The 57671-nt window shown below is 39.0% G+C and carries 38 protein-coding genes and 1 pseudogene (1 of these 39 cut by a window edge); 10 read left to right on the top strand and 29 right to left on the bottom strand.

The features are described from left to right. Positions 1 to 2719 carry the 3' portion of a translocation/assembly module TamB domain-containing protein gene (locus ACRD64_RS15240; RefSeq protein ID WP_430934310.1) on the top strand. It extends 1847 nt beyond the left edge of the window, so only the last 2719 of its 4566 coding nucleotides appear in the window; the start codon falls outside the window, past its left edge; it ends in the stop codon at positions 2717 to 2719. A 734-nt stretch (positions 2720 to 3453) separates the two neighbouring features. Here ACRD64_RS15240 and ACRD64_RS15235 read toward each other — a convergent pair. Together ACRD64_RS15235 and ACRD64_RS15230 are read right to left on the bottom strand one after the other, a co-directional pair. Next, on the bottom strand, positions 3454 to 3792 hold the full coding sequence (locus tag ACRD64_RS15235) for a DUF4136 domain-containing protein (RefSeq protein WP_430934309.1): 339 nt from the start codon (positions 3790 to 3792) through the stop codon (positions 3454 to 3456). Positions 3793 to 3797: 5 nt separating this feature from the next. Next, positions 3798 to 3998, bottom strand: coding sequence for a hypothetical protein (locus ACRD64_RS15230; RefSeq protein WP_430934308.1), 201 nt, complete (start codon positions 3996 to 3998; stop codon positions 3798 to 3800). Between the two features lie 152 nt (positions 3999 to 4150). Between ACRD64_RS15230 and ACRD64_RS15225 the strand changes: the two genes are divergently transcribed. Beyond that, complete coding sequence (locus tag ACRD64_RS15225; protein WP_430934307.1) at positions 4151 to 5272, top strand: hypothetical protein; 1122 nt, start codon at positions 4151 to 4153, stop codon at positions 5270 to 5272. A gap of 110 nt (positions 5273 to 5382) precedes the next feature. On the opposite strand, the gene rpe is transcribed toward ACRD64_RS15225, so the two are convergent. Further along, entirely contained in the window at positions 5383 to 6063 is a 681-nt protein-coding gene (rpe, locus tag ACRD64_RS15220) for a ribulose-phosphate 3-epimerase (RefSeq protein ID WP_430934306.1), read from the bottom strand. Positions 6064 to 6256: 193 nt separating this feature from the next. Then, positions 6257 to 7120: a sigma-70 family RNA polymerase sigma factor gene (locus tag ACRD64_RS15215; RefSeq protein WP_430934305.1), complete on the bottom strand. Its 864-nt coding sequence runs from the start codon at positions 7118 to 7120 to the stop codon at positions 6257 to 6259. A gap of 323 nt (positions 7121 to 7443) precedes the next feature. Between ACRD64_RS15215 and rho the strand changes: the two genes are divergently transcribed. The 5 genes from rho (at position 7444) to tolA (ending at position 11975) form a co-directional block, all read left to right on the top strand. Next, positions 7444 to 9144 (top strand): transcription termination factor Rho, encoded by a 1701-nt coding sequence (rho, locus tag ACRD64_RS15210; protein ID WP_430934304.1) that lies wholly within the window; start codon positions 7444 to 7446, stop codon positions 9142 to 9144. Positions 9145 to 9322: 178 nt separating this feature from the next. Beyond that, positions 9323 to 10015: a MotA/TolQ/ExbB proton channel family protein gene (locus ACRD64_RS15205; protein WP_430934303.1), complete on the top strand. Its 693-nt coding sequence runs from the start codon at positions 9323 to 9325 to the stop codon at positions 10013 to 10015. 74 nt (positions 10016 to 10089) lie between these two features. Next, entirely contained in the window at positions 10090 to 10479 is a 390-nt protein-coding gene (locus ACRD64_RS15200; protein ID WP_430934302.1) for an ExbD/TolR family protein, read from the top strand. Positions 10480 to 10610: 131 nt separating this feature from the next. Continuing rightward, positions 10611 to 11006, top strand: coding sequence for an ExbD/TolR family protein (locus tag ACRD64_RS15195; protein WP_430934301.1), 396 nt, complete (start codon positions 10611 to 10613; stop codon positions 11004 to 11006). A gap of 27 nt (positions 11007 to 11033) precedes the next feature. Further along, positions 11034 to 11975, top strand: coding sequence for a cell envelope integrity protein TolA (tolA, locus tag ACRD64_RS15190; RefSeq protein WP_430934300.1), 942 nt, complete (start codon positions 11034 to 11036; stop codon positions 11973 to 11975). Here the strand turns inward: tolA and ACRD64_RS15185 are convergent. The 14 genes and pseudogenes from ACRD64_RS15185 to ACRD64_RS15120 all read right to left on the bottom strand — a co-directional run bounded on the left by ACRD64_RS15185 (position 11968) and on the right by ACRD64_RS15120 (position 32030). Next, positions 11968 to 12966, bottom strand: coding sequence for a transglutaminase domain-containing protein (locus ACRD64_RS15185; protein ID WP_430934299.1), 999 nt, complete (start codon positions 12964 to 12966; stop codon positions 11968 to 11970). The genes tolA and ACRD64_RS15185 overlap by 8 nt on opposite strands. A gap of 185 nt (positions 12967 to 13151) precedes the next feature. Further along, the gene (locus ACRD64_RS15180) at positions 13152 to 13694 is read right to left on the bottom strand and encodes a hypothetical protein (RefSeq protein WP_430934298.1); all 543 of its coding nucleotides are present in this window, start codon (positions 13692 to 13694) and stop codon (positions 13152 to 13154) included. A 57-nt stretch (positions 13695 to 13751) separates the two neighbouring features. Continuing rightward, complete coding sequence (locus ACRD64_RS15175) at positions 13752 to 14393, bottom strand: CPBP family glutamic-type intramembrane protease (protein WP_430934297.1); 642 nt, start codon at positions 14391 to 14393, stop codon at positions 13752 to 13754. Positions 14394 to 14498: 105 nt separating this feature from the next. Further along, positions 14499 to 15437, bottom strand: coding sequence for a hypothetical protein (locus ACRD64_RS15170; protein WP_430934296.1), 939 nt, complete (start codon positions 15435 to 15437; stop codon positions 14499 to 14501). 115 nt (positions 15438 to 15552) lie between these two features. After that, positions 15553 to 15738, bottom strand: a pseudogene (locus ACRD64_RS15165) (GNAT family N-acetyltransferase); the annotation flags it as partial. A 243-nt stretch (positions 15739 to 15981) separates the two neighbouring features. After that, positions 15982 to 17520, bottom strand: coding sequence for a glycosyltransferase family 39 protein (locus ACRD64_RS15160; protein WP_430934295.1), 1539 nt, complete (start codon positions 17518 to 17520; stop codon positions 15982 to 15984). 503 nt (positions 17521 to 18023) lie between these two features. After that, positions 18024 to 21560: a pyruvate:ferredoxin (flavodoxin) oxidoreductase gene (gene nifJ / locus ACRD64_RS15155; protein WP_430934294.1), complete on the bottom strand. Its 3537-nt coding sequence runs from the start codon at positions 21558 to 21560 to the stop codon at positions 18024 to 18026. 102 nt (positions 21561 to 21662) lie between these two features. Beyond that, positions 21663 to 22862, bottom strand: a complete 1200-nt coding sequence (locus tag ACRD64_RS15150; protein WP_430934293.1) for an AAA family ATPase — start codon at positions 22860 to 22862, stop codon at positions 21663 to 21665. A gap of 409 nt (positions 22863 to 23271) precedes the next feature. Then, positions 23272 to 24042, bottom strand: coding sequence for a LytR/AlgR family response regulator transcription factor (locus ACRD64_RS15145; RefSeq protein ID WP_430934292.1), 771 nt, complete (start codon positions 24040 to 24042; stop codon positions 23272 to 23274). Next, positions 24043 to 25101 carry a sensor histidine kinase gene (locus tag ACRD64_RS15140; RefSeq protein WP_430934291.1) on the bottom strand — a complete coding sequence of 353 codons (1059 nt, stop codon included), beginning with the start codon at positions 25099 to 25101 and terminating at the stop codon, positions 24043 to 24045. It lies immediately after the preceding gene. An 85-nt stretch (positions 25102 to 25186) separates the two neighbouring features. Continuing rightward, complete coding sequence (locus tag ACRD64_RS15135; protein WP_430934290.1) at positions 25187 to 25831, bottom strand: hypothetical protein; 645 nt, start codon at positions 25829 to 25831, stop codon at positions 25187 to 25189. Positions 25832 to 25865: 34 nt separating this feature from the next. After that, a complete protein-coding gene (locus ACRD64_RS15130; RefSeq protein WP_430934289.1) occupies positions 25866 to 28001 on the bottom strand; it encodes a TonB-dependent receptor in 2136 nt (711 codons plus the stop codon). 1068 nt (positions 28002 to 29069) lie between these two features. Further along, positions 29070 to 31049, bottom strand: a complete 1980-nt coding sequence (locus ACRD64_RS15125; protein ID WP_430934288.1) for a peptidase U32 family protein — start codon at positions 31047 to 31049, stop codon at positions 29070 to 29072. Positions 31050 to 31265: 216 nt separating this feature from the next. Further along, the gene (locus tag ACRD64_RS15120; RefSeq protein ID WP_430934287.1) at positions 31266 to 32030 is read right to left on the bottom strand and encodes a YdcF family protein; all 765 of its coding nucleotides are present in this window, start codon (positions 32028 to 32030) and stop codon (positions 31266 to 31268) included. A gap of 119 nt (positions 32031 to 32149) precedes the next feature. On the opposite strand from ACRD64_RS15120, the gene ACRD64_RS15115 reads away from it, so the two are divergent. Beyond that, the gene (locus ACRD64_RS15115) at positions 32150 to 32665 is read left to right on the top strand and encodes a nitroreductase family protein (protein WP_430934286.1); all 516 of its coding nucleotides are present in this window, start codon (positions 32150 to 32152) and stop codon (positions 32663 to 32665) included. Positions 32666 to 32711: 46 nt separating this feature from the next. Here the strand turns inward: ACRD64_RS15115 and ACRD64_RS15110 are convergent, their stop codons facing one another. From ACRD64_RS15110 to ACRD64_RS15075, 8 genes are all read right to left on the bottom strand, one after another. Continuing rightward, the gene (locus ACRD64_RS15110; RefSeq protein ID WP_430934285.1) at positions 32712 to 34172 is read right to left on the bottom strand and encodes a class I adenylate-forming enzyme family protein; all 1461 of its coding nucleotides are present in this window, start codon (positions 34170 to 34172) and stop codon (positions 32712 to 32714) included. 81 nt (positions 34173 to 34253) lie between these two features. Then, on the bottom strand, positions 34254 to 35264 hold the full coding sequence (gene nadE, locus ACRD64_RS15105) for an NAD(+) synthase (protein ID WP_430934284.1): 1011 nt from the start codon (positions 35262 to 35264) through the stop codon (positions 34254 to 34256). Between the two features lie 4 nt (positions 35265 to 35268). Beyond that, complete coding sequence (gene asnB / locus ACRD64_RS15100) at positions 35269 to 37242, bottom strand: asparagine synthase (glutamine-hydrolyzing) (protein ID WP_430934283.1); 1974 nt, start codon at positions 37240 to 37242, stop codon at positions 35269 to 35271. Between the two features lie 83 nt (positions 37243 to 37325). Next, on the bottom strand, positions 37326 to 37562 hold the full coding sequence (locus ACRD64_RS15095; protein ID WP_430934282.1) for an acyl carrier protein: 237 nt from the start codon (positions 37560 to 37562) through the stop codon (positions 37326 to 37328). Positions 37563 to 37711: 149 nt separating this feature from the next. Beyond that, positions 37712 to 39619, bottom strand: a complete 1908-nt coding sequence (locus tag ACRD64_RS15090) for a polysaccharide biosynthesis protein (RefSeq protein ID WP_430934281.1) — start codon at positions 39617 to 39619, stop codon at positions 37712 to 37714. Positions 39620 to 39816: 197 nt separating this feature from the next. Then, a complete protein-coding gene (locus ACRD64_RS15085) occupies positions 39817 to 40614 on the bottom strand; it encodes a hypothetical protein (RefSeq protein WP_430934280.1) in 798 nt (265 codons plus the stop codon). 651 nt (positions 40615 to 41265) lie between these two features. Beyond that, positions 41266 to 42528 carry a T9SS type A sorting domain-containing protein gene (locus ACRD64_RS15080; RefSeq protein ID WP_430934279.1) on the bottom strand — a complete coding sequence of 421 codons (1263 nt, stop codon included), beginning with the start codon at positions 42526 to 42528 and terminating at the stop codon, positions 41266 to 41268. Positions 42529 to 43208: 680 nt separating this feature from the next. Beyond that, entirely contained in the window at positions 43209 to 44267 is a 1059-nt protein-coding gene (locus ACRD64_RS15075) for a hypothetical protein (RefSeq protein WP_430934278.1), read from the bottom strand. Positions 44268 to 44379: 112 nt separating this feature from the next. On the opposite strand from ACRD64_RS15075, the gene ACRD64_RS15070 reads away from it, so the two are divergent. Next, positions 44380 to 45243, top strand: coding sequence for a hypothetical protein (locus ACRD64_RS15070; protein WP_430934277.1), 864 nt, complete (start codon positions 44380 to 44382; stop codon positions 45241 to 45243). A gap of 833 nt (positions 45244 to 46076) precedes the next feature. Here the strand turns inward: ACRD64_RS15070 and ACRD64_RS15065 are convergent. Continuing rightward, positions 46077 to 46949: a hypothetical protein gene (locus tag ACRD64_RS15065; RefSeq protein WP_430934276.1), complete on the bottom strand. Its 873-nt coding sequence runs from the start codon at positions 46947 to 46949 to the stop codon at positions 46077 to 46079. Between the two features lie 103 nt (positions 46950 to 47052). Continuing rightward, positions 47053 to 48486, bottom strand: coding sequence for an MBOAT family O-acyltransferase (locus tag ACRD64_RS15060; protein ID WP_430934275.1), 1434 nt, complete (start codon positions 48484 to 48486; stop codon positions 47053 to 47055). A 1560-nt stretch (positions 48487 to 50046) separates the two neighbouring features. Here ACRD64_RS15060 and ACRD64_RS15055 point away from each other — a divergent pair. After that, positions 50047 to 51708 carry a T9SS type A sorting domain-containing protein gene (locus ACRD64_RS15055; protein ID WP_430934274.1) on the top strand — a complete coding sequence of 554 codons (1662 nt, stop codon included), beginning with the start codon at positions 50047 to 50049 and terminating at the stop codon, positions 51706 to 51708. A 690-nt stretch (positions 51709 to 52398) separates the two neighbouring features. Here the strand turns inward: ACRD64_RS15055 and ACRD64_RS15050 are convergent. Continuing rightward, a partial coding sequence (locus ACRD64_RS15050) for an immunoglobulin domain-containing protein (RefSeq protein WP_430934273.1) occupies positions 52399 to 57671 on the bottom strand: 5273 nt, incomplete at its 5' end.

Here is a 57671-nt window from a genome sequence, read left to right as displayed (position 1 = left end):
AGACGCGGAACTTTCCGGTAACTTTAACATTAGCTCCATTCCCAAAGCCATTCGACAAGTTTTGTCTCAATATCTTCCCTCAGTATTTACACATTCAGAACGAATCAAATATCCCGACCAATTTGCCTTTGCTATAAAAACAAAGGAACTTTCCTCGCTTTTGGAAGCCTTTACACAGAAGATCAGGATTTCGGACGGTAGCGAGATTATTGGTAGTGTGGATGGATATCATAATCAACTAGAGCTGACCGGTGATTTTGGGGAGATTAAGTACAATTCGGTAATCGCTAAAAAATTATCCCTTGATTTAAAAACAGGTACAGATAAACTGAACACTCAAGTATCCAGTGAATTATTGGGTATAGAAAACTTGTTACCCCTCCATAATTTTAACGCCACGCAATATGTAAACAACGATTCTATTAACCTTAACATTAATTGGGACGATAGATTAGAAAAAGCCAGCAGAGGTAATATTCGCACCCGAACACGAATAAGGAAAACGAAAGAAGGAACCACATACACAAAAATTGACCTATTGCCATCAACCATTACTGTTAGAGACTCTATATGGCAGGTTCAGGAATCCGAAATCAGCCTTACTCCCACCGGAATTCGGGTGAATACTTTTAGAGTCCACCATCACAATCAAGAAATTAATGTTAACGGCTCTATTTACAAAGATAAAGAAGGCACATTGGTCACCTTTATTCAAAACATGGATTTAAATAACCTGACCTCTTTATTCAACATTAAAAACTTAACTTTTAACGGAACATTGGATGGTTGGATTCGATTAAAAAATGATTTAACGCAACCTATAATAACAAGCAGCTTGTCACTTGATGGTTTTAAAATAAACGAAGAAGACATTGGCCGTTTAACGGTAGAATCCAATTGGAACAACTTGCAAAAAGCAGTAATTGTTAATGCCCTAATAGAAAAGAACCATATTAAATCGTTGAAGGGAACGGGTTATTTTAAACCTTCCAACAAGGACTTTAATTTTAATTTTTCTTTAGACAGCCTTCCCTTAAGCTTTATAAATCTATACACAAGCAAGGTCATTCAAAACCTGAAAGGGACAGGTTCGGGAAATATGAAGTTGTTAAAAACCGATTATGGCTTAGGGCTTGAAGGGGGTGTCCATGTCAACAAAGCCAGGTTTGATGTGGATTTACTAAAATGTTCCTTTAACATTGAGGACTCCGTTATATTTACTCCCGAAAGGATTCATTTTAAAAACATGACCGTTACCGATCCAAAGGGGAAAAAGGGAAAATTTAACGGAAATATTGATCACCGGAATTTCAGAAACATGAACATTGACTTATATGTGCATGCCAACAATATGCTTTTGCTCAACACAAAGAACAAGGACAACCCCTTGTATTACGGCACCGTGTATGCGACAGGAGATATGGCGATAAAAGGGACCACATATGACATAAAGCTTAACTTAAACGGCAAAACACAAAGAAACACAAAATTTTACATACCCATTTCCGATGACGAGGAATCGCTCGACAATAATTTCATTCGATTTGTTTCCCCCAAGAATACCAATTCAATTGTTTCTATTAAAAAAGAAGAAGAATATAAAGTAGACTTGTCTAACTTCACCTTAAATATGGGCGTTGAAATTACTCCGGATGCTCAAGTCCAGGTAATCTTTGATCCTACGGTCGGTAACGTATTAAAAAGCTGGGGCAAAGGTAATCTTCAAATACAGATGAATAAAGAAGGCAAAGTCAGTTTCTTAGGCGAATATAAGGCTGAGAAAGGAGACTATTTGTTCTCGCTGGAGAATGTCGTAAACAAAAGGTTCAATATAAATAGAGGCGGAAGTGTAATTTGGGAAGGAGACCCATATGATGCTATCATCGATATTACAGCAACCTACAAGCTTAAAACATCTTTACAACCCCTGACCCGCACATCCAGCTCATACGGCGAGGAAAGTGACATTTCAACCAGAGTACCCATTAACTGCGACCTGATACTAAGTGAACGTTTATCGCAACCAAAAATTAATTTCAATATAACGGCCCCAACACTCGAACAGAGCACTCAAAATATTATACAAGAAGCCATTAGCACAGACGAAGAACTGAACAGACAAGTGCTTTCGCTGTTGGTATTAAATAAGTTTTATACCCCAAGTTATAACTCCGCCAGTGGCAACAGCAGCACGGTGAATAGCGCTAACTTGGCAAACACGTACACTTACGAATTGTTATCCGGACAGCTGAGCAACCTGGTTTCACAGATGATTGAAGATGTGGATGTGGGCATCAGTTATCGTCCTGAAGATGAAATATCGAGCGAACAGATTGAAGTTGCCTTATCCACCCAGATCTTCAACGACCGTGTCACACTTAACGGGAATGTAGAATATGGAAAATATGGCAAATTAAGTTCGACCAACGCAAATTCAAGTAATATTGTCGGGGATTTTGACTTAGATGTAAAACTTAACAAATCAGGCAGTTTGCGCGCAAAAGCCTACACACACAGCAATGACGACTTTAGCTTTGACAACTCCCCGACCACACAGGGGGTAGGTTTATCATATCAGGAAGAGTTTGATACTGTTGGCGAACTCCTCCGTAAATACTGGAATTGGTTTAAAGGCAAAGGTAAAAAAGAAGATGAAATTACCTTAGAAGGTCAACCAGGTACAATCAACAGAAAGCAGCCAACAGCTGTAAGCAAGTAGACTGACCTGATAATTTCGGTAACATCCCGCAGCTTTTTCCATCATTTAATTTCCACCGGAAAGCAACCAACAGTAACCCCGTCATTGGTCCGCATTCAATGTATATTGCTGCTGAAATTTTTAAGTTGACATATTCAACAAACCGACAAGGAAGCCAAATAAACCCGCAATATGCATTAGAAATTCTATGACACATTGAAATTACTTTAAAACAAGACACTTCGTTGCATCACTTCAACTCACCAGAACGATGCTCGCGAAAGTAATCGGGACAAGTGATGCCTCGTTTCAGTAATGCCTTGTTTTATTGTACTTGCCATGCTCATGACGAACCTCCAATACATAATCCGGGAAAAAAGTACACAGTTATACTTTTTGAGACAACTAAACCCGGCTAACAGATAAACCGATCATTAGCCGTTTAGCCCAAAAAACGGCAGAAAAAACCAACCCGAAATTGTCATTAGACTTTTTCTAAATACCAATTTGACTAACCCAATCTATACATTTCTTAAACATGGCCATGTAAAATTTTCTATTCCGATAGCAATCGGGACAACTGATGCCTGCTGACATGAAGGAATTTTTCAAATTCCCCATGACAGATCCCGGATGAAAATTCAATGTTACGGACTAAAGGAAATGATTTGTTCCAAAAATAACAATAGTCTGTTTTTCATGCTTAAAATAACCGCATGGATAAAACAGACATACCCCTATAATCATGATCACTTCTAAATTGATGGAAAATCCTTCATCAAATCTTCAACCAATTTATTCACCATCTTTTCGTCCATGTCCTTTCGGCTAAATGCACCTTTTGCAACACCCACCCAAACAACATCTTTATTTTCACGATCAATAAACGTTACCATTAATGTACCTTCCGGATACGATTCAATACTGCGCGTTGTCGTTGCAAAACCATGCGAATAGCCATATCTGTGATAACGTCCATTGTGATAATATCCGGGACGGGTACCTACGGCCGTAGTATTGGATTGCACATATTTTTTCTGTTTCACCTTAAAATCCAACTTAACAAACAAATCAGCCGCAGCCGCATACTTCATCCCTTTTATGCCCAGTTGGTTTTCAATGGAATTCGCAACTCGATTGGCATATATTGTACCAATACCTTTTGTTGTTTACCCTTTAAAATATTAAAAGTTTGATAAACGGAGAAGTCTTTTGTTGTATCATAATCAACCATGGTTTTATATGGAGAACAGCTAAGTGCCATCAATACAACGACTAATAATAAAAATACATTTTTCATATGCTCTAAAATTTAATTCGAACGCTCACTGTTAATATTCCTTTTGACGTATTTTTTTCGAAATGGTTTAATCATATTACCTGAATGTTCCATTTTGTTGTATAAACGTTATAATTTTTAATTATTTTCGTGCACAAATTCAAGTACCAGTTATGAGTATTATAATCGAGGAGGTCATAGACCAAGGTCAGAGGAAGAAGTTTGTTGCACTCCCTTACCAACTATACAAAAACAATCAATACTGGGTTCCTCCAATGAAGGCTGATGAACTTAGTTCTATTACGCCCGAAAAGAATCCTGCATTCGATTTCTGTAAAGCTAAATTTTGGCTGGCATACAAGAATGGCAAGGTAGTTGGCAGAATTGGAGCCATAGTTAATGCCCTTTGGATAGATAAGATAGAAGAGAACATAGGCAGAATTACGCGTATTGAGTTTATTAACGACCATGAGGTAGTTAAACAGTTGTTAGAAACGGCAGAAGAATGGTTAAAATCTCAAGGTATGGTTGGTGTAATGGGACCATTGGGGTTCTCAAATCTCGATCATTCAGGATTACTTATCGAAGGATATGACAGAATCCCTTGTATGGCCAGTGATTACCATTTCGATTATTATAAAGGTCATTTTGAAAAGCTTGGGTATACAAAAGAACGTGACTGGTTAGAATTTAGGATTACATTCCCGGATGCTTTACCCGAAAAAGCGTTTAAAGTGGCGGCCATGATAAAAAAGCGCTACGGATTAAAAACACTTAACTTTACCAAAAGTAGCGAACTGGAACCTTATCGCGAAATGATATTCAAGGTTTTCAACGACGCTTTTGTTGGGTTATTCGGCACATTTAGATTGCCGGACAGATTGGTGAAGTATTACATCGACAAATTTTTCCCGGCGGTAAACCCTCGTTACGTAAAACTAATGCTCGACAAAGAGGATCAACTGGCCGGCTTCCTGGTAGCCCTGCCTTCGTTATCTATAGCATTGCAAAAAGCAAAAGGTAAATTGTTACCATTGGGATGGTGGCACTTAAAGAAAGCCCTGGCAAAACCTAAGGAAATGGACCTGATGCTGACCGGGATAAAGCCGGAATTACAGAAAATGGGCGGGGTTTCTTTGTTAATGAACGACTTGTGGACAACAGCCAACGCAGACGGAATTAAGTTTGTTGAAACAACAGGCATGCTAGAGGATAATAACGTCGCTATTCAGATGTGGAAATCTTTCGAGCATATTCAACACAAACGTAAACGTTGTTACAAAAAGATGTTTTGAAATTGTTAATTAGTCAACGGTCATCGGTTAATAATTAAATGGCGAAATAAAAGTATTTATACTACCGACCATTGGCTATTGACCGATGCGATGACCTATTTACGTGGCTGTTACACCAATTCGGACAATGGAGGTTCGGGTAGGGAATGCTTGAGTTCTCTAACCGCTTCAATCGGATTGGGCGCATTAAACACAGCACTACCGGCAACCAACACATCAGCTCCTGCATTAATTAGTTGCTGGGCATTTGCTATAGTTACACCACCATCTACCTCAATTAAAGCTCGACTCCCTTTTCTTTCAATTAGGTTTTTAAGATCTGCCAGTTTTTTATATGTATTATCAATAAACTTCTGCCCGCCAAAACCCGGGTTAACCGACATCAACAACACCAGGTCAACTTCCGTGATAATTTCTTCCAACAGGAAAACAGGCGTATGAGGGTTTAATGTTACCCCTGCCTGCATGCCTTCTTTTTTAATGGCATCAATGGTTCGGTGCAAATGATTACATGCTTCATAATGGACATTTAGCAAATCGGCACCGGCTCTTTTAAAATCGGTAATATACCGGTCAGGGTCCACGATCATTAAATGTACGTCAAACGGTTTTTCGATATGTGGACGCAAGGATTTGATTACTGGCAATCCAAAGGATATATTAGGAACGAACAGGCCATCCATAATATCCAGATGAAGCCAATCGGCCTCGCTTTTGTTAATAATTTCAATTTGAGATTCCATCTTACTAAAATCCGCCGCCAATAAAGATGGCGCTAACAAGTGCTTCATTTTTATTTTTTTTTACGATTCATCATATTCAATGTTCATCTTTGCCCAAAGCATAATACAATAAAAAAAATACTCGTTATTACACCTCGTTGACTCCGTTGTTTTTCACGTATCAAAAGTAGTAAGGAATAACGTAAGAAAAAAGGGTTTCGAAACCAATCAAAACCCACTATTACTCGCAAATTTGTACATGTTAACCCAAATAAGAACGCAGGATTTTACTCCTGTACGTATGTTTCAGCCTTTTTATGGCTTTTTCTTTGATTTGTCTGACCCTTTCTCTGGTAAGGTTAAATAAGTTGCCAATCTCCTCCAGGGAGTACGGCGGCTCACCGTTTAATCCATAATATAACCTAATAATATCCGCTTCCCTGGCCGACAATGTCGATAGAGAACGGTCAATTTCTCTTCGCAAAGAGTCTGTTAAAAGCTTGTTATCCGGACTTATTGAATCCGTCGACAACAAGGTGTCGTACATGTTATTATCTTCATCCTTACGCAATGGCGCATCCATTGAAATATGCTTGCTCATCGCCTTCAGCGACTCTTTCACTTCTTTAGGGGCCAGGTTTAACGTTTGGGCTATTTCTTCAGAGGTAGGTTCACGCTGATACTCTTGCTCAAGCAAAGAAAAGGTGTTGTTTACCTTATTCATGGAACCAATTTTATTTAAGGGCAACCGCACTATCCTGGCTTGCTCAGCCAATGCCTGAAGAATAGATTGGCGAATCCACCAAACGGCATATGATATAAACTTAAAACCACGGGTTTCATCAAATCGCTGGGCTGCTTTTATTAAGCCAAGGTTACCCTCATTGATTAAATCTGGCAGGCTTAAACCCTGGTTTTGGTATTGTTTAGATACTGAGACCACAAATCTAAGGTTAGCGCTAATCAGTGTTTCCAATGCGACTTGGTCTCCTTCTTTAATTCTTTTGGCAAGTTTAACCTCCTCTTCGGCTGTTATTAATTTTACCTTTCCTATTTCATGAAGATATTTATCTAACGATGGAGTCTCTCTGTTTGTAACCTGTTTAGTTATCTTAAGTTGTCGCATAGGTTCGAGCTTAGTGTGTTGTGTTAATACATCTACGGTAAATATAACAAAAAAAGTATGTTATGGTTTTCGATATTGAATAAATGTTACAGCGATTACATGAAAGCGGTAAATATTTTGGTAAAGGAAAATTATCAAAATTATTTTGCGATTTGGTTCATATTGATTATGTTTGCATCAAATCTTCTAGGCATCTTTCTTTGTATATAGAATCAGTTGGCCTTTCAGAACACAAAAAATCAAGTAAAAATAATATAATTATATTGAACGTCAGTTCATTTCATTTAAAAAATTCCCCCAAAAGAATTTATTGGTAAAACATTATGTACGATATTCTTGAATTGAATAAAAAGCTCCTTACTGAATTGAAGGAAATTGCCAAGGGGCTAAAAATCAAACGCGTAGATTCTTTCAAAAAACAAGACTTAATTTATAAGATCCTTGACGAACAGGCTATTGTAGCCTCGGAAAAGAAGACTACGGAAAAACCTTCAGAAAAAAAACCTGTAAAAAGAGCACGTACTCCAAAGGTTCAAAAAGCGGCATCTTCTGCCAAAGCGGAATTGGAAAATGTGACCAAACCGGAAGCGAAAATAAAGAAACCTGTTAATAAAACAGACGTTCCTCCTGTAAAGAAAGAATCACAGACGGAAAAGAAACCACAAGAAAACAAGCCTGTCGACAAAAAAGTGGAAGAGGTTAAAGCCGAACAAAAGACAGCTGCTCAACCTCATAAGCAAGAAGAAGGTAGAGAGAAAAGCAAGGACACACAGGATAACCGTCGACCGCATCGCCAGAATGACGATGGTGGGCGTCGTCGTCAATTTGACAACCGCGACCAGAGAGGCGGAAAAGAAAATAACGGTTACCGCCGTCAGGACAAACAGGACAAATCTTTCGATTTTGATGGGATTATCTCCGCTTCGGGTGTTTTGGAGATCATGCAAGATGGTTATGGATTCCTCAGATCGTCTGATTACAACTACCTTAACTCCCCTGATGATATTTATGTATCCCAGTCCCAAATAAAATTATTTGGTTTAAAAACCGGAGATACCGTTTTAGGGACCATACGCCCTCCAAAAGAAGGCGAAAAATATTTCCCGCTTATCAAAGTTGAAGAGATTAACGGCAGGTCTCCGGAGATAGTGCGCGACCGTGTTCCTTTTGATCACTTGACGCCCATATTCCCAGACGAGAAATTCAAATTAACAGGAAGTGGCAAAGAGAGCTTATCAACTCGTGTGGTAGATATGTTTGCCCCAATCGGTAAGGGACAACGCGGATTAATCGTTGCACAACCCAAAACCGGTAAAACCGTATTGTTAAAAGAGGTTGCCAACGCAATTGCGGCTAACCACCCGGAAGTATATATGATTATCCTATTGGTGGACGAACGTCCGGAAGAGGTTACCGATATGGCACGAAGTGTAAATGCCGAGGTTATTTCATCTACCTTTGACGAACCGGCAGAACGTCACGTTAAAGTGGCCAATATTGTACTGGAAAAAGCCAAAAGGATGGTTGAGTGCGGACACGACGTTGTAGTACTGTTAGACTCTATCACTCGTTTAGCGCGTGCTTACAACACGGTTTCTCCAGCCTCAGGTAAAGTTCTTTCCGGTGGTGTGGATGCCAATGCACTTCACAAACCAAAACGTTTTTTTGGTGCTGCCCGTAATATCGAGGGTGGAGGTTCATTAACTATTTTAGCAACGGCCTTAACCGAGACTGGTTCTAAAATGGACGAAGTTATCTTTGAAGAATTTAAAGGTACCGGCAACATGGAACTCCAGCTGGACAGAAAACTTTCGAACAAGCGTATCTACCCTGCTGTGGATGTTACTTTGTCAAGTACGCGTCGTGAGGACTTGCTGATAGAAAAAGAGAGTATGAATCGTCTTTGGATTTTACGTAATTACTTATCTGACATGACTCCTATTGAGGCGATGAATTTCCTACAGGACAGGTTGAGAAAAACCAGAAACAACGAAGAATTCCTGATTTCAATGAATGACGGATAACAATGTTGCTTGCACAAAAATATTCGAAGGCTGCTCTGTAATTTTCAGAGTAGCCTTTTTTGGTATTTTTTTTGATATGATATTGAGCCATTGCCAAAAAATACTTTTATCTGTAGATATTCGTTTTACATTAATAAACTATTTATATTTTTACCGGAAATAAAAATACCTCATATTCATGAATCCTATATTATTAATACAAAACGCAACCGAAGAAACGGCAGAACTAGCAGCCGAGGTTGCGGAAAACCAAATGAACTATATCGACATGGCTGTTAAAGGTGGATGGATCATGGTTCCACTAGTGTTTCTTTCATTTGTAGCCGTGTACATTTTCTTTGAAAGATATTTCGCCATAAAAAAAGCAGCGTCGGAAGATTTGAGCTTTATGAATAAAATCAAAGAGTATATTCTTGACGGAAAATTTGACTCGGCATACTCTCTATGCGAACAGGTAGATAATCCCGTTAGCCGTATGATTGAAAAAGGGATCAGTAGAATCGGGCGTCCGTTACAGGATGTGAATACGGCCATTGAAAACGTGGGCAACCTCGAAATAAGCCGATTGGAAAAAGGACTGCCTACCTTGGCTACCGTTGCAGGTGGTGCCCCAATGATTGGTTTTCTTGGAACCGTAATTGGTATGATTAAGGCCTTTTTTGATATGGCTAACGCAGGTAACAACATCGACGTAAGTTTGCTTTCATCGGGTATTTACACGGCCATGGTAACCACGGTAACCGGTTTGGTAGTTGGTATCATTGCCTATTTTGCCTATAACTTTTTGGTGGCACGGGTTGAAAAAGTGGTATTTAAACTGGAAGCAAGAACTATGGAGTTTATGGATTTGTTGAACGAACCCGCAGCATAACAAATAGTCAATGGTAAACGATGCGCAGTCTGTGCACTGGTGACAAATGACTATTGACCAACAAACGAAATAAAATGGCTTTAAAAAGAAGGACGAAAATAAGTGCCAGTTTCAGTATGTCGAGCATGACCGACATCGTGTTTTTGTTGCTTATATTCTTTATGATAACTTCCACCATGGTGCATCCCAATGCCATTAAGCTTTTAATACCCAAACAAGCTACAAAAAAAGTGGTTATTGACAAGTTTATTAACGCACGGGTTTCATCATCGGGTAGTTTTTATGTGGGCAATAAAAAGGTGTCGGAAGCTACGTTGGAAAGCGAACTGCTTAAAACATTTAATAGCACCGACAAAACTTTTATTAAGTTGAGAACAGATAAAAATGCACCTACCGGAGATGTGGCCAAAGTGTTGGACATAGCCGAATCGCACCAAATAAAAGTAGTGTTGGATATTAGATAGAACCTCGGGCAGTGCAGCGTTAACAGTCATCAAGCCACCTTAAGCTGGTAGGAGCCGCGAGATGCAACATGGACTATTGACCATTGACTAACGACCAATAAAACAACCATTGACTAATAAACTGTTAAAAAATGGGTTTAAAAAGAAGAAGTAAAGTAGATTCCGGATTTAGCATGTCGAGCATGACCGACATTGTGTTTTTGCTCCTGATATTCTTTATGATTACCTCTACCATGGTTACTCCGCCTGCCAATAAAGATTTGGTTTTACCTAAAAGTGACCATCAGGTATCTGCCAAGCCCAACACAACTATATCGGTAACAAAAGATTTAAGGTATTTTATTGCGGGTGATGAGATCTCTTTTTGGAAAATGGAACAGCGTTTGAAGGAAATTATGACGGCTGAACCTGAAACCTACATCGCGTTGCATGTAGATGAATCGGTTCCGTTTTCTGTGGTCGGCAAAATCAGGGATATTGCTGTCAGAAATAAATATAAACTTATTCTGGCCACTCAATCGAGATAGTACAAGGTTTATCAAAGTTAAAAAACGATGGAAAAAAAATATAACCGACAAGGCGTAGTAGGATCCGTGATTTTTCATGTACTGATTCTTTTGTTGTTGATTTTCTTTGGATTGACCACCCTTCCTCAGGAGGAAGAAGGCATTTTAGTAAACCTGGGCAATGTTGAAACAGGCCTGGGCCAGATTGAACCGCCTAAATCTTCCCCAAAACCAACCCCTGTGGAACCCAAAACCACGCCTCCACCGCCAACACCGAAGGAGCAATCCACCCCCAAAGCCGAAGAATCGGTTAAAACGCAAGACTTTGATGAAGCCCCTGAAATAAAAAGTGCCGAACAGCTAAAAAAAGAGAAAGAAGAAAAAATTAAAAAGCAACAGGAGGAAGAGGCCAGAAAAAAACAACAGGAAGAAGAGCGAAAATTAAAGGAAGAAGCAGACCGGATTGCCAAAGCTGAAGCCGAAGCAAAAAGACAAGCCGAGCTGGAAAGGCAACGTAAACTTGAAGCAGAAAGAAAAAAGCAAGAAGAAGAAAAAAGGATTGCTAATCAGACCAGAAACACGGTGGGTAGTGCATTTGGCAAATCCAACAGCAATAGTTCTTCGGAGGGTGATGCCGGCGGATCGGGTAACCAAGGATATGTTACAGGCGATCCCAACAGCAAAAACCGTTCGGGGAGCGGATTAGGAAATTCAGGCTCCGGTTTTTCGCTTACCGGGCGTTCGCTGGTTGGCTCATTACCACAACCTAACTATGGAATTCAGGAAGAAGGAATCATTGTAGTTCAGGTTACAGTAAACAAATATGGCCAAGTGGTAAGCGCCGAATATCAGCTAAAAGGATCTACAACACAGAATTCCACCCTAAAAAAGGCGGCCATAGATGCTGCTAAGAAAGCGAAATTTAATGCCGATCCGAACGCTGCCGCATTTCAAAAAGGAACCATCACCTATCATTTTGAACTCAATTAGATGTCAATTTTAATTTAAAGGACACCAACGGCTTTTTATCGCGGTAAATGGTTAAATAATCATACTTTTTTCCCGTCACGGGAACTTGCAGTATTAATTCATTACTCTTTTCGGATACATCTATAGGCATAGCTTTTTTGTCATCTTCAAAGGCATAACTGTAAGCAGATGTATTGTTTTTACTTTTGGTTCGCTGCCCAAACACTACCTTCACCGTATTGCCATCCGTTGCAGCAATTACTCCAATGGAAGGTTTTTTCAAAAAAATATCGGAATTAATATACAAAGGATAAAACAAGGGCAGGAGCGCAAATTCTTCTTTTAACCTATCGCACAACAACCAGTTCCTGTTTTTAGGGTAATGGTTGAGAAAAAAGTATTCCGGATCGGTCATAAAGAAAGTTTCATTATAGTACTTAATAAATTTCTTTTGTTTTTCATCCACCATACCCGCTCCCAAGGTAACATCCACCAAATACCATTTCTTATTTATCTTAACAACATTCCATACATGATTGGCTCTACCCGCTTTGCGACCGATATGCTTTAATTCTCTTTTGTAGCTGCCTTCAACAGTTTCACATTCAAGCCCTGCGTTATTACACAGTTTTTTAAACAAAAAAGCAAAACCCTTGGCAATCGCTCTTTTTTGTCTAAAAGCCTCCTCTGCTATTCCTCTATTTACTTTTTGTATTTTCCGCATTTTTTCATCCTGCGTTTTATACCTAAAGCGATAGGTAAGTTTTTTCTTTTTGGCATAATAAACTTTCGAGTCAAATTCCACATGTTTGGCAATCCAGTAAAAAATGGCACCTGCTTTATCCTCATCGCTCTGAAACTTAAGGCCAATAATTGAAGCCATATTGCCAGTGCTGGGAAATTTATCGGGCAGTGAATCTACGCTCTGTTTTACATCAAACTTTATTTGAGCAAAGGATGTGCGGCAAAACAGCACAAAAATAAGTAATAACAATAATGTATATCGTACCATGAACAATGCCTAATATGCTAGTAACAACGCAAAAATAGTAATTCACGGATAACTTTAATAACAATTATATCCGTGACTGCGGAATTTCTTTTAAACAATAATATTTTCTACACAATTTATATTTTAAGCTGTCCATAGCTCCATCGGTCAGCGAACTAAGCAATTTATTCTTACAAAGATAAATTCTATTTATTCGAACCCATTCTAATTCTTGCCTTAAAAAAGTTTACGTTAGCCGCCCCTTTTATAAAGTCTTCCATATCTTTTCCCCACAATCCATAATCCTCTGCCCTATCCTTTTTTCGCAAATATCTTCTGGCATCTTTGCCTATTTGCCTCCTCATCTCAGCTGTAATTTCAATTGTTGGGCTAAGGCCAATAGAATCATTATTAATAGCCAAATCTTCATTCTCTTTTTCGTCGAGCAAAGAATAATAAACCAATAACTTTTCGATGTTTTGTTGATAATCGGCTATACTTAGTGAATCTAATTGGGACACATATACTTCTCCCGAAATTTTAGATACAGACAAAGTCACCTTATCTGCATCACCAAAAATAACTCCTTGGAGGTAACTTGAATCGGGAATTTCAGGAAAAAGATAGAATAATCGTTTTTCGGTTTGATCGATAGTATCTCCTGCAATTGGATGAAGTTGCATAAGCTGTTGCGAATGTGTAACTAACCCAATTAAAAAAATAGGCAAGAATAAGGCTGGCTTTTTCATGGTTAACGATAGGTTGGTTATACCATGCTAATATAAGAATTAATTTGAACGATTAACCTATATCCCCAACACGCCAAACACCTCTTTCCACGAATCACGATGTAACAGGGTATAAAAGAAAAAAGCCCCCAACCATCCATGAAAAATACCCATTACAATCAGGTTCCTGTTTTTAAGATAAAGAGTGGTATAAATCAATGCCAGAAAAAACGTAGCAATAACCAATAAAACAGATGGCAAATGTACGACGGAAAATGTAAGTGCAGTAACAAGAATGATCACCCAATCGGGTATGTTATAATCACCTATTTGTTTAAGATTTCTGGCAAAAATACCGATCATCACAAATTGTTGAATAATTCCCCAAATAGGATACAACAATAAAATCGGGAAAATATGCCAACTCAGCACACTTGTTCCCAGATAAGTGCCCGCAACAATAAATATAACCACAACCATCACGGCAAACGGCAAAAACTCCAAAAAGCTTTTTTTGAACCTTTTTCCGGTGAGCCCCCAATACGACAAAACGTTACGATTTTGGAAAGACCTGAAAGCTATATAACCCACCCAGAAAGCACAGGCGACGGTCATGTAGGCCAGTCGCACTTCTAACCAGTCCATAAATATATACTTTCCGATTCCGGTAAAAACAACAGCCATCATCTCAAAAAGGCATCTTTGGTCCGAAAGTTTCATAGTTCAGTATGATTTTTCGATATACTATTGGAATATTCAACAATATAAAAACTACATGATAGGTGCAAGCAGTTCGTAAAATAAATATAAGGTCTCTGCTCCTGTTTACAACCACCTTGATTGAACAGTACGTGTAGCTTCTTGAGCAATTTCGGTATAATCGTTGAACCAAATATTAAATTTCCCAAAAGTAGTTTGTTCATTCGCCTCAAAATAAGCACCACCACCTGCTTTTAATATTCTATTCTCGTCATCACAAAGCTTTCCTATTTTCCACAAATCCTGAAAAAATTCTGCCTGTGCTTCCTTATTCATTTCAGTCCACAAACGCTTGTCTCTTAGTTTTATTTCCTTCTCCCAATTGTAGGCATCATCAGCAAACCATTGTGCCATTACTGCATCACTTGCATAGCGACATCCAGTTTGCTGATATTGCCAAACATGGGTTGATTCGTGCACCAGCAAATCAATAAAAAAGGAATTTGTTTTTAAATAGATAGTATTACCCAAAGTAAAAGCTCTTGGACTTACACCAAAAACTCCCGAGTGACCTGTAATTACCCTTAGTGTATACAGGCTCATGGAGTGTTTAAAAATTTTCCTTAACTCCATCTTCTCCACTTTGCTTAAAGGACGCTCAAAATCCTGAATATAAAATACGGTTTGTACGATGGCAATAACTTTCCCCAACACAATTATTACCAGTCCTAAAACGGGGGAAATAATATCCAAAAAGCCATTTGCAAATAACGGCCAGTGAAAAGTAAAAATACCTGCGAGTATCCTAATCACACCTGCTAAAATACCGCCTATTATACCAAAGGGAATTTTAACAAGAACAGCAAGCAAGGACATCAAACCTTTAACTATACTTCCCAACCACAACAAAGGAAAAAGAAAACCTATGATATCGCTAATCCATTTCATGGCATCAAAGAAAGCGCATCCCGGAAACTCAAAAACATAACTGATAAAGTCACCTATATCATTGATTAAGCTTTCTGTGGCATACGCTATTTTTTTTATGGCTGTTATAAATCCCATACCTATCATCTTTTATTAACAAATATCTGCTACGATCAGCATATCCTTGTTTTATATACAGATTGGCAGCAGGGTGGTTATATGTTTCAACTTCCAGAAGAATGGCACCAAGACCTTACCCCTTTGCCCTTTGTTTGATAAACCGCATAGCTTGCGTACCTACTCCTATATACCTAAAGTCTTCTTTAATGATAATCTCATCAATAAAAGCGTCACGCCCGCTAAAGCCAAAACTAAAACCAAAAGTTAAGGCTATGTATCCAATTATACAATCCTTTAACTTAATAATATAGCAAGGTCCCGGCTTTTTATCCCAATAAACTGATCCAGTGCTGCCTGCGTATTTTCTCTATTAAAAGTATAATCGTACATCCTATAAAAATTTTGCATCATTTCTAGAATTTGAGCAAAGTCCTTCCGCGTAGTTTTAACAAAATCCGGTTGTAAACTTCCTTCCCGATCCATGTTCTTCTTCCAATTTTTCCCGGCTTATCGCGCCTTTACCAAGCACTTCGGTAAAATCCAAAAAACGATTTGAATTTAGCTAGTTCAAGTTAGGATTCTGCATTCTCGAATGTATAATTTCCTCCATAATTTTGTTAATTGACTGAGTTGCTCCTTTTAGCAAATACACCGTTGTTCCTTTTTCACGGGCATAGGTATTAGTTATTTCACCAACCAGGGTAACTTCCTTAAAATATGGCCGTTCAAATTCCCTTTGTGTATCGGTATCTCTGGAATCTTTGACCAATATTACATTATTAATCACCATTTCCTCCAAAGGGTACCAATAGATATAGTCTGCGTTCATCGATACCGCATCCGTACAAATTTGCTTCGAATAATAATTGATAGCGCCTGCCTGACCATAGTTATCGCAATGTATCAGGGTATTTTCTTTGTCAGGAATTTGCATTAAAGCAGAATCTACCATATTTGCCAGTTCCTTCCAACCTAACATGTCCGCAAAATCCTGCGGTAAATCATGATCTTTTCCGTCTTCCCAACGCAGTAAACCTATTTTTTGAAAAAGTTCCTTTTTTTCAACAATTTGTTCTGGCGAAAGCACGGGCAGTACTATTTGAAACAACGCCAAAAACGACAACACAGGAATCATTATTAGCGGAAATCTTAGATAACGCAACCTACCTTTTGAGAACAGTTGCTCCGCATAAACCGAACCAAAAGCCAGCAGTACAGGGTATAAACCGATGGCATAATAACCCTTCGCCTTAAAAAAAACATAGAGGAATAAGGTAAAAAAATAACTCCAAAAAAATAATTTAAACTTCCTGAAAGGTTTGTATGTAAAAAAGGCGGCTAAGGCCAGTATAATAACAAACCAGGATCCCATAAAAAATTTGAGCTGTTCTATTATAAAATCTAATCTGCGAACATTTACCAATTGAGTTTCTGCCAAAGTGTTTAAATGCCTGATTACCGGGAAGCCGTTTTCATACTGCCAAATTAAATTAGGAGATACCAAAATAAGTCCTGCGATGAATGAAAAATACAACTGTTTATTGGCAAAAACTTTCCGGTGATTGGTAAGTAATATGGCCGGCAACAATCCCAACAGCAAAAAAACAATATTATACTTATTTAAAAAACCAACCGCAAAAGTTACAGCCGCTATCCATATCCACTTATTGCTTTCGGTATTAATATATTTGATAACGAAATAGAATATGAGCGTCCACAACAGAAACTCCAATGAATTGGGCTGATAAAGTGTATTTACCCTAACTAATACTGAAAAAATCACAGATACAGAAGCCAGGATTAACGCAAAAATCCCACCTTTTAGTTGTTCAACAATTTTCCAAACCACAACCATTGTTAGCACGCCAAACAAGGCAGGAAAAAACTTTACTGAAAAAGCGGAGTTCCCGAATTGAATAATCAGAAATGATATCCAAGCCGTAACAGGAGGAACTGAAGTATAGCCCCAGGCCAGGTGTTTACCCAAATCCAGATGTAAATATTCATCCCGATGCAATTCATATCCCGAATCTATCGCCAAAATCTGGATGGCAAATTTCAGTATAATTAAACAGCCAAGTATTGTATTTTTTTGTGCCATTAAATTCTTTTGAAGTATGAATAGTTAATATCCTGCCAATGCCAATACTTAAACTATCTATACATTGAAGAGGACGTTCCTGAATAATACCGGCCGGCAAATGTTTACATCCTGCTTTGAGGGGATATCACGTGCTAATTTGACTTCGTCGATTTTCAATTCATAGTCAAAGTGGTATATAAGTTACAAACTTTTATACAATTGCATAAGCGATTTTAATCTTTAAACCCGCAATATGCATTAGAAAATCTATTACACATTGAAATTGTTTCAAAACAAGACACTCCGCTGCTTCACTTCAACTCACCATAACGATGCTCCCGAAAGTAATCGGGACAAGTGATGCCTCGTTTCAGTAAAGCCTTGTTTTATTGCACTTTCAATGTTCACGACGAAGTTCTAATGCATCATCCGGGTTAAAAAAAGGCTTGTTTGTTAATGTATAAAAAAAGGGCGCTCCAACTGGAACGCCCTTGATAAATATGATTGTTTCAGTAATTTGCTTACTTTACAACTTCGTAGTTTAACTCAGCAAAACGCTTGTAAGTACTGTAACGCCATTTAGCATTTTCTTCAGCGGCAGCAAACAGCTCAACTGCTTCTTTAGGGAATGCTTTTAATAAGGCTGTGTAACGAACTTCCCCTTTCAAGAACTGCTGGAACAGATCCCATTGTGGCTCTTTCGAGTCTAATACAAACGGATTCTTTCCTTCGTTCTCCAACATTGGGTTGTAACGATACAGGTGCCAGTACCCACATTCAACTGCTTTCTTAGATTCATTTTGCGAAGCTCCCATACCCGCGCGCAAACCGTGGTTGATACATGGAGAATAAGCAATAATCAATGATGGTCCGGGGTAAGCTTCAGCTTCCTTAAGTGCTTTGAAATACTGCGCCTGGTTAGAACCCATGGCTACCTGAGCAACATAAACATAACCATAGGTAGTAGCCATTAAACCAAGATCTTTTTTACGAATTTTTTTACCCGAAGCAGCAAACTTAGCAACTGCACCAACAGGAGTTGACTTAGAAGCCTGACCGCCTGTGTTAGAATAAACCTCGGTATCCATGACTAATATGTTCACATCCTGACCGGAAGCCAAAACGTGATCAACACCACCGTAACCGATATCATAAGCCCATCCGTCACCTCCAAAGATCCAAACCGATTTTTTAACCAGGTAATCTTTCAACGCAAGTATTTCTTTGGCCACAGGAGCAGACTCACCTTCCAAAGCAGCAACCACAGCTTTAGATACAGCATTGGTTTTATCCCCATCTTCTTTAGCTTCAATCCAAGCCTCAAAAGCGGCTTTGGTATCAGCTTTTACGGCCGTAAGGTTTTCAGTCATCAATCGCGCAATACGGTCACGCAATTTGTTAACTCCCGTAGCCATACCTAAACCATACTCGGCATTATCTTCGAATAAAGAGTTAGCCCAAGCCGGACCTTTACCTTCCGAGTTCTTACAGTAAGGAGTTGCAGGGGCAGAACCTCCGTAAATAGAAGAACAACCGGTAGCATTCGCCACCATCATTCTATCGCCATATAACTGAGTTATTAGTTTAATGTATGGCGTTTCACCGCAACCGGCACACGCACCGGAAAACTCAAATAATGGTTGAGCAAACTGCGAAGCTTTAACATTTTGCGTTTTAGGCATAATGCTATCTTTAACAGCTACTTTCTCAGCCATGTAGCCCCAACGCTCAACTTCTGCCCGCTGTGTATCAAGAGGCTTCATTACAAGAGCCTTAGTTTTGGAAGGACAGACATCCGCACAGTTTCCACAACCAGTACAGTCAAGAGCAGATACCTGTATACGATATTGTAATCCGTCAAATCCTTTACCGTTGGCTTTTTTAGCGTTCGTTCCTTCCGGAGCATTCGCTAATTCTTCCTCGTTCAACAGGAATGGACGAATGGCAGCGTGAGGACAAACATAAGAACACTGGTTACACTGAATACAGTTGTCTACCTGCCATTCAGGAATATTTACGGCGATACCGCGCTTTTCGTAGGCAGTTGTACCTGCGGGGAAAGTACCGTCTTCGTAACCATTAAATGCTGAAACAGGAAGGTCATCACCTTTTTGTGCGTTAACCGGGAATACGATATCCTTGATAAAGTCTGGCACATCAGTTCTGAACTCAAGCCCTTTGGGCTCTAGAGATGCCCATTCGGCAGGAACTTCAACTTTAGTTACGGCTCCACCTTTTTCTACCGCCTTGTAGTTCATGTTAACGATGTCTTCACCTTTCTTACCGAAAGACTTAACAATCGCTTCTTTCATCTTTTCAACAGCAAAATCGTAAGGAATTACCTCGGCGATTTTAAAGAATGCAGACTGCATGATGGTGTTGGTACGATTACCTAAACCAATTTCTTCAGCAATAGCTGTTGCGTTAATGATATAGAAGTTTATTTCGTGAGCCGCAAGATATTGCTTAACGCCTTGTGGTAAACGATTTTTAGTTTCCTCAACATCCCAGTGAGAGTTCATTAGGAAAGTGCCTCCCTTTTTCAAACCAGATAGCATATCGTACTGCGTAAGGTATGCAGGAACGTGACAGGCTACAAAGTCAGGTGTGTTCACCAAATAAGGTGCACGTATTGGCGTATCACCAAAACGAAGGTGAGAAATAGTTATACCTCCCGATTTTTTAGAATCATAGGCGAAATAGGCTTGCGCATATTTATCGGTATTGTTACCAATAATTTTAATGGAGTTTTTGTTGGCACCTACCGTACCATCAGACCCTAAACCATAAAATTTACCTTCGAAAGTTCCATTCTGGGCAAAAGAAATTTCTTCTTTCATTGGAAGTGACTTGAAAGTAACATCATCCACAATACCTACAGTAAATTGATTTTTAGACTCAGCAGCAGCTAAGTTTTCATATACCGAGATCATTTGTGTTGGTGTAGTATCTTTAGAAGAAAGTCCATAACGTCCACCGATAATCTTAGGTGCATTGGCAACACCATTGTAAACCTCTACAATATCAAGATATAAAGGATCTCCGTTAGCTCCCGGCTCTTTAGTTCTGTCAAGCACACATAAGTTCTTACAAGTAGCAGGAACGGCTTTCAGGAAGTAATCAGCTGAGAATGGACGATATAAATGAACAGATATTAAACCTACTTTTTTACCTTCAGCGCTCAGGTAATCAATAGTTTCTTTAATAGTATCGGTAACAGAACCCATTGCAATTATTACATCAGTTGCATCTTCTGCACCATAGTAAGTAAATGGAGCATATTTACGACCTGTAATCTTGCTAATCTCGTCCATATACTTAGCTACCATATCAGGAATTGCATCGTAATATTTATTGGAAGCCTCACGAGTCTGGAAGTAAATATCCGGGTTTTGGGCAGTACCGCGGGTAACCGGATGCTCTGGATTAAGCGCATTGTCGCGGAAAGCCTGAAGTTTTTCCTGATCAATTAATCCTTTAAGGTCTTCTTGATCCATGCACTCAATCTTTTGAATCTCGTGAGAAGTACGGAATCCATCAAAGAAATGTAAGAAAGGAATTTTTGATTCAATAGACGCAAGGTGAGCAATTCCGGCCAGGTCCATTACCTCTTGAACACTACCGGTAGCTAACATAGCAAAACCAGTCTGACGCGCAGACATCACATCACTGTGGTCGCCAAAAATAGATAGCGCCTGAGCGGCTAATGAACGAGCACTTACGTGGAAAACTCCCGGCAACAACTCACCGGCAATTTTGTACATGTTAGGAATCATCAAAAGTAACCCCTGCGATGCAGTAAAGGTTGAAGTCAACGCACCTGCTTGTAACGAACCATGAACGGCACCGGCAGCACCGGCTTCTGACTGCATTTCCTCTACTTTTACAGTCTCACCAAAAATGTTTTTTCTTCCACCGGCAGCCCATTCGTCGATGTACTCCGCCATAGTTGAAGAAGGCGTTATTGGATAGATTGCAGCTACCTCGCTAAACATATAAGCGATATGTGAAGCGGCATAATTACCATCACAGGTAATAAACTTCTTTTCTTTAGCCATTTGTTTAATATTTAAGTTTTAACTACTATTATTTAGAATTATTCTAATTTACTGAATGTCAGACAATAAAAATACAACAATATGTCGATTACATCTACATTTTTAATATAAAAATCCGAAAAGCCATAAAGGAATGTTCCCCTGGCTTCCTATCTCCACCATATCTCGTGCTTGCAATATCCCCGGTTTAGCTTTATCACTGCCTCCGTTGCCACAAATTACAAATTGATGCTTGTCGTCAACCTTAAAATCAGCCTCTTTAGAGTAGGTTAATTCGTGACTACATCCCACCTGATTGTAAAAGAATGTTTTATGTAAAATATCTTTTGCCGGTTCCGCCCTGCGTATCGAATATACCAGGTTAGGATTGTGCAAATAAATCATAGATGGTTTCTTTTGCATATCCTCAGGTCCATCATACAACAGTTTTACCAAACGCGCCTGGCGCAAATAATAAAGGTAGTTCATTACAGTGGCTCTGGAAGTATTGATATGTGCGCTTAGCTTACTCACATTAGGTTGAAAAGGAGCTTCACCCCCAATTTTATATAATAACTTCCTTAACCGCGGCAAATATTTCAGTTCAATCTGACGAAGAAAACTAATGTCAATCTCCAATATTAGGTTGAGACTTTTCATCAGATTCTCTGCATAATGTGTATTATCCAAAAAAAACGGATAGTAACCGTGTTTCAGATAATCGCCAAAGTAAGCCAATGGTCTAATCCGGGTAACTATATCCCTGGCTAACTCCTCATGCCTTTCCAAAATTTCCGAAAGAGAATATGACTCAAAGGAGACGCCCGTTTTAAGTTCCAGGAATTCTCTGAACGAAAACCCTTCCAGTTTATAGGAATGAACTATTTCTTTTAGGTGTGGGTTTTCTTCGCGCAACCTCATCACGGTAGAACCCGAAAACACAATCTGCAAATCCGTAAAATTGTCGTAACAGTATTTCAGTTCTTCCGACCAACCCGGATATTTATATACCTGATCCAGCACCAGTGTTTTGCCCCCTGTTTTTCGGAACTGATCGGCAAATGACACAATGGTGTTTTCGCTAAAGTAGAGATTATTCAAGTTTACATACAGGCATGCTCTATCCGTTCCATAGGTACGCTTGGCAAAATCCAGCAGAAAGTCGGTTTTACCAACTCCCCTGGTTCCCTTAATTCCGATTAAACGATGGTTCCAATCAATTTCGTCCATTAACTTACGTCGCAAAGGCACTTGTAAGTTTTCAATCAGATATTTATGTGTTTCAAAAAATGACTGCACGCTGTCTTTTTGTAATTTTAACATGACAAATGTAATATTCGCAGCCATAAAATTGCAATCTCTACATTACATTTTTACCCCCAAGATGTAATTTATACTTATTAAAAATAAGACTTTTTTACCACGTTGACTTTATAAATGGAGAAAGTAGCGATGCGTTGTAAGAGGTAAAAGATGAGTAAAAAGCACGGTGCGGTGAGTAAAAAGCGAAGACATAAGAAGGGAGAAGAGAGCAAAAAACACAAGGTGAGAAACAGCGTATGGAAAATACAGCACCCCCACCTTCCTTACCACGCAATTGTTCTTCACCCGGCCCAAGGCCATGGGAAGAGCCCTGACAACACTTATACTATAGATCACTGACATTTGACCGGTAACCGATGACCATCGATTGAAGACTGCCGACCATTGACTGATGACTGTTGACTGATGACTACCCTTCCAGCCAGTTCTTAAACTCCTTAATCCTCTCACGCGAAACCAGCATATCATCTTCCCGGTAAGCTTGTATTTTAACCTTTATACGAGCGGGTCCAAGTGATACCACATCCTCAAGCGAGGCTAATGAAATAATATGCTTTCTGTTGATTCTAAAAAAAATTGCAGGGTCAAGCATATCCACTAGCCTATCCAGTGCATAATCTACCAGGTAGTTTTTACCCATTTTAGTCAGGAGGTAAGTCGCTTTTTCGAAGCTGTAAAAGCAGGCTATTTCGGCGGTGTTAACGGGGCGAATATGCGCACCAACCTTCACAACAAATCGATCTTTATATTCGGGGGTTTTATTCTGGATGGCTTCCAGCAGTTTTGAAATATCCGGCATCGAAGGTTTCACCTCTTCTTTTTGGGCGAAGCTCCTGTATTTGCTCAACGCATCGCACAATGCGTTTTTGGTCAGTGGTTTCAGTAAATAATCAACACTGTTTACCTTAAAAGCCTGGAGAGCGTATTGGTCATAAGCAGTGGTAAATATGATAAACGAGGCAACCGTCACCCTGTTAAATATTTCGAAACAAATACCATCGCCCAAATGCACATCCATAAATATTAAAGGGGGATGCATGTTTGACTTCAACCATTCTTCTGCGCTTGAAACACTGTCCAACACATCCACCACTTCAATTTCCGAATCACATTCTTTCATCAAAACCGAGAGATGTGTGGCTGCCAATGGCTCATCTTCTATAATTAAAACTTTCATCATTCAGGCAACGTTTTCTTCCATACGTAACAAAGGTACTTTAACGGTAAAGTGCGAATCCGTATTTTCAACTACAAAATTACGATCCGTTAAAAACTTATATCTTTCGCCCAGATTTTTCAGTCCCAACTTTTCTCCGTCAACAGGATTTAAATAGGGTTTCAAGTTGTTTTCCACCACTAAATAATCATCCTGTAAAAATAATCTGATTTTTAATTTATTCTCCTTACTGACCTGATTATGCTTGATGGCGTTTTCTACCAACATTTGCAAAGTCATCGGGATAAGTTGAAAATCATCTAAATTATCTATTTGTGTTTCGACAATAATATTATCGCCAAAACGTTCCTTTTGTAGGTTAATATATTGGTTTACAAATTGCATTTCTTCTTTCACCGAAACTATTTCCTTACCTCTAAATCCCAGGAGATCCCTATAAAAACCGGATAGTTTGTCCACAAACACCCCTGCCCTTTCTGCATCTAACTTAATCAAGGAACTTAATACATTTAAGCTGTTGAACAAGAAATGCGGATTAACCTGATTTCTCAACACCTTATATTGCAACGATATAGCTTCTTGTTTAAGTTTTTCTTTCGCCAACAGCGATTCCTGCCATTCAAAAAAGAATGCCCTGGCATAAAAAAACTGAGTGATAAAATACAGAACCGCATACTCCAAAAGCAATATTTTTTTCCCAAATGGCCAAAACTCATCCCAGCTTAAATCCATTAAAAAGCCATACCAAAACCAATTGGTAAAAAGTATTACTATGGATGAATACGCCGTGGTTACCAAAAATGCGATAAAAAAACTGCTGACAGGGCGTTTGATCCAGGAAAGCCATCGCTTATCTACCAAACAAAAAACAAAACCGTTGGCAAAAAGACCATATCCGATCATCAAGGAATAACCCGCATTATAAAGGAAATTTTTAAAACTGGAAGGCAGACGTCCGCCCAACACAAGTGCCGACACTGTTCCGATCAGGATACAGATTCCACCAATGATTAAGAACTTTTTGAGGTTCCATCTATTCTGTTTTTTATTCAACTTTCCCATTCCTTTTTACTTTTGCTTATTCCATCCATATTTTAAAAACTTTTCCAAAGTTTAAAACTTTGGGAAAGGCAAGTTTTCGAATACCCTACTCCTCTTTGCACTGTTCCAACATTTTATGATTGTGCCATTGTCCCCACGAAGGCCACAAATCCCCCCTTGCGCTATTGTTATTAAAAAGCGTATCGGCCTTTTCAAACAGCACTTTCGCTTTTTTCTTTCCTCCACCAAACATCGCCGGCGTATGATATATATTGTTACCCCTGCAATAATACAGTCTGGGATTTTTATTGTCCAGGGCCTCTGCTTTATCCAATTCACCATTCGAAAGCATGGAATATTTCATTCCCCTGGCCGGACCTGTAATCCGCATGGAATAGAGCAAAGCCTGTAAGACGTGTATTTCCGATTCCTTAGGTTTCGATTCCAAAAGCCTGTCCATATAGCTTTGAGCCAAATCTAAATGTTTGTCAATTTCGTCTTCGTCTTTTATAAAAAAGGCGATTCGCACCAACGAATACGTAGCGTAATATAATGGCAACCAATCCTCCTTTTCTTTTTCAGCCACCCGGTAAAAAGCGGCTGAAACAGCCGTTAATTCTTGGGCCGTTTTTGATTGATACATTTTTTCAATGTTTTGCTGCATTACTTCTTCATAATTTTCCGCATTAATATCCATCTTAAATACAAAAACAAGAATGAACACTGTTAATATAACTGTTAGCTTTTTCATGATGATAATAATTTATGCCAATCGTACCTGGCTGTTATTTTAAAGTTATAAATATTCCTATAAAAGCAAACTGCTGAATGTCATTTGTTATAGGCAGGTAAACAGAAGCTCCATCTGATTTGCGGACGGGACTTTGTTGATATCCGTATACATTTTTTGATCCCAACGCATTGGACAAAGACAAGTGAATAATGGTTTGATTGCCGAAAACTTGCGTAATATGACTCAGATTCAAATTAAGTTCGTGCGTTACATCACCTGGGTGGGTGATTTTTCCGTTGGACGTATTCTCGTACCAGTTTCTTCCACTCGCTATCCAATATGTCCCTCCCAACAGACACCGAACAGCCGAGATCCAATATTTCCCCACCGCCGAGAAGTTATGGTTAGATACAAAACCTGGCTGCGCCCTAAAGTCAAAACTCTTATATTTTCTGTGTGTATCGATATAGGAGTACGAAAGCCAATATTCCAGGAATTTGATGGATTCGTTATCCCGCCAAAACAAATCCAGTCCAATCGCCTCTCCGCTCCCTGTATTGTTATAATATTCCGCATCATAGAGTTCCTGCCCATCATATTTCACCAGTTGTGAATATTTTTTGTAATAGGACTCTATCCTAAAAAAACGCTCGTCCGTGCTTCCTGTTTGATATCCCAAAATATAGTGTGTCGCTCTTTCAAAATTCAGGTCGGATGAAAATTTTAATTCATCGGGATGCGGGTTCTGATAAAAATGCCCGTAGGATGCTGATATCTGACTCCGTTTTCCTGTTGCGACGGCCATTCCAAGTCGCGGTGCCAGACTGCTGCGTTTTAACAAAGACGAATATTCGTACCTGACACCAGTTGACAAGGCCATATTTCCAGAGAGCTGCAACTGTGATTCTGCAAAAGCGCCCGATAAAAAATCCTGAAACTGAGGATTAAAATCGGATGAATCGGGATGCGCTCTGTACGTCTGAGAATAATCGGTTAATGTATTGCTCACGCCGTACCTCAGCTTGATTCCATCGCCCAATTCATGAATCAACATCGCTCGTGACTCCGAATTTGTTTCCCTGTTTCGGATATGCTGCGATGCGTATGTTATATCGGGATTGTCGATAGTTATCGAAACGCCTGCCTTAATGGATGTATTATCGTTCAAGGGCTGACGATAGGTAATATTCCCGTAATAATTGTTGTTTTTCGATTCGGTGGTATACCAAATATCATCAACTCCACCATTTGTTTTAAAACGGGTTTCCCCAACATCTGCCGTAAAATAAGCTTTCAGCATTCCATTCGTTTTGGTTTTATGCCGATAGATAATACTTGCGCTCCCCGCTTCCGTAGGCTTTTCCCAATCAAATTTGGTTTTTACCATTCCGTAATAAGCAGCCATATTGATATAACTTCCTAATATCGAAATGGAATTATTCTTCCACGTTTCGGTTATATTGGCTTCCGCTCCTAGACTCATCAACGACAGCGACAAAACATCTTCGGTAAACAAATCGTTACTTTCCAATACCAATACCGATGACAAAGCCTGGCCATATTCCGCTGAGTATCCCCCGGTATTAAACATCACACCTGAAAACAATGACGGAGAAAACCGTCCGCGGGTTGGCACATCCGGAACTTTGGAGTAATAAGGTTTTCCGGCAAGAACGCCATCAATCACTGTTTTTGTTTCATATGCCTCACCACCTCTTACCAACAATCTACCGTCGTCATTGGCCTGCTGTGTGCCGGGCAAGGTATTTAAAGCGCCTGTTATACTTCCCAACGATCCCGCGGTTGTGTAGATATCGCGCGACTTCATGACGGAAGCCTTATGTTTGTCTCCTGCCGCAATATTTCCTGCAGTTACTGTAACCGCCTCAATACTCTGCGTGCTTTCTTTCAAAAGGATGTCAATATGATGATCTCCTATCGAAATTTCTTGTTCAAATGGTTTATATCCGATAAAACTCGCAACCAATATTAATTCTCCCAGCGTTGGTGTTAGCACTTCAAAATACCCGTTTATATCACTGATACCTCCATCATAAGTATCTTTAAAAAAGATATTAACGCCTACAATAGGCTCCCCTTTTTTATTGGTTACATGGCCTATAACACGAGTTTGCGCAACCAAATGGACGGAAATAACGAATAGGATTGCAAAAAGGACTGCCTTCATGATTCAGTGTTATTTTTAATGACAGTTCAAAATTGCCAACAAACACCCGAAAGACGAAAAAGAGATGACCGAACGGTTGTTTTTTTAGGATAAGTCGTATTTGGTCATTGTCTGATTAGTCATTGGCCATGGTTTGCTCAATTCCCATTTAAAAATTAAGGATGTAAAAAGCCGTGGTTATTAAATCCACAACATGCATTAGAAATCCTGTTACGCGATTAAGCTATTTCAAAACAAAACGTTTTACTCAGTGCTTCAACTCAACAGAGCGGTGCTACACCTCGTTTCAGCAACGCCTTGTTTTATGGTATTTCAAAGGCGCATTACACACCTCTAAAGCATCACCCGGGAAACATCCAAAGCTTGCCTAAGCAAAAAAGGAAGCCATGGGTAAACAACTATTAGCTCCCGGTGCTAAAAGAAGGCCATGGTTAAACAACCATAGGCTCCCAGGCAAAAAAGGAGGCCATGGTTAAATAACCATTGGCTCCCGGGCAAAAAAGGAGGCCATGGTTAAACAACCATAGGCTCCCGGGCAAAAAAGGAGGCCATGGTTAAACAACCATTGGCTCCCGGGCAAAAAAGGAGGCCATGGTTAAACAACCATTGGCTCCCGGGCAAAAAAGGAAGCCATGGTTAAACAACCATAGGCTCCCGGGCTAAAAAGGAGGCCATGGGTAAACAACCATTGGCTCCCGGGCAAAAAAGGAGGCCATGGTTAAACAACCATTGGCTCCCGGGCAAAAAAGGAGGCCATGGGTAAACAACCATTGGCTCCCGGGCTAAAAAGGAGGCCATGGGTAAACAACCATTGGCTCCCAGGCAAAAAAGGAAGCCATGGGTAATTAACCAAGGGCGCACCCACCATGCAAAATTAAAAACTGAAATCCTCAAGTTGGTTTACTACAATATACCAATCCCAAAACTGCCCTTAGGCTATATCTAAAACGACTGCCAGCCCATATAAAACGGATTCTTCACATTACCCATCAATCACAGATCCCGGATAAACCACTGCCATAGGCTTGCTTAACCACCTCAGGGCAACGCTTGCAATCCTGCGCTCAGCTAACTCAGCCCTCTTTTAAAATTAAAGGTTGTAGAAGGCTGCAGCTGTTCCGAGGCATTGAACTTTTTAAACAACTTAACCGGTAAGTGCTTCGATGGGGCCTCGGTGCGCAAATCGAACATAAACCTAAAGAAACCTTCTTTCTTTAATGTATGGGCATATTGCATTAACGCCACCGGTGTATTAGAATAAACCGATGTCATTCCGTTGTGCACATAACGTTTAAATTCCTTATCGGTATTGTCCATAAATTCGTTTTCCGGATGGTATACCTCCACTGGCATACGGGCAAAAAACAACTCCGGGTTGGCATAAACAGGTACGATTCCATCCCTTGAAGTTCCTTTCTGCAGGTTTTCGAAGTCGTTTTCAACGGGATAAGTCACATGCTGCACGCCAAAGGTCTTTATTCCCCTTATGGCAGCATCATTGTATACATATACTCTTTCGTTGGTAATTACCTTACAACCTTTGGGCAGCATGTCCAATTGCGAAAGATGGCTGACCACAAAGTTTTTCATCCCTTTGCGGGTAAGCCACTTGATGTCTTGCAGCCATTCCTGCAAATGCGTTTCCGCCACAAAACCCGGCAGCTCCACATAAAAACGGAACAAATTCTTTTTAAAGAAAGGACTGTCAAATGGTATCTTACGCCAATCTTTTTTTGAAAGATCCAGGAATATTCCTTTAAAATCATCAACACGCAATTTACGTAACCACTCCACATTGTCGATGCGCACAAAAAATTCCGGTTTACTGCTTTGTTGGTTTTTAATCTGGATATCCTGCCTTATTTTTCTTTTGTAGGCCCCACTTACAGGTTTTATATTTTTGTGTTTTAACTCCTCAAACTTATTGGAGAAATTTTTGGATGGCAATCCTATTAGATACACATCGTCCCCTCTCCTGATTGCTTTCTCAGTAAAAATCTGATAGTTCCCGGACTCCGCAGTCACCTCTTTTACCTTTACAGATACTGACTCCCCTAGCTTGTTCACCACGCGTAACTGTTGCCCTCTCTCAATATTTAGTTCCGATTGAACGAAAAAGCCATCGTCACTTAACTTTTTCACCGTTCCCAGAAATATTCCGTTATTGGTATTATCAGAGATAGCGCCCCGCACATTACCGCCCATAAAATAATCGGTCTTTTCGCGTCCAAAATCCCACTTCAGCATTTCCTCTGCCTCAGGCAATTTTCCGGGATGATCGATGACCATGCGATACGCCTGTGCAACCCGATACACATAAGCTGCCGACTTCATCCGTCCTTCAATCTTTAAAGAAGCCACTTTCATCTTCGCGAAGTCAGGAATCAATTTAATCTGCTGATTGTCTTTTAGCGAGAATATGGCATGGTCTTTTCCATTGTCCTTAAAAACCCTTCGGCAAGGTTGGGTGCACTGACCACGATTAGCCCCTTTTCCTCCCAGATAACTACTAAACAGACACAATCCAGAAAACGAATAACACAAAGCACCATGAACAAATATCTCAATCTCGCATTGTGCTTTATGCATGATCAATTCCAGTTCCCGATGGGTTAATTCACGGGCTAATATCACCCGATCAATGCCTGTTTTTTTGGAGAAGTTGGCACCAATGGAATTATGATTGGCCATTTGTGTGCTGGCATGAATTACTAATTTCGGGAAAAACTTCTTTGCCAGATACCAAACGCCCCAATCCTGAATAATTACAGCACTAACAGATGTTTGCGACAGAAAATTCAACACATCCAATAATTCCGGGATCTCGTGGTTCTTGATTACGGTATTTAGCGTAACGTAGATTTTAACGTTTTTCTTCCCCGCCATATCCAGCATGGTAATCAATTGCGGATTGGAGAAATTAACCGCACGTCCCCGCGCATTAAACTGTTTCAATCCCAAAAAAATGGCATCTGCCCCTCCCTCTAATGCCGCATGAAACGACTCAATATTCCCTGCCGGGATCAACAACTCCGGTTTAAAATCCATCTAAAATTTTTCTGTGTGGTAAATGATTTTGCAAAAGTAGTATTTTTCGGTCATTAGTCAGGGAAATCACCTTTAAAAGATACATGTCAACAAAACAGGAATTACTGCTGGAAGATTAAAAGGAGTGCGGCGGGAATAATATTTTAAAGCTGAATTCCTTGTGGGCAGTTTTTTTTAATTGCTGAAGGCTGTTAACTGATGACTTCCGACAGGAGCCTACACATACCCTTTTACGCTATACACGGCATATCCAACCCATTCTTTAAACAACAGTTCCCAGGTGGCCAAAACGGATGCTGATGGCATAAAACATTCCCAAATTTCTGGCGGCACATTGCCTTGCAATGCATCTGTTTTAAAAGGGGTAACATCTATTCCCACTTTCTTAAAGCAACCTAATGCCCGTTTCATATGAAAGCCCGATGTAACCAACAAAAACTTTTTGTCTGATATCCCTTCGGCTTTCAGCAACTTCCATGTTTCTACCGCATTTTCGTAGGTATTTCTGGCCTGCCATTCGGTTAAAATACTGTCCTCGGGTATTCCTAATAACACCAGGTATTCCTTTAAAAATTCACCACTGCTTTTTTCCCGTATAATAATCCTGCTTGAACCTCCCGTAAATATAAAACGGTTGGCTTTTCCTTCTTTGTATAATCGAACAGCTTGCAATAAGCGGTCACTGCTTCTTGTAAATTGAATTCGCCGGGACTTTGAACGGTAATTTGAAAATCCCCCCAACAATATTATTCCTTCGTACTGTTGCAAACTTTCTGACTTTTCCAACTCACCTTCCCACCAACCGCTTACCTGATAATAGATAAGTTGGTTCGAAAAAACAATCAGTATGCCAATAGCCAATACCAGTAAGAGACGTCGTTTTTTAAAATTATTAAAAACCATAAAGGCCAATAATAACATTAAGACCCACCAAATAGGGGAAAGGAAAAACAGCAATAATTTTGATAGTAAAAAAAACATGTAATTTATTTAGAAACCTTCTAAAAACATTTTAACAGTTGAAAAATACAAAGAACATTTGATATATTGTACTGTAAATTATGGTATGTGAAAATCATTGAATTTTTTAATAGTATAGTATGCATTTTAAAGAGTTAATGAGGTCGCGGTATGCTGTCAGGGCATATCACGAAAACAAGGTAGATCAAACTTTAATAAAGCAGGTTGCCAACGCAGGCAGACTTGCCCCTTCGGCTGCTAACCATCAACCATGGAAATTTATTGCCATTGACAATGAAGACTTACTCAATAAAATACGAGGAGCTTACCCCCGGGAATGGTTTCAAAAAGTTCCGAACCTGATCGTTGTTTACGGCAATCATGCAGAATCTTGGAAAAGATCTTTCGACGGCAAAGACCATTGCGATATAGATGTAGCCCTAGCCATAGACCATATGACCCTGGCGGCAACAGAACTTGGGTTGGGAACCTGTTGGGTTTGTCATTTCAATCCTGAAATTGTCAACGGCGCCCTGCAACCAGAAAAAGGTTGGGAACCCATTGCCATCGTAGCGATTGGATATCCGGTTGAAATTAAAGCACCCGAGAAAAAACGCAAAAGTATTGATGAGGTGTTAAGTTTTAACAAATGGTAAAACCACAGATCCTAAAACAACAGCTTTAAAGTTGCAAGCTTTTATTTTAGGATTTTTTGACTTTCTTGCCAGCCGCATTTACATCCATCTTTGAAGTAAACTCAATAATATGGGGAATTTTATAGGCGGCTAAATTATTGCTACAATATTCCTTGACAAATTTTTCATTCAATTCATTATCGGCATCATTTTTCACGACTGTTGCTTTTATCGCTTCACCAAGCACTTCATCGTGTACCCCATTAATAGAACAGTCTACCACGCCTGGCATCGAAACAATCACCTCTTCAATTTCTTTTGGACTTATTCTTTTACCTCCCGCCTTAATAATTTCTTTTTTACGTGCTGCGTGATAAATAAAACCATCCTCGTCTATTTTGGCCAAATCACCGGTATATAGCCAACCATCCTTTAGCGCCTCTTGTGTTGACTTTTTATCTTTATAATAGCCCAGCATTACATTGTCACCTTTTGCTACAATCTCGCCTACAACACCTGGTTCGGTAGGAACGCCATTTTCATCTACCACCTTTAACTCCACTCCCGGAATACCTTTACCAATGGACCCAAGCTTATCCTGTAACCTCTCAGTTGGCAAGTACGACAACCTTGCAGTGGCTTCCGTTTGCCCATACATCACAATAAATTTAGTGCTGGGCTGGGCCTTTTGAAACTCTTCGATAAAGACTGTATGTAGCTTTCCCCCCGCCTGTGTCACATATCTTAGATGTGGAAAAACTGCTGTTTTAAAAGTATCAGACTTGCGCAAAAGAATCTGAAAATGACTTGGGACTCCTGCAAAACCCGTACATTTATATTTTTCCAGATCCTTAAATACTGAACCTAGGAATATAAAGTTGTTGTTCAAAACGATTTTTCCTTTGACTTTTAGGTGCGTATGCAAAAGGGATAGTCCGTAACAATAAAAGAATGGTAAAACACATTCCATGATATCGTCCGATGTTAATTTTAAATATTCTATTATCGAGGAAGTATTGGCGATAATATTTTTATGCGAGATCATCACCCCTTTAGGCATAGCTGTAGATCCTGATGTATAAATAATCTGTGCCAGGGTATCTTCAGCAAAATCCTGTTCAATTTTATAACCAATTTCTGACTGTTCACATAGTCCTTTTAATATATCCTCATCCCATATTTCATTAAAATCAACGGTTATTCGTTTTCTTAATAATTTAGGCACAAATGCCAACTCAACGCTTGCTTGATTCTTCACAAACTTTAAGGACTCTTCCTCTGTGGCAGGATTTAAAGGAATAACAACATTTCCTGATTTCATAATAGCCAAATAAGAAACTATAAAAAAGTTATTATTTGGTGACAGTAATATCATTTTATTCCCTGACCCGTAATTTTCCTTTAGTTGAGCCGCCACTTTAGCCACCTGCCCACGCAAATCAACAAAGGACAAAGGCTCTCGTTGACCCAGGACAAACAAGTCATTATCGTTAACATCAGCTGGCAATAAATAATCTATACAATTCATAATTGGCTAGTTTAGATAACAAACAAAAACACTCCATGCAGTTTCATCATAGAGTGCTCATTATTGTATTGACATTTTTTATTACACTATAACATTCTGATTAATGTAATAATGATGCAAAGGTGCTGTTCTTAAATATTCTGTTGTCTTCTTTTTCCGTGCAAAGTTTTTGTAAATTTTATTAACTTCTTCAGGAGTCATTTCCATAACAGGGGCCACTTCTTCCGGCGTATAATTATTTTCCCATCCATACCACAACAAGTCCATTGATTCGAACGGCATTTGGTAGAAAAATTCTTCCTGCGTTTGTTCTGCAGAGTAGGTGTCCGTGGTAGGTGTCCGATCAATAATACCTTGAGGAACCCCGAGATGTTTCGCAATTTGATACACCTGTGTTTTGTATAAATTACCGATTGGCATTACATCCGCAGCTCCATCCCCATACTTTACGAAGAACCCCTGCTGAACTTCGTGTTTATTTGGCGTTCCCAGCACTGCGTAATTTAAAGCTTCCGCATGGTAATACAACATATTAGCCCTGCACCTCTGTTTAAAATTTGAGGCAGCCACAATCTGCAAATACTCCTTCATGGGAAGGCGAGCTCTTTTTTCGGAACCATCTTCAAAGGTAACCGACACGTAGTGCACGGGTGGCAGGTTTTTATTCACAAATTCCTTGGGGATAATCACCTTCATCTTATCAACAGAAGGATCATATTCAGGAATTACACTTTTCACAGCTTCATCTCTTCTGGTATAACAGCCAAATCCATCCAAAGCACCGCTAATATTCTCAACAATGCTTTTTACGCCAAACTTATCAGCTAATTCTCTGGCCAGTTTTTCACTATCCGGGCTCGAATCTGTTTCAGGAAGCATAATGCCCAATAGCTTATCAGCTCCGAATGCCTTGGTCGCGATAGCTAGTGTTACTGACGAATCAATTCCTCCGCTTATTCCAATAACTCCGCCATATCGGCGAAATCTTTTATAAACATCTTCGCGCATTTGCTCGCAGATGCCTTCAATTTCTTCATCAATATTTTCAAGATGAAGAATGTCTTTCGAAAAAGGTTTACGGTCTATTAACATATTGCTATAAATTTTCTTGATAAGTTGGGTTCATCACCCTTCCTGGTTCGATCTCATCGCTTGACAGGTGACGATAATTTTTTATGTACAATTCATATAGCACCTGGGTAGAAAGCATTCCCATAAGCGCCATATTATCTACTTCGTTTATTGTAGTGTTTTTACGCAGCTTTGTCATTAGTTTTCCAACACTTGCTGCATCAAAAACACCTGCCTCATTTAGTTTCGTTGCAGACAAATATTCATCCACAAAACCTGTTTTATCATTAAGCAAAGCTTGAGCAATTGGAGCCCGATAAGCTTGCTTTGGTCTCTTTAACACAGATTTAGGAATCACATCTTTAACTACCTGCTTTAAAAGATACTTTTCATCCAATCCTGAGATTTTTAAGTCATCCGGCAAACTTGCGCAAAACTCTATTATTCTATGGTCTAAGAAAGGATAACGACCTTCAACGGAATTACCCATAGCCACACGGTCTCCTTGTGACGACAATAGATATCCCGACATAAATACATTGGATTCAATAAACTGGGCCTTAGCCAAAGGTGAATAATTACTTACTTTAGACGAAATCCTGCGTTCGTACTCATTAACCAGGTCAGTCCCATTTAAATTTTCAAGCCTGTCACTTGTTAAGAAATTCCGAATTCGGCTGGTATTATTCCATCTCAACAAATGCGAATAAGCCGGAGAGTCAATTTCGGAGAGCTTATAACCAAAAAACAGTTTAAGCGCACTTGTTCCTGCATCTTTTATTTGCGGCAAATACGGGTACAGCTTTTTAAGTAACAATGGACGCAAATGCGAATCAGGGTATTTAGCCCAAAAATGTCTTATTATCGCTTCCTTAAAAATATTGTAACCACCCAGCATCTCATCAGCACCTTCCCCGGTAATGACCACCTTAATGCCATTATCCCGTACAAGTTTAGAAAGTTTAAACATTGGGAAAGGAGCGGTTCGTAAAACAGGTATCTCGGTATGCCAAATCACCTTTTCAAAAAGGTCAATTACATCTTCGTTTTTAAAGTTTACAGAGTGGTGTTTTGTATCAAAATAATGGGCAACCTCAAGTTGATAAGCTGTCTCATCAAAATCTTTTTCCTCAAAGCCTATGGAAAAAGTATTTAAGGCTTCCGGAAACATTTGCTTGATAAAACCAGTTGTACTGGTTGAATCCAAGCCACCACTTAAATAAGCTGCAACTGGAACATCTGCCCTCATCCTCAAATTCAAGGCATCCTTAAACAAATACCGGAAATTATCTACTGCATCCTGCACCGACATTTTTTGGGGATTGTCGAAAGACAACGACCAGTATGGCCTTATTTCGAGATTTCCGCTTTTTATTTTAGCATAATGCCCTGGTGGTAATTCATAAACATCTTTAAATACGGTATGTGGGGTTTGGGAAGTCCAAAAAGTAAATACCTGATTTAGACCCAGAGAATTAAAAGATCTTTCTATTCCAGGATATTCAAACAAGGCCTTAATTTCTGAAGAAAAAACAAAGTCCTTTCCATTTTGACTATAAAACAAGGGACGTATTCCCATCCGATCCCGCGCAAGAAAGAGTTCTTTTTCAAATGTATCCCAGATTGCAATTGCAAACTGTCCGTTTAATTTTTCTAAACAATTAGCGCCATACTCTTGGTACATATGCAGCACTACTTCAGTATCGCAATTTGTTCGAAAACGGTGCCCTCTTTTTTCCAGCAGAGATTTTAGTTCGGGATGATTGAATACCTCACCGTTGTACGCTATCCAATACCTCCCATCCTGCGTGCACATGGGTTGTTGTCCTGAAGTTAGATCAACAATGCTCAGTCTAACATTGCCAATACATGCGTTATTCGACAAATACAACCCGCATTCATCCGGTCCTCGATGATGAATACGATGGAGCATACCATTCAAGATATTCCTAGAATTATCTATTAATTGGTCGTTTAAAAATCCTGCAATTCCACACATAGTATAGCTTAAAACTTTTAACCCGTTGTCATTCTTATAGAATTTGCTTTCAGCTAAAATTCTCAGCTAAGAACAAAAAATAACTAAGCTGCTTTCTTTCTTTCAACAAATGCGACAATTCGTTCAACACTCCCAAAATTTTCTTCTTGCAACTCTGAATCTTCCGTAGTAATACTAAATTCGCTTTCTAAGAAATTAATGAGCCCTAACAACCCCATCGAATCAAAAATACCCTCATCAAAAATTAAGGTTTCATCTTTAATAATTGAAGGATCATTGAAAGTAGTTTCTGCAATAAAGTTTCTGATTTGATCTTTCATAATTTATAATATTATTATTAACTTATTATACTAGATTATTTGCTTAAAAATACACTTAATAGGTCTAAGCTCATTAATATTTTGTCCAACTAACAAAATATTTAGACCAAGCTCATCACCTAACTTACAAAGTAGTTTTTTAATGGATCTTAGGATTGCAAAGTCATCTCTTTATCAAGTTCACAATAAACGCTATTTTGTGATTTATACTCCGGAACAACCTCCTTTATTCGGCTTACCAACAATTGATTACCCTCAATCTTAAGAGCAAGCAACATGCTATTAAGCCTGTCCTTAACTAAGGTATAATCATACCGGCGTACTTTTGCTATCATTATTTTCTCGTGATGCGTTGGCAATGTATTTTCTTTGGAGGCCAACAACTCTTCATATAATTTTTCGCCCGGACGCAGCCCCGTATATGCAATCTCTATATCTTCACCAAGCTTCAATCCGGATAATCGTATCATTTCTTTGGCTAAATCGTTAATTTTCACAGGTTCACCCATATCAAAAACAAATATTTCACCTCCATGTCCCATAAAACCCGCTTCCAATACCAACTGGCAAGCTTCCGGTATTGTCATGAAAAACCTTGTTATATCCTTATGTGTAACAGTAATAGGCCCTCCTCTTTCAATTTGTTTTTTAAAGAGCGGCACAACGGAACCATTTGAACCAAGTACGTTTCCAAATCTTGTAGTAACAAATTCTGTTTTTATATCTTTTAATTGCGACAGGGCTTGAATATAGATCTCGCACACACGCTTGGAAGCTCCCATCACATTGGTTGGGTTTACAGCTTTATCTGTCGAAATCATCACAAACTTTTCAACTTTATAATCAACCGCTAAATCCGCAAGCACTTTCACCCCCCCAATATTAACTCTAATCGCTTCATAAGGGAATTCTTCCATCAATGGCACGTGCTTATATGCTGCAGCATTGAAAACAATTTGCGGTCTGTATTTTTCGAATACTTCCTGCATTCGCTGTTCATTAGTGACATCAGCCAATATAACGTCGAATGGGGCATCACTATGACTCAATATCAATTCTTGTTGTAAATCATACAATGCAGATTCGGCGATATCAATCATCACAATTTTTTGAACCGGGAAACGTAAAAGTTGACGTACTATTTCCGAACCTATTGAACCTGCAGCTCCGGTAACCGCAATAACTTTGCCTTCCAGGCCTTCCATTATTTGAAGTTGGTTCAATTTAATCTCTTCACGTCCAAGGATATCCTCTATTCGAATATCCCTGATTTGTTTTTGGTTAGAAATACCGTTTATCCAATTTCCTACCGATGGCATTACTTGTAGCTTCCACCCTTTGTCTAAACAGGCGTTAGCAATTTCGTGTTTTCGCTGAACTGAAATATTATTTATGGCCAGAATAACAATGCTGGCCTGCTTCGCATCTCCAATTTGCAATGCTTTTTCCCAATTAACTACGGGAATAGAATGCAACATCATATTTCTTTTACTTATGTCATCATCAATTATCCCTATCACATTGTATTTATTGTTCCTGTCACTATGTATTGCCTCTAATGTTATCAGTCCCATCTCTCCAGCACCATAGATAAAAACATTGCTGGAGTCTGTTTTTTTGGTTAATGATCTATATGTTTCCTTCACAAGTATTCTAAACGAAAAACTTAATATAGCAGTCATCAGGAAATGAAAAATCAACACCAAACCAGGAACGTACAATAATTTATAGTTAACGAATCTGAACACTACGTCCATCATCATCAGAAAGCTAAAAGCTGAAAAACATGCCACTCCCAACAACTTAAATTCATTATAGTTGCTGTGCCTTATGACTCCGCGATACGATCCAAAAAGAACATATGATACCAGATAAACCGTCAACACCCAAGATGCACTAACTACCATTTCGGAAACAGAGTAAGCGGATAGCTGAGCATTTAAACGCAAAATATATGCAAATACGAACGCATTGACCGATATGCCCATGTCAATAAATAAAATCCACCAGGGCGAGACTACACGACCATTGAATATGTTCAACAAAATTGACTTCATGATTTCGCTTCTTGTTATTAATTCATCAGTAAATTATCACTTTTTATACGTTATACATGCATTTAGATGGGAAGAATTCAGCATTTTATGATGAACCTCAATATCGCTTAGTTAAAACTAAGCATATTTGTTATTAAAAAAGGGTAAGCTTATTTTAAACCTACCCTTTCATATTATTCACACATGAATTACCGCAATTAATTGGCTACACCATATTCTTCAAAATACTCAACGTAATTACCTTTTTCATCTACTTGAGGTCTCTGATCTTCAGGTATTTCTGGTATACTTTCAATAAATGCAATTTCCTCATCTGTTAAGTCTAAACCCCTATCTGTAAGATTATGAACTATCTCCTGTATTTGCAAGACAATTTCTTCATAAGTTGGTGTTGCTGTAGCTGATTTAAGATTATTAGCTTCATACATTTCATAATTAACCATTCTCCAGCCTATATAGTTTAACAACCTTTTAAGTACCGAAGAGCTGGTAACGCCTAAAATCCTATAAGTTCCAAACCTATCAGGAACAGGCCTTGTCATATTCGCACAATAAAGATCAATATTCACTGCTCTTTTCTCATTAGGTTTTAGACTAATCCAAACAGATTGAATCTGCAAACCATGCTGGTATCCTCCAGTTAAACATTCCCAAACCAATCCTCTTGGAAAAACAATAGTTCTATTACGGCTACTTGTATTAAGAAGTGTCAGTTTAAGTTTAACCTGATCGCCACTTCCATAACGGGTATGTCTGTATGAACTTACAGCACCAGCAGATTTCAAAGCAGCTAAGCTTTCCTCGGAATCCTCAAAACCCGTGATATCACCTGAAATATAAATATCTTCCGGCAATTCAAAATTTTCAACTACTTCCAAAGTTCCTTCATTGTCTCCTAAACCTGAAATGTTACCCGGAGCTTCTCCAGATTCCTTTTCACAAGACACTAACGTAATCGACAATAGTGCTATTATTCCAAATAATATCTTCTTCATAGTTTTAATATATTTTAGTAAAATAACCTTACAACAAATAACACCATTTTCCGGTTGAAAGTAAATCTTTTTTTGACGAAAACATGTATTCATTAGGTAAATACATTTCCTCAATCGGGAAAACTAAGTTAAGCTTACTTTTTTTATTGAAGTACTACTTTGATCGTTTCGTACTTTCCCTATTTTGAAGGCTTTACCAAATACATCCCGTCCGGTAAACCCGAAAAATTAAACTTCGAATTTTGGTTGTTAATTTCGATTACCTATGCATGACTCCTCCAATATTAAAAAGCTTCGGATAGTAAACAAAACTTTTTCAGACCTATATAAATTGGATTATCACAGTAAAAAAACTTTTATGGCTAAGAACCATTTTTTCGCTTCATCCCCTCTAAACTTTCTTCTGTCCATGTATTGCAAAAGAAAACATGTGATAAAGTTTTGTAATAAAAAGCAGAGACATTTCGCAATTTACCTATACACCAAAAAACCCAATTTTGGCCAAAAAAATACCAAAACGGGGTTTTTCATTTATACAATATTGTCAACACCAAGAAGATATGTCGCTTAATAGTAGTGCGAAAATCTATCAATTTGCAACAGGAATTATTGATTGCAACGCTAACTTGGTTGATTTGTGATATTCCTACCCTATCTTACCAACACCTTTTTTACGGTTGATGTGCTTGGGTTAGACATTTTTACTATATATATACCAGCGGGATAACCTGAAACATTAAAAACACATTGGTCACTATCAATTTTAATGTTTTCCAACAATACTCCGCTAATATTGTATAAGTCTAGTCTCTCATAACCCAAAGATTCATCTAATTCAACTCGTATTTCGTCATTCGTTACATATACTTTAGATAAAGATGCGGAATTTTGAATATGCTTATCGTCAGTGGTAACACCATCAGGTGTACCGTCCCATCCTGCAGCTCTTGCCAACAACCACCACATGGCTTTGGCAAGCCTTATCGTTCCAACATCTCCAATATGATCATCCATTATTCCTTCCTGCAAAGATGTAGTTACATCGATCATATTATCCGGGTGAATTTGATCGTGAATACGAACAGTTCCGTTATCATTCCAATTTGCCTGATATTTCTCACCTGCATCATTATGTATTAAAATATCACAATAGTCAAAGAAATAAGTATCACTGTTGCCATACTCGTCCACATAATCCCTAACATGTTGATTTTTTAACTCTCTTTGAAACGCAAGTTCAGTTCCCTCGTTTCCATCGACAACACCATTAGAAAAAAAGTATTTTGTAACATAACTATTATCCGAGGAATAATCATTCCATTGGTTTACCGCATTAATATAGGTATCCATGCACACCCTATTACCGGTTAAGTCTACATCCCCTTCGTCTAATCCCCATCGCAAATTGCCATCTATTCCGCTTTTGGTTGAACCTGCCCAATGTATTTTATGTTCAGGATCCAATCCGCCTCCTAAACCATTTTCTGATGTGGCCTGATAACTCCATCCAAACAACATGTAATCATATGGATTTCCATTATCAAATTGATTCTTAATTTCCTTTTCTGTCGCGTCGACTCCTGCGGGTTGTGTCCAACTACTTTCACTACCAAAAAGAGGTCTCCCTAACCGCAATCCTTCACTTAAATTCGCTGGTGCATCCGTATGGTACCAAATATTCACCTGAAACCGACCATCTAACTCCTCCAGAAGCTCAGCCCCTCTGAAATATCCATAACCATGTGACATCCCGGGGATCCAGACCAATTTTGTTTTAACAACATCAATCCACTCTTGAGGGATATCATCATACAATTCCACTACAGTATGATCCGCAATTACCTGTCCTGTCACCAAATAAGATGACTGAAACAAAAACAAATACAATACAAACCTTTTCATACTCTTAATCATAACTCAAAAATTTAATCTTTTTCACTTTTATTAACAACTCCGGTTTTATTCAGAATTCAATTAAAAATCCTCAAAAAACTTATTCTCAGCTGTTACCACCTATCTTCCAGTTATTGTAGTTGTTTAAATTCGGCATACAAAAATAACAATAATAATGAACTTCGATATTATTAATATTTTAATTGTTTTATACGAAACGTTAAAAAAACTTGTCTCTATCCTATTGATGTTACAAATTTAAGGATACTTTTATTATTTCCCATAAAAGAGATCGCTTCAATAAATAACAATTTATAATTACAAACTTCTTTACGAATTACCAAAAGAAAGGTTACATAATTCCATAAGACTATTTATCTGATTCTCAATAGAACTGTTATTTATTCATAGATAATTAGGAGATACTTTAAACCCGCAATATGCATTATAAATTCTATTACACATTGAAATTACTTTAAAACAAGGCACTTCGTTGCATCACTTCAACACACCAGAACGATGCTATGCCTCGTTTCAGTAATGCCTTGTTTTATTGTACTTGCAATGCTCATGACGAACCTCCAATACATAATCCGGGTTAAACCCGCAATATGCATCTGATAAAGAATTGCACAAGTCGAAACAGCGCTGGCTATTGCCGCACAATCAACATCCGGGATACTCTATATTGCCACCATAATTCATTGCGACTTGCCATCCCAACCGGATGCCCTGGCCAATAACCACCACATGGCTTTGGCCAAACGTACTGCCCCTACATCACCGACATGGTCATCCATCACACCTTCTCCTATTTCTACACCAGTATTGTCGGACAAATTATCAGGATGAATCTGATCGTGCAGCCTAATTTTTCCATTGTCATTCCATTTGACCTGATACTTTTCACCTTTATCATTATGGATTAAGATATCCGCATAATCAAAAAAATAAGTCACCCCTGCTCTACCCGATATATAATTCCTGATGTGCTGATTTTTTAATTCTCTTTGAAATCCAAGTTCCGTGCCGGCATTTAAGTCCACTACACCATTAGAGAAAAAATATTTTGTATCAATCGCATTGGCGGTACAATATTGGTTAAACTGCTCCACTGCGTCTAGATAAGTATCCATACAAACCCTGTTACCGGTTAATACCTGGTCTTCTGCATCTAGTCCCCATGCGAGGTTCCCGTCAGGGCCACTTTGCGTCGATCCAGCCCACCCTACGTCATAGATGGGATCCCGATCTGTCAAACCGTTCTGCCAAGTAGATTGATAACTCCAGCCAAACCACACAAAATCATATGGGTTTCTTTTATAGTAAAGATTACGAATAGCTTTATTTGTTGCATCGATTCCTGCCGGTCGAGTCCAGCTACTTTCGCTCCCAAAAAGAGGCCGCCCCAACCTTAATCCATTCCCGACATCTTCCGGTTCAGCAGTATGATACCAAATTTCCACCTGAAACCTGTTGTCTATGGCCTCCAACAATTCAGCACCTCTAAAATAACCATAGCCGTGTGACATGCCCTGAATCCAAACCAATTTTGTCTTCACACTATCAATCCACCGCTGAGGAATATCATCATACAATTCTACTACGTTATGATCTGCAACTATCTGAGAATCCTTATAAGTGGTTATTGGAGGTATTTCATCTGTTGGAAGTATTCTATTTTCCTTATTGTTACTCTCACATGAAATAACATTTATTATCAGTAAACCAACAGCAATTAGTACAGTATTATTTTTCATAGTATTTGTCAAAAAATTTATAAAAGAATAATAAATATACGTATTTTTAGAACAAACCACATTAACCCATAAAAAGATCAACTTAAAATTAATATTTATAAACTAATTTATTATGAAGACAAACCTTTTATTACTATTAGTTTTTATTTTGTTTCTCCCCATAATGTCATGTAAGCAAGAAGCTGAGAAACCTGATATTAAAATATTATTTCTTCATCATAGCACTGGAAATTACATTTGGCATGGCCAACCTCCTTCACTTTTAAGAAGGGTAATTCGAAAAATATCTCCATCTATCGATGATAAGTTAAGCAAAAAAGCGTTGTTACCATCTTATTTTAAATCTTATAACAAAAATCATAAGCGAAATTATTCTATTTCAGAAATGGATTTTCCCAAAGCTTCGCCCTACGGCTGGAATAACAATCCTTTCGATTATTATAACATATGGGTAAAAAATGCTGGCGACAAACCATTTAAGAAAGAACCTACTTTAGAGATACTTACCAAAGATTATCAGGTTATTACTTTTAAACACTGTTTTCCGGTGACCAACATAAGGGAAGACCTGGATTCTGCAGACATTAATTCTTCTGCACGAACAATAGCCAACTATAAGCTTCAATATTTGGCACTTAGGGATAAACTTCATACTTTCCCTAAGAACAAATTCATTCTGTTTACGGGAGCCGTGCAAGTAGAAAGTAACTTACCCGAAGACCAGGCTCGCAGAGCCAGGAAATTCTTTGAATGGGTAAGGAACGAATGGGATTTGGAAAATGACAACATCTATTTGTGGGACTTATATAGCTTAGAAACCGAAGGAGGTTTGTATCTAAAAGAAGAATATGCAGTTTCTAAAAATGATTCGCACCCCAACAAGGAATTTTCAACCAGAGCTTCAAAACTACTCTTCAACAGAATAATAGATGTGATTGAGAACAATGGGGAAACCACCGCTCTAACTGGCGAATAAAGCTAGTCGCTACTACCATAATTTATCGATTCGAAGATAACTTTTTGGAGAAAATCATACCCCGAGACAGGCCAGTGTGCCTTTAATTCGGGGTTTCAATCAATATACAACACGCAGTTAGCAAATATTCCGCAAGCAGTAAACGCTTGATATATTCTATGTTAATTTTAAGTCCAAATAAAATCTCTAATTAACGAAACACCAACATTTACATAATCGTCTCTTGCATACACTAGAATCCTACAAAACCACCCTACTAAAAACCTAAAGCTTTTTTTCTGATACCGACGGGCTTTTCATTTTAAGTTCACCTCTGTTTTTATATCTCAACGGTGTTCATGATTTCGGCTACGCTCGAATTGCCTGCAGCTGCAAAACGGAAAAAAACCCGTTTCTGACATGAAAAAGCTAAAAATAAGTGCTCATCCCTTAAAAAAAACCCGCCTCCCGACCAGACAGGCTTACTACGTTCAAACAGCTTTTACTTTTATTTATTTTTTGCTCCGTTCTTTAATACCTAAGCAAGCTTAATATTACACTCACTTATCGCCAAAATTCTTTCTTAACGCTTCGAATACTGATTTTTTTAACGCTTTTGCCTGAAGGCGGATTAATTACCCATACAGTATGCTTACTCGTTTAAAACGCTTGCTATATAAATCAATACGATAGACTAAACAATACTGAGTCGGTCAGTAATCTCTTGCATAGGATCTTTAAGTAAAGGTGAAAGGCATTAACAGTAAAGCCGGAAAATTATTCCCGGCTTTACTATACCATTACTTTTTCTTCTTTCAGAGCGCGAAGTATAACCAATTATTACCCGAATCAATTTAATCCAATGGAATCGTTCTCACCAACTCCTGAGTAAATTTAGCTGCTCCCTTAGCATTAAAATGAGATAACCCTACCCAATCCTCAGATTGGTTTATAAAAGAACAAAACTCTCTTGAATTAAAATTATAAAGATTCACGGTACACCCCTCACTATATTTAATTTTGTAAGGCCCAACGTCTGAAAGATTCTGATATTCATTCACTGTCGGTATTTCAACGACAAATAACTCAATATTGTTTTTATCACAAAGCACGGCAATCTCTTTTATCCAATCTGCAGATTTATATTCATCTAAGTCCAGAAGTTCCTCTTTATAGTCAGAATTATCAGGAACGACTTTAGTTCTTTTTACTTGCCCATACGAAACAACACCGCTCCTGTACTCTTTTGAGAAGGCTTTTTTAAATAATTCATGCCCTTGCCATCTAAACTTCGATACCGGAATGTCACTATAGTCATACTCCTGATCTTTCATAGTAAACTCCACAACCGGATGAATACCTGTCGGATCAAATGTTTCAATAGTAGCATTTACCGCCAATATAACGTACTTTGGATTTATGTTATAATTCTCAATATACTCCTTTAATTGAATAAATCCTGTTTTTACTGAACTACCCACCATCCCCATATTATATGCTTTTATCCCTTTTGAGGTGAGCAACTCCGTATCTACACCATATTGTGCTAGGCTTGAGCCCAAAACCAACAATTCATAGTCTGGATCCACAAAATTAATAGACTCTATTCTTTTACCCATGTCCCAATCTGTTGCCACAACAACCCGGTAATAAAGATAATTAACAATAAAAGAAAACAGAAGTAAAAACAAACCAAAAAGTAACCCTTTTTTAACTAGATTCTTCATATATATTTTTTTAATCATATCGTATATCCACTCACCTTATCACTTGAAACACAAAGCCATGATCGATTAATCATCCCTGCCTTTATTCAGCAAAGGAAATAATTTAGAAATCCACGTAAACAAACTGCTGTTCTTCAAAACCAACTATTATCAAAATAGTGATTATTAAAGAATAAAGTGTCCATCTTAAAAACTGGTTCCTTTTGCTATTTCTATACCAGTTACGTTCGATTTTATTATATTGGTTTGGATAGTCTTCTTGCAACAATTCCACAAAAAATATGATAGGAATATAAATCAAAAGCATGTATGGAATAGTGCTAATGCCATCGAGGGATACACTCATACTTTTAGTGAAAAGTCCTTTCATGAACAATGCAATCGTCCCGAGACTTGGAGAAAAAAAGAACACCATTGATATGCAATAAAACAAATAAGTGGCTATACGACCAATCATTTTGCTAACGGGTTGGCCCATTGATGAAAATAACTTTTTCCTCCATTTCCTGGTGAAATATTCGTAGATAATAGCTATTGCCTGCAAAAAACCTAATAGCATAAAAGTCCAACCCGCTCCATGCCATATCCCAAACAATACCCACGTAATTATCAGGGCATAAACCGGCGCAAACTCGCCCCATTTCCTTCGCTTAAACATGGTTTGCTTAAAAATGTAATCGTTAAACCACGATGAAAGAGATATGTGAAACCTTTTCCAAAAGTTAGTCATGTTCTGAGAAAAGAATGGGCGGTTGAAATTAGGTAGCAGATCAATTCCAAACATTTTTGCAAATCCTATGGCAATATCTGTATATCCCGAAAAGTCAAAATACAGGTACAATGGTTGTACTAAAAATATTGTCCACAAACTAAATCCATCCGAAGAATTAAACTCCATGTTATTGCTTAGCACGTAAGGAGCTAACTGATTGGCAATGGCAACTTTCTTAAAAAATCCATACAGTATTATCCTCGCTCCGGAAATAATATTAGCTTCGTTTAAAGACCCCCATTTTTTAATTTGGGGAATAAAATGATTAGAGCGTTCAATGGGTCCCGATAAAAATTTTGGAAAAAATGTAAAATACAATAGCAGATTAGGAAAATATGATTCTGGTTTCTCCCACCCTTTCTGAATATTAATGAGGTAACCTATACCCTGAAGGGTTATATATGATATGCCAAACGGAACAATAAATTCAGAAATTTTTGAGAACCGAATACTGGTATCCAATACATCTAACATCGGATCAAAAGTAAAAGATGCATATTTAAGCAATCCAAGCTGTAACAAGTTAATCCATATACCAATCCTAAATACCAATTTCTTTTTACTAGTGGCAGCTAATTTTATACCTATATAATAATTAAATAAAGCATAAATTATTACGTAGGGTAATAAAAGATAATCTAAACTGCCTATAAATAAACAACTTAATAAAATAAGAAATCCATTTTTATATCTATTCCCTAAGCTATAATAAACAATAGTGCATACTATAACTGCGATGACGAACTGAATTGAAACGAAATCCATTAACTCAATTTTTACAATTAAAAACGCCCTAAAATATCAAAATAATATGCGCAGTTACAATACCCACCTTTCCATTTTGACCAAACACGATGAATCAAGTGACAAGTGCTGAAAATTACCGTATCAAAAAAATGAGATTTTTATATCAATTAAAAAATGAGATACAGCTGAGACTGTAATTCCAACTCTGTTCATAAGTGAATAAATATTGATATTGCAGCTTAATGCAAAGGAGAAAGAATCATCAATGCACATTGCGATGCGAGATCTGGAATCGGAGCAGCTAAAAAGTGGAAAATCATTAACGGAAAAAAGCGGTGTTTTTGCGCCTATATTGAAAGAGTTTTTAGAGGGTGCCCTTGAAGCAGAGATGTAGGATCATCTTAGCGATGAGGAGCGTTCTTTATCAACAAAATGAACAGGAAAGGACAAAAACAGAGGAAACTGGGGTTGGCAACGTGTACTTTGGACCTCCGTACGGCAGGAACGCTAGTTTTTAATCCTAGATAGTCAAAAAGCGACAAACAGTATTTTCTTAAATATTATTGAAGAGGATTACAACCACATTAAGTCCTTTGTAAATTCCCTTGCATGACACTCTATTTCTCCTTATTCAATAAGGAATCCATGCACCTTAACCTGATGGCCTAAACGCCCTTTTAATTATAATACGTCCGTCCTCATAAAAACAACCGTCACCAGTTTTATAAAAACGATAAGCTATTCCGTCAATGCTCATATCAAAGAATGCAGATCTATTCTTTTTTTTTCTAAAAAACCTGTAATAACATGTGCTCAGGCCTCGCACAACTCCTTTTTTGCACTATATTCAACAACATTTCCATCTTCATCACAAATTATAGCCATTACCCTCATCATCGGCTTACCCATAGAAAGCATGCCATTAAGGTTTTTTGTTGCAATTTCTGTTTATCCGATTCGACGTGCAATAGAATGTCGCTTCTGTAATACCATATAAATCAAATATTTTTGAATTGGGAATACAATTAGCCCATTTTTTGACTAAATCGAATAGGAAGCCTCAGCTGTTAAAGCATTATACTTAAGGTCTGGGAGGTGAATTTCATCAAAATATGGTCTTAAAAAACGAATCATTGAGGGTGCCATTGCCCCAAACGTTAATATTTGATCTTCCAGTAATTCGTATGCATAAAAAGAATTAATCAGTCGTGAGGAATAGTATATATACAACCTCCTCTTGTCAGTGGAACCCAAAAAGACTGCACAGAAACTTTGCAAAAAATCTGCCGATCTCATTTATATCAAAGCCTATTTCCCAAAAATCCTTCATAAATGCTCCTACATTTCTAAGAGAGATAGAAACCCCATTGGGATTAGCGGTATTGCCAAAAGCAAATAATATATATATGCCAAATTATTCTCAACCGTTTTTTTTGCAAATTATTATGAAACATTATAGTATAATGATGCGTATGCACATTTGGCGAAATGCAAATTCACCTTCAAATTTTATGAGGTATAAAAATATCAACATTATAACTATATTTGCATTATTAACAACACAATAATCAACACAACATGAAAAATTTATTTTTAACATTACTGGTATCACTGCCAATACTTCTGTCGGCACAAGATATCGGTGGTGACTATTACGTAGCCGTGTACGGGGACGACAACAATCCGGGCACGTACGAACTACCATTCGGCACCTGGCAAAAGGCATTTGATTCTGCCCAGGCCGGCGACACAGTCTACTTCAGAGGGGGAACATACTACGTAGGTTCGGGAGAAAAAGTTACCTATGACCCTAGGACGGGACATGGCAATAGCGGAACCCGCAACAACTGGATATGTTTTATGAACTATCCTGGCGAGACCCCAATACTGGACGGAACAAACACAACCAATTACGAAGAACTGTTTGAAGCATGGCATACAAGCTATGTGTTGTTCAAGGGTCTGGTTTTTCAAAACAAGTGGCAAAACAAATGGAACCAAATAATCCGCCAGGCTGTTTTCTATGAAAACGGAACCATTCAAATAGAGAACTGCATAAGCCGGAACAGCGGGGGCTACGGTTTTACAATAAATGCCTGGGACACACTGTACTGTTACAACAACGACAGTTACGAACACTATAACCTGAAGTCGGACGATCCGGGCAACAAACCCGATGGTTTTGCCATTGCCAGTGGGGGTGAGACCACAGACTACGGCGAAATGATAGGCTGCAGGGCATGGCGATGTTCCGATGATGGAATAGAGGCCAGCTGGGCAACTGAAATGTTAGTCGATGGTTGCTGGACCTTTTGCAACGGTTTTTTGAGTGGCGGTGCCGGTGTTGGAATAAAATATGGCCCTGGATATATAGAACATGCCGAGAACCGGATCACGCAACGCTGTATTGCTGCCTGGAACAAAGGGCCCGCATACTCCTTCCAGAATATCCACCACCAAACCAATGGCCCTATTGGTAATTTTTTCAACAACCTTTCCTATAAATGCGAAATAGGGTTCCAGTCCATAATAGGCGATTGGGACTGTGCCGTGGGCGACACCTATTTAAAATTCCACAACAACATTAATTACAACAACACAAACAAATCCTTAGATCAATTAAATCTGGTTTCTTGCGGGGGTAAAAAATCCGAGTTTTGGCAAGGGGACCATAATACCTGGGTCTGGAAATCCGACGGTTATTTATATACGTACAATAATACAATTGGGTGGTCCCACAACCAGGAAGATTCTCAATGGGCCTTGTTGCCCGATTCTGCTGCAACGCAGGCGATATTGAGCGCACCGAGAAAAGCAGATGGATCGCTGCCTGATATTGGGGACGCGTTTAAACTAAGTTCGACCAGTGACTTGATTGACAAAGGAGTGTATGTGGGTATTCCATATTCAGGATCAGCACCCGACTTGGGTCCTTTTGAATATAATCCAAATATAGTTTTCCCTACAATAAAGTTTACAAGTTATTCCCCTAATCCAACCCATGATCTGGTATACCTAACATATCAAACAGAAAGTTCATTTGTTAGCATTAAAGTTATTAACGATGGTGGCAATATTGTTTATAACAGCGACATTAATACTGGTGAAAGTAAATCCAGTAAGAATGGAGATTATAAACATGTTATCAATATGAAACATTTCCAGGAAGGTGTATATACCATTATATTAAGTGATGGTACATATAATTCGTCATGCTTTGTTACAAAAGACAATCTTTAATTAAAATCATAGTTTTTTTTGTATTTTACGGATTGTAATATCTGTAAGGTTAATACTTACAGGTATAAACAGAAATAAGAGATTATTAACATAATCAAAAGAGTCGGGATACAGAATCTCGGCTCTTTTACATTTTTAGCCTAAAAAATAATGAAAACCAACAGTTTGGTGTTGTTTTTTAACATAACTTTTCCATTCAGACTGCCCCGTTCTGTTCATGAAATAAAAACTAAATACTTGGCGCAAAATCAGTTGTAGCCTCCCCAGTAAGGTCACCTTGTATTTTCAGGCAATGTTGCCTACTATTAAAAACCTCACATCTGAATTTCCACTCATTTTCAGGTAATCATCCTCCTTTTTACTATTTATCTAGTGTACCTCATTTTTGCCCGGTTATCTTTTGTAAGCAAAATCAATTTTGATATTGGCTTGTGTGACAAATCTCTGATTATGGTTTGCAGCATAACTACCTTTTCAAATTTTACGCTACCAATTGCTATCTTTTTTTCTTCTGTAAAAAAAAGAGCCGGAGAATTTTTTCCGACTCTTTATATTGATCGTTTTCCTTCTTAACACGCTTGAAATACAGTAATTCCACCGTTGAAGGCAAAGTAATTTTAACTATACAGTATTAAGTTGCCTTTATCTTTCTAATTACTAATTGTCATTTACACATTCTGGTTATTTCCGCTAATAAACTACCAATTTCTTGGTTGAAGAGAAATCTTTTGTTTGTATTTGAACATAGTATAATCCTTTTGCAATTTTGCTGACATTAAAACCTGATTTAAATATACCTTCTTCTGCATTCTTTTTATCGATCAGAATTAAATGACCATTCTGATCAAGTACAGAAATAATGATCTCACTTGAATTCTTAAGTAGCAACTCTATATTAATATAATCATTAGTTGGATTTGGATAGAGAGTTATATCAACTTCCTCCTCCGCTCGATCATAAGAATTATCTGATTCACTGGAAGCTATTAATTTGGTAGCAACAGATTCCATCAAAGCGGTATTTCCTTGCCAAACTTCATCATCAACTGAGTTTACTTCATAAGTATTGTTGGTTCCTGAAATGAAGGGAACTGCATTACCAATCAAGGCATCACTAACATTCAGCGTTACCGGGTTTGAGCTAATGGTCAAATCAGGTACCAACGGACTCGTCATGTCGCAGGTATATATACCGGCATCTTCGGACTGTACGCTTGTTAAATGATATTCGGTTGACGTCGCCCCTGGGATTTCCGTTCCGTCCTTGTACCATTGGTACCGGTTTTCGCTTCCCCCACACGTTACCGACAAGGTATACGAATCTTGTTCGTAAAGGTCTACCGTATCCGTTTCCCCAATGTATTGTTGCGGCGAATAGCTGGCCAAGCCAACATTAGGCTCGATATCCTCGAATGTTAACCTATTACCTTTGACAGGGAACTGTTGCAGGTTGGCAAGAGAAGAGAAATCGGGCAAACTGCTTAAGTCGTTCTGGTAGAGGAAGAGATTCACCAGGCCGGTACAATTCACTAATTCAGCAGGAACATCGCCCGTGAAATCACACTTGGCCATAAATATAGTTCTCAGCTCGGTGCAATTGCCCAGTTCAGGGGGAATTGAGCCCGATAGCTGGCTGTTGTTGGTCAAGCCCAAATAGGTCAGCTCAGTTATGTTGCCGATCTCGGAAGGAACTGTCCCAACAAGGTTGTTGCCCATAAGGTCGATACCTGTGACCCTGTTTCTGCTAATTGAAACACCATACCAAGAGGACACGGGTCCTGTTTTCCAATTTGCATTGTTGGTCCAGTTGTCTCCATCGGTTGCATCATAAAGAGCTGCAAGCGCAAGCGAGTCTGTTTCCAGATTTCCGGTAATAATAAACTCGGCATCACTAACATCAACAGGATCATTATCCACATCGCTTATGCGCACCAAACAATTATTGGAAAGTTCAAATGGGAAGTTCCAATAATACACCCCAATATCCCGAGTATTGGACACTACATCGATCCAGTTGGTTCCTGAATTTGTTGAGTATTCGATATGGACATCACCACTGGTTCCCATCGAGGTCCATCTAATATAATGACCAGTGCCAAGTTCATAGCTTTCACCTCCATTGGGCGCTGTTATGTTTATCATAGATATTGATATAATAGAATAAACCGCATCACTTGTATCATAAGGATAGCCATCAATATCACTGATACGAGTTAGACAGTTTGAAGAAGACTCAACAGGGATGGACGACCATAAGTAAGTTCCATCGTTAGGTGTACTGGCTATTATTTCATTCCAGCTTTCCCCGTTATCCGTCGAGTATTCTAATCGGATATTATCAATGTCCCCATAAGAAGTCCATCTTATTACATAATCAGAACCACTTTGTAATATTTCTTCCCCATTAGGAGAAATAAGCTCCAACGATGTAATACCAACATTCATTGTAACCGGGTTTGATTGTATGGTTAAATCAGGTACCAGCGGACTGGTCACGTCGCAGGTATACACACCTGCATCTTCCGTGCTCAGTTCTGTTAGGTGATATTCAAGTGATGTGGCCCCCAGGATTTCGTCTCCGTCCTTGTACCATTGGTACCGGTTGTCGCTTCCACCACAGGTAACTGACAGGGTATAGGAGTCTTCGTTATATAACTCCACAGTATCTATTTCTCCAATTTTCTGTTGCGAAACATAACTGGAAATACTAACATTGGGTTCGATATCCTCGAATGTGAACCTGTTGTTTCTGACTGGAAACTGCTGCAGATTAACTAGAGAAGTTAAGTCGGGTAGACCGCTTAGGTTGTTATTGTATAAGAACAAATTCATCAAGTCTGCACAATTCGCTAATTCCGCAGGAACATCACCCGAAAGATCACACCTGGCCAAAAATATGGTTCTTAGCTTGGTACAATTCCCTAATTCGGGAGGAATAGAACCAGATAGCTGGCTGTTGTTGGTTAATCCCAGATAGGTCAGCTCTGTTAAATTGCCGATTTCTGACGGAATCGTTCCAACAAGGTTATTATTTATCAGATCTATACTGGTAACCCTGTTTCCGCTGGTTGTGATACCGTACCAGGAGGATACAGGTCCTGTTTTCCAGTTAGCATTATTGGTCCAGTTATCTCCGTCTGTCGCATCATAAAGAGCTATGAGTGCAAGCGAGTCATTGCCCAAAGAGGATACTATACTGAAGCTATTATCGCTTCTGTCCGTTGGATATGCATCAAGGTCACTTACCCTTACAAGGCAATTAAAAGAAAGTTCGTTTGGAATAATCCATTCGAATACTCCATCATCCGGAGTATTGGAGGACACATCTGTCCAGTCGGTTCCGGAATTTATTGAGTACTCAATACGGACATCACCGCTCGTTCCTGCTGAAGTCCAAGTAATATCCTGGTTAGAACCAGCCAACCAAAGTTCCTGCCCGTTAGGAGAAGTAAGTTCCAACGATGTGGCATTAACGTTCAACATAACCGGATTTGACTGAATGATCAGATCAGGTACCAGCGCATTTGTCACGTCGCAGGTATACACGCCGGCATCCTCTGTTTGTAAATCTGTTAGGTGATATTCATATGATGTAGCCCCGGGAATTTCAACGCCATCCTTGTACCATTGGTACCGGTTGTCGCTTCCACCGCACGTTACCGACAGGGTATAGGAGCCTTCGTCATAAAGGTCTGTCGTATCCTGTTCCCCAATGTATTGTTGTGGCGAATAGCTGGCTATGCCAACATTGGGCTCGATATCCTCGAAAGTAAACCTGTTGCCCTTGACAGGGAACTGTTGCAGATTAACAAGCGAGGATAAGTCGGGCAGACCGCTTAAGTCGTTCTGATAGAGGAACAAATTCACCAGGCCTGTACTATTCACTAATTCCGCAGGAACATCGCCCGTGAAACCACACCTGGCCATAAATATAGTCCTCAGCTTGGTGCAATGGCCCAACTCAGGAGGGATAGAACCCGATAGTTGATTGTTGTTGGTCAAGCCCAGATAGGTCAGCTCGGTCAAATTGCCGATATCGCCAGGAACCGTCCCGACAAGGTTGTTGGCCATAAGGTCGATACCTGTGACCCTATTGTTCTTGGTTGAGATGCCGAGCCAGGAGGATACCGGCCCCGTTTTCCAATTTGTATTGTTGGTCCAGTTATCTCCATCCGTTGCGTCGTAAAGGGCTATGAGGGCAAGCGAGTCGGATGCCGAGGGTGATACCATACTGAAGATATTATCGCTTCTGTCCGTTGGATATGCATCAATATCACTTACTCTTACAAGGCAATTATAAGAAAATTCGTTTGGAATAACCCATTCGAATATTCCATCATCAGGGGTATTGGTAACCACATCGTTCCAGTCGTTTCCTGAATTTGTTGAGTATTCGATTTGCACATTACCCCCGGTTCCCGTCGAGTTCCAGGTAATGTCCTGATTAGTGCCTCCCAGCCAAACTTCCTCCCCGTTGGGAGAAGTGAGCTCCAGCGATGTGGTATTAACGTTTAATGTAACCGGATTTGACTGAATAGTTAATCCTGGTACCAGTAGATTGGTCACGTCGCAAGTATATACACCTACATTTTCAGAACTGATAGCTGTCAATTGGTATTCATTGGAAGTTGCCCCGGGAATTTCAACGCCATCCTTGTACCATTGGTACCGGTTTTCGCTTCCCCCGCAAGTTACCGACAGAGTAAAGGAGTCTTCGTCATAAAGGCCCACCGTATCCGTTTCCCCAATGTATTGTTGTGGCGAATAGCTGGCCATGCCAACATTGGGTTCGATATCCTCGAAGGTAAACCTGTTGCCATTGACAGGGAACTGTTGCAGATTAACAAGCGAGGATAAGTCAGGCAGACCGCTAAAGTCATTCTGATAGAGGAACAAATTCATCAAGTCTGTACAATTGCCGATCTCAACAGGAACTTCACCCGAGAAATCACATCTGGCCATAAATATGGTTCTTAGCTTGGTACAATTCCCTAATTCGGGAGGAATAGAACCAGACAATTGGCTGTTGTTGGTCAAGCCCAGATAGGTCAGCTCGGTCAGATTGCCGATCTCGGCAGGAACCGTCCCAACAAGGTTGTTGGCCAATAGGTCGATACCTGTGACCCTGTTCCCGCTTGTTGAGATGCCGTGCCACGAGGATACAGGTCCTGTTTTCCAGTTTGTGTTGTTGGTCCAGTTGTCCCCGCCCATGGCGTCGTAAAGGGCTATGAGTGCAAGCGAGTCGGATGCTGTGGGTGATACCATACTGAAGATATTATCGCTTCTGTCCGTTGGATATGCATCAAGGTCACTTACTCTTACAAGGCAATTATAAGAAAATTCGTTTGGAATAACCCATTCGAATATTCCATCGTCAGGTGTATTGGCAACCACATCGTTCCAGTCGTTTCCTGAATTTGTTGAGTACTCGATATGCACATTGCCCCCGGTTCCCGTCGAGTTCCAGATAATATCCTGATTAGTTCCTCCCATCCAAACTTCCTCCCCGTTGGGAGAAGTGAGCTCCAGTGATGTGGGATTAACATTAAGCGTAACCGATTTAGTCTGAATGGTCAAATCAGGTACCAGCAGGCTGGTTACGTCGCAGGTATATACACCGACATTTTCAGAACTGATAGCTGTCAGTTGGTATTCATTGGAAGCAGCCCCGGGAATTTCAACGCCATCCTTGTACCATTGGTATAGGTTTTCGCTTCCCCCGCACGCTACCGAAAGGGTATGGGAATCTTGTTCGTAAAGGTCCACCGTATCCGTTTCCCCAATAAATTGTTGTGGCGAATAGCTGGCTATGCCAACATTGGGCTCGATATCCTCGAAAGTAAACCTGTTGCCTTTTAAAGGAAATTGCTGCAGGTTAACCAAAGAAGACAAGTCGGGCAGACCGCTTAAGTCGTTCTGATACAGGAACAGATTCACCAGGCCTGTACAATTCGCTAATTCCG

It is taken from the genome of Saccharicrinis sp. 156, assembly GCF_050589685.1.
GTDB lineage: Bacteria > Bacteroidota > Bacteroidia > Bacteroidales > Marinilabiliaceae > Saccharicrinis.
This window is presented reverse-complemented; position numbering and strand designations above follow the sequence as displayed.

Coding starts and splice junctions, on each gene's coding strand:
- ACRD64_RS15180 (WP_430934298.1), bottom strand. CDS start 13,694: ATGAAAAAGCCAGCCTTATTCTTGCCTATTTTTTTAATTGGGTTAGTT.
- tolA (WP_430934300.1), top strand. CDS start 11,034: ATGGAAAAAAAATATAACCGACAAGGCGTAGTAGGATCCGTGATTTTT.
- ACRD64_RS15235 (WP_430934309.1), bottom strand. CDS start 3,792: ATGAAGTATGCGGCTGCGGCTGATTTGTTTGTTAAGTTGGATTTTAAG.
- ACRD64_RS15095 (WP_430934282.1), bottom strand. CDS start 37,562: ATGAAAGATCAAATCAGAAACTTTATTGCAGAAACTACTTTCAATGAT.
- ACRD64_RS15200 (WP_430934302.1), top strand. CDS start 10,090: ATGGCTTTAAAAAGAAGGACGAAAATAAGTGCCAGTTTCAGTATGTCG.
- ACRD64_RS15225 (WP_430934307.1), top strand. CDS start 4,151: ATGAGTATTATAATCGAGGAGGTCATAGACCAAGGTCAGAGGAAGAAG.
- ACRD64_RS15150 (WP_430934293.1), bottom strand. CDS start 22,862: ATGTTAAAATTACAAAAAGACAGCGTGCAGTCATTTTTTGAAACACAT.
- ACRD64_RS15170 (WP_430934296.1), bottom strand. CDS start 15,437: ATGGGATTTATAACAGCCATAAAAAAAATAGCGTATGCCACAGAAAGC.
- ACRD64_RS15135 (WP_430934290.1), bottom strand. CDS start 25,831: ATGAAAAAGCTAACAGTTATATTAACAGTGTTCATTCTTGTTTTTGTA.
- ACRD64_RS15160 (WP_430934295.1), bottom strand. CDS start 17,520: ATGGCACAAAAAAATACAATACTTGGCTGTTTAATTATACTGAAATTT.
- ACRD64_RS15230 (WP_430934308.1), bottom strand. CDS start 3,998: ATGAAAAATGTATTTTTATTATTAGTCGTTGTATTGATGGCACTTAGC.
- ACRD64_RS15120 (WP_430934287.1), bottom strand. CDS start 32,030: ATGTTTTTTTTACTATCAAAATTATTGCTGTTTTTCCTTTCCCCTATT.
- ACRD64_RS15130 (WP_430934289.1), bottom strand. CDS start 28,001: ATGAAGGCAGTCCTTTTTGCAATCCTATTCGTTATTTCCGTCCATTTG.
- ACRD64_RS15205 (WP_430934303.1), top strand. CDS start 9,323: ATGAATCCTATATTATTAATACAAAACGCAACCGAAGAAACGGCAGAA.
- nadE (WP_430934284.1), bottom strand. CDS start 35,264: ATGTTAATAGACCGTAAACCTTTTTCGAAAGACATTCTTCATCTTGAA.
- rho (WP_430934304.1), top strand. CDS start 7,444: ATGTACGATATTCTTGAATTGAATAAAAAGCTCCTTACTGAATTGAAG.
- ACRD64_RS15215 (WP_430934305.1), bottom strand. CDS start 7,120: ATGCGACAACTTAAGATAACTAAACAGGTTACAAACAGAGAGACTCCA.
- ACRD64_RS15060 (WP_430934275.1), bottom strand. CDS start 48,486: ATGGATTTCGTTTCAATTCAGTTCGTCATCGCAGTTATAGTATGCACT.
- ACRD64_RS15055 (WP_430934274.1), top strand. CDS start 50,047: ATGAAAAATTTATTTTTAACATTACTGGTATCACTGCCAATACTTCTG.
- ACRD64_RS15175 (WP_430934297.1), bottom strand. CDS start 14,393: ATGAAACTTTCGGACCAAAGATGCCTTTTTGAGATGATGGCTGTTGTT.
- rpe (WP_430934306.1), bottom strand. CDS start 6,063: ATGAAGCACTTGTTAGCGCCATCTTTATTGGCGGCGGATTTTAGTAAG.
- ACRD64_RS15090 (WP_430934281.1), bottom strand. CDS start 39,619: ATGAAGTCAATTTTGTTGAACATATTCAATGGTCGTGTAGTCTCGCCC.
- ACRD64_RS15085 (WP_430934280.1), bottom strand. CDS start 40,614: ATGAAGAAGATATTATTTGGAATAATAGCACTATTGTCGATTACGTTA.
- ACRD64_RS15080 (WP_430934279.1), bottom strand. CDS start 42,528: ATGATTAAGAGTATGAAAAGGTTTGTATTGTATTTGTTTTTGTTTCAG.
- ACRD64_RS15125 (WP_430934288.1), bottom strand. CDS start 31,049: ATGGATTTTAAACCGGAGTTGTTGATCCCGGCAGGGAATATTGAGTCG.
- ACRD64_RS15115 (WP_430934286.1), top strand. CDS start 32,150: ATGCATTTTAAAGAGTTAATGAGGTCGCGGTATGCTGTCAGGGCATAT.
- ACRD64_RS15185 (WP_430934299.1), bottom strand. CDS start 12,966: ATGGTACGATATACATTATTGTTATTACTTATTTTTGTGCTGTTTTGC.
- ACRD64_RS15070 (WP_430934277.1), top strand. CDS start 44,380: ATGAAGACAAACCTTTTATTACTATTAGTTTTTATTTTGTTTCTCCCC.
- ACRD64_RS15140 (WP_430934291.1), bottom strand. CDS start 25,101: ATGGGAAAGTTGAATAAAAAACAGAATAGATGGAACCTCAAAAAGTTC.
- ACRD64_RS15195 (WP_430934301.1), top strand. CDS start 10,611: ATGGGTTTAAAAAGAAGAAGTAAAGTAGATTCCGGATTTAGCATGTCG.
- asnB (WP_430934283.1), bottom strand. CDS start 37,242: ATGTGTGGAATTGCAGGATTTTTAAACGACCAATTAATAGATAATTCT.
- ACRD64_RS15110 (WP_430934285.1), bottom strand. CDS start 34,172: ATGAATTGTATAGATTATTTATTGCCAGCTGATGTTAACGATAATGAC.
- nifJ (WP_430934294.1), bottom strand. CDS start 21,560: ATGGCTAAAGAAAAGAAGTTTATTACCTGTGATGGTAATTATGCCGCT.
- ACRD64_RS15145 (WP_430934292.1), bottom strand. CDS start 24,042: ATGATGAAAGTTTTAATTATAGAAGATGAGCCATTGGCAGCCACACAT.
- ACRD64_RS15065 (WP_430934276.1), bottom strand. CDS start 46,949: ATGAAGAATCTAGTTAAAAAAGGGTTACTTTTTGGTTTGTTTTTACTT.
- ACRD64_RS15075 (WP_430934278.1), bottom strand. CDS start 44,267: ATGAAAAATAATACTGTACTAATTGCTGTTGGTTTACTGATAATAAAT.